This window comes from Desulfobotulus sapovorans DSM 2055 (genome assembly GCF_059569355.1).
In genome coordinates, this window is sequence record NZ_JCANVJ010000020.1 from 1 (window position 1) to 57671 (window position 57671).

47 protein-coding genes and 3 tRNA genes (1 of these 50 running past the window's edge) are annotated in these 57671 nt (G+C 55.8%); 11 read left to right on the forward strand and 39 right to left on the reverse strand.

The features are described from left to right. Positions 1-449 precede the first annotated feature (449 nt). Positions 450-526, reverse strand: a tRNA-Arg gene (locus tag BR04_RS12505). Positions 527-598: 72 nt separating this feature from the next. Here BR04_RS12505 and tadA point away from each other — a divergent pair. Next, complete coding sequence (gene tadA, locus BR04_RS12510; protein WP_496356354.1) at positions 599-1099, forward strand: tRNA adenosine(34) deaminase TadA; 501 nt, start codon at positions 599-601, stop codon at positions 1097-1099. A 168-nt stretch (positions 1100-1267) separates the two neighbouring features. Further along, complete coding sequence (locus tag BR04_RS12515) at positions 1268-2554, forward strand: adenylosuccinate synthase (protein WP_496356355.1); 1287 nt, start codon at positions 1268-1270, stop codon at positions 2552-2554. Between the two features lie 309 nt (positions 2555-2863). On the opposite strand, the gene BR04_RS12520 is transcribed toward BR04_RS12515, so the two are convergent. From BR04_RS12520 to BR04_RS12535, 4 genes are all read right to left on the reverse strand, one after another. After that, positions 2864-3775, reverse strand: a complete 912-nt coding sequence (locus tag BR04_RS12520; protein WP_496356356.1) for a 3-hydroxyacyl-CoA dehydrogenase — start codon at positions 3773-3775, stop codon at positions 2864-2866. Positions 3776-3975: 200 nt separating this feature from the next. After that, positions 3976-5043 (reverse strand): patatin-like phospholipase family protein, encoded by a 1068-nt coding sequence (locus BR04_RS12525; RefSeq protein ID WP_496356357.1) that lies wholly within the window; start codon positions 5041-5043, stop codon positions 3976-3978. A 150-nt stretch (positions 5044-5193) separates the two neighbouring features. Then, positions 5194-5838 (reverse strand): TetR/AcrR family transcriptional regulator, encoded by a 645-nt coding sequence (locus BR04_RS12530; protein WP_496356358.1) that lies wholly within the window; start codon positions 5836-5838, stop codon positions 5194-5196. Positions 5839-6051: 213 nt separating this feature from the next. Then, on the reverse strand, positions 6052-7407 hold the full coding sequence (locus tag BR04_RS12535) for an alanine/glycine:cation symporter family protein (RefSeq protein WP_496356359.1): 1356 nt from the start codon (positions 7405-7407) through the stop codon (positions 6052-6054). 412 nt (positions 7408-7819) lie between these two features. Here BR04_RS12535 and metE point away from each other — a divergent pair, with 412 nt between their 5' ends. The 3 genes from metE to BR04_RS12550 all read left to right on the forward strand — a co-directional run bounded on the left by metE (position 7820) and on the right by BR04_RS12550 (position 12409). Then, positions 7820-10108, forward strand: a complete 2289-nt coding sequence (gene metE / locus BR04_RS12540) for a 5-methyltetrahydropteroyltriglutamate--homocysteine S-methyltransferase (RefSeq protein ID WP_496356360.1) — start codon at positions 7820-7822, stop codon at positions 10106-10108. 268 nt (positions 10109-10376) lie between these two features. Next, positions 10377-12035 (forward strand): DEAD/DEAH box helicase, encoded by a 1659-nt coding sequence (locus tag BR04_RS12545; RefSeq protein WP_496356361.1) that lies wholly within the window; start codon positions 10377-10379, stop codon positions 12033-12035. Between the two features lie 170 nt (positions 12036-12205). Then, positions 12206-12409, forward strand: coding sequence for a hypothetical protein (locus tag BR04_RS12550; RefSeq protein WP_496356362.1), 204 nt, complete (start codon positions 12206-12208; stop codon positions 12407-12409). A gap of 6 nt (positions 12410-12415) precedes the next feature. On the opposite strand, the gene BR04_RS12555 is transcribed toward BR04_RS12550, so the two are convergent. From BR04_RS12555 to BR04_RS12625, 15 genes are all read right to left on the reverse strand, one after another. Then, positions 12416-13069 (reverse strand): class II aldolase/adducin family protein, encoded by a 654-nt coding sequence (locus tag BR04_RS12555; RefSeq protein ID WP_496356363.1) that lies wholly within the window; start codon positions 13067-13069, stop codon positions 12416-12418. 107 nt (positions 13070-13176) lie between these two features. After that, positions 13177-14133, reverse strand: coding sequence for an electron transfer flavoprotein subunit alpha/FixB family protein (locus tag BR04_RS12560; protein WP_496356364.1), 957 nt, complete (start codon positions 14131-14133; stop codon positions 13177-13179). Further along, positions 14133-14921 carry an electron transfer flavoprotein subunit beta/FixA family protein gene (locus BR04_RS12565; protein ID WP_496356365.1) on the reverse strand — a complete coding sequence of 263 codons (789 nt, stop codon included), beginning with the start codon at positions 14919-14921 and terminating at the stop codon, positions 14133-14135. The genes BR04_RS12560 and BR04_RS12565 overlap by 1 nt, the downstream gene beginning before the upstream one ends. 111 nt (positions 14922-15032) lie before the next feature. After that, complete coding sequence (locus tag BR04_RS12570) at positions 15033-17099, reverse strand: (Fe-S)-binding protein (protein WP_496356366.1); 2067 nt, start codon at positions 17097-17099, stop codon at positions 15033-15035. A gap of 365 nt (positions 17100-17464) precedes the next feature. Then, complete coding sequence (locus tag BR04_RS12575) at positions 17465-19267, reverse strand: acyl-CoA dehydrogenase (RefSeq protein ID WP_496356367.1); 1803 nt, start codon at positions 19265-19267, stop codon at positions 17465-17467. 114 nt (positions 19268-19381) lie between these two features. Next, a complete protein-coding gene (locus BR04_RS12580; RefSeq protein ID WP_496356368.1) occupies positions 19382-20005 on the reverse strand; it encodes a TetR/AcrR family transcriptional regulator in 624 nt (207 codons plus the stop codon). A 191-nt stretch (positions 20006-20196) separates the two neighbouring features. Next, positions 20197-21792, reverse strand: a complete 1596-nt coding sequence (locus BR04_RS12585) for an ABC transporter ATP-binding protein (RefSeq protein WP_496356369.1) — start codon at positions 21790-21792, stop codon at positions 20197-20199. Continuing rightward, positions 21789-22829 carry an ABC transporter permease gene (locus tag BR04_RS12590; protein WP_496356370.1) on the reverse strand — a complete coding sequence of 347 codons (1041 nt, stop codon included), beginning with the start codon at positions 22827-22829 and terminating at the stop codon, positions 21789-21791. The genes BR04_RS12585 and BR04_RS12590 overlap by 4 nt, the downstream gene beginning before the upstream one ends. A 12-nt stretch (positions 22830-22841) precedes the next feature. Further along, positions 22842-23948: a microcin C ABC transporter permease YejB gene (locus BR04_RS12595; RefSeq protein ID WP_496356371.1), complete on the reverse strand. Its 1107-nt coding sequence runs from the start codon at positions 23946-23948 to the stop codon at positions 22842-22844. 80 nt (positions 23949-24028) lie between these two features. Further along, a complete protein-coding gene (locus tag BR04_RS12600) occupies positions 24029-25825 on the reverse strand; it encodes an extracellular solute-binding protein (RefSeq protein ID WP_496356372.1) in 1797 nt (598 codons plus the stop codon). Further along, on the reverse strand, positions 25825-28626 hold the full coding sequence (locus BR04_RS12605; RefSeq protein ID WP_496356373.1) for a M16 family metallopeptidase: 2802 nt from the start codon (positions 28624-28626) through the stop codon (positions 25825-25827). Before BR04_RS12605 ends, BR04_RS12600 begins: the two co-directional genes overlap by 1 nt. A 163-nt stretch (positions 28627-28789) precedes the next feature. Beyond that, positions 28790-29887, reverse strand: coding sequence for a tetratricopeptide repeat protein (locus BR04_RS12610; RefSeq protein WP_496356374.1), 1098 nt, complete (start codon positions 29885-29887; stop codon positions 28790-28792). After that, positions 29884-30570: an energy transducer TonB gene (locus BR04_RS12615; RefSeq protein ID WP_496356375.1), complete on the reverse strand. Its 687-nt coding sequence runs from the start codon at positions 30568-30570 to the stop codon at positions 29884-29886. The genes BR04_RS12610 and BR04_RS12615 overlap by 4 nt, the downstream gene beginning before the upstream one ends. Continuing rightward, entirely contained in the window at positions 30567-30977 is a 411-nt protein-coding gene (locus BR04_RS12620) for an ExbD/TolR family protein (protein ID WP_496356376.1), read from the reverse strand. Before BR04_RS12620 ends, BR04_RS12615 begins: the two co-directional genes overlap by 4 nt. Further along, entirely contained in the window at positions 30974-31396 is a 423-nt protein-coding gene (locus BR04_RS12625) for a MotA/TolQ/ExbB proton channel family protein (protein ID WP_496356377.1), read from the reverse strand. Before BR04_RS12625 ends, BR04_RS12620 begins: the two co-directional genes overlap by 4 nt. 72 nt (positions 31397-31468) lie before the next feature. Between BR04_RS12625 and BR04_RS12630 the strand changes: the two genes are divergently transcribed. Continuing rightward, positions 31469-31747 carry a type II toxin-antitoxin system RelE/ParE family toxin gene (locus tag BR04_RS12630; protein WP_496356378.1) on the forward strand — a complete coding sequence of 93 codons (279 nt, stop codon included), beginning with the start codon at positions 31469-31471 and terminating at the stop codon, positions 31745-31747. Between the two features lie 12 nt (positions 31748-31759). After that, positions 31760-32071: a HigA family addiction module antitoxin gene (locus BR04_RS12635; protein WP_496356379.1), complete on the forward strand. Its 312-nt coding sequence runs from the start codon at positions 31760-31762 to the stop codon at positions 32069-32071. Positions 32072-32074: 3 nt separating this feature from the next. Here the strand turns inward: BR04_RS12635 and BR04_RS12640 are convergent, their stop codons facing one another. Next, on the reverse strand, positions 32075-33409 hold the full coding sequence (locus BR04_RS12640; RefSeq protein WP_496356380.1) for a MotA/TolQ/ExbB proton channel family protein: 1335 nt from the start codon (positions 33407-33409) through the stop codon (positions 32075-32077). Position 33410: 1 nt separating this feature from the next. Continuing rightward, positions 33411-34157, reverse strand: coding sequence for a DUF3450 family protein (locus BR04_RS12645; RefSeq protein ID WP_496356381.1), 747 nt, complete (start codon positions 34155-34157; stop codon positions 33411-33413). A gap of 266 nt (positions 34158-34423) precedes the next feature. Here BR04_RS12645 and recN point away from each other — a divergent pair, with 266 nt between their 5' ends. Both recN and BR04_RS12655 read left to right on the forward strand, forming a co-directional pair. Continuing rightward, the gene (gene recN, locus BR04_RS12650) at positions 34424-36148 is read left to right on the forward strand and encodes a DNA repair protein RecN (RefSeq protein WP_496356382.1); all 1725 of its coding nucleotides are present in this window, start codon (positions 34424-34426) and stop codon (positions 36146-36148) included. A 94-nt stretch (positions 36149-36242) separates the two neighbouring features. Further along, complete coding sequence (locus tag BR04_RS12655) at positions 36243-36497, forward strand: FmdB family zinc ribbon protein (RefSeq protein WP_496356383.1); 255 nt, start codon at positions 36243-36245, stop codon at positions 36495-36497. 157 nt (positions 36498-36654) lie between these two features. Here the strand turns inward: BR04_RS12655 and BR04_RS12660 are convergent, their stop codons facing one another. The 13 genes from BR04_RS12660 to BR04_RS12720 all read right to left on the reverse strand — a co-directional run bounded on the left by BR04_RS12660 (position 36655) and on the right by BR04_RS12720 (position 55493). Then, complete coding sequence (locus BR04_RS12660) at positions 36655-38298, reverse strand: hypothetical protein (RefSeq protein ID WP_496356384.1); 1644 nt, start codon at positions 38296-38298, stop codon at positions 36655-36657. Between the two features lie 99 nt (positions 38299-38397). After that, a complete protein-coding gene (locus BR04_RS12665; RefSeq protein WP_496356385.1) occupies positions 38398-38952 on the reverse strand; it encodes an Lcl C-terminal domain-containing protein in 555 nt (184 codons plus the stop codon). A gap of 94 nt (positions 38953-39046) precedes the next feature. Further along, positions 39047-40834, reverse strand: coding sequence for an Lcl domain-containing protein (locus tag BR04_RS12670; RefSeq protein WP_496356386.1), 1788 nt, complete (start codon positions 40832-40834; stop codon positions 39047-39049). Positions 40835-40929: 95 nt separating this feature from the next. Next, the gene (locus tag BR04_RS12675; RefSeq protein WP_496356387.1) at positions 40930-45978 is read right to left on the reverse strand and encodes an InlB B-repeat-containing protein; all 5049 of its coding nucleotides are present in this window, start codon (positions 45976-45978) and stop codon (positions 40930-40932) included. A 448-nt stretch (positions 45979-46426) separates the two neighbouring features. Next, entirely contained in the window at positions 46427-47218 is a 792-nt protein-coding gene (locus BR04_RS12680; protein WP_496356388.1) for a TIGR04219 family outer membrane beta-barrel protein, read from the reverse strand. A gap of 89 nt (positions 47219-47307) precedes the next feature. Beyond that, the gene (locus BR04_RS12685; RefSeq protein WP_496356389.1) at positions 47308-48096 is read right to left on the reverse strand and encodes a hypothetical protein; all 789 of its coding nucleotides are present in this window, start codon (positions 48094-48096) and stop codon (positions 47308-47310) included. Positions 48097-48182: 86 nt separating this feature from the next. Beyond that, the gene (gene mutL, locus BR04_RS12690) at positions 48183-50165 is read right to left on the reverse strand and encodes a DNA mismatch repair endonuclease MutL (protein ID WP_496356390.1); all 1983 of its coding nucleotides are present in this window, start codon (positions 50163-50165) and stop codon (positions 48183-48185) included. Positions 50166-50330: 165 nt separating this feature from the next. Then, on the reverse strand, positions 50331-50582 hold the full coding sequence (locus tag BR04_RS12695; RefSeq protein ID WP_496356391.1) for a hypothetical protein: 252 nt from the start codon (positions 50580-50582) through the stop codon (positions 50331-50333). Then, the gene (gene gatA, locus BR04_RS12700) at positions 50537-52018 is read right to left on the reverse strand and encodes an Asp-tRNA(Asn)/Glu-tRNA(Gln) amidotransferase subunit GatA (protein WP_496356392.1); all 1482 of its coding nucleotides are present in this window, start codon (positions 52016-52018) and stop codon (positions 50537-50539) included. Before gatA ends, BR04_RS12695 begins: the two co-directional genes overlap by 46 nt. 82 nt (positions 52019-52100) lie before the next feature. After that, complete coding sequence (gatC, locus tag BR04_RS12705) at positions 52101-52388, reverse strand: Asp-tRNA(Asn)/Glu-tRNA(Gln) amidotransferase subunit GatC (RefSeq protein WP_496356393.1); 288 nt, start codon at positions 52386-52388, stop codon at positions 52101-52103. 43 nt (positions 52389-52431) lie between these two features. Beyond that, complete coding sequence (locus BR04_RS12710) at positions 52432-53217, reverse strand: SPOR domain-containing protein (protein ID WP_496356394.1); 786 nt, start codon at positions 53215-53217, stop codon at positions 52432-52434. 17 nt (positions 53218-53234) lie between these two features. Beyond that, positions 53235-54887, reverse strand: coding sequence for an arginine--tRNA ligase (gene argS / locus BR04_RS12715; RefSeq protein ID WP_496356395.1), 1653 nt, complete (start codon positions 54885-54887; stop codon positions 53235-53237). Between the two features lie 129 nt (positions 54888-55016). Next, positions 55017-55493 carry a hypothetical protein gene (locus BR04_RS12720; protein ID WP_496356396.1) on the reverse strand — a complete coding sequence of 159 codons (477 nt, stop codon included), beginning with the start codon at positions 55491-55493 and terminating at the stop codon, positions 55017-55019. 341 nt (positions 55494-55834) lie between these two features. Here BR04_RS12720 and BR04_RS12725 point away from each other — a divergent pair. Together BR04_RS12725 and BR04_RS12730 are read left to right on the forward strand one after the other, a co-directional pair. Then, positions 55835-55922: transfer RNA gene (locus tag BR04_RS12725), tRNA-Ser, on the forward strand. Between the two features lie 17 nt (positions 55923-55939). Continuing rightward, a tRNA-Ser gene (locus BR04_RS12730) sits at positions 55940-56031 on the forward strand. Positions 56032-56224: 193 nt separating this feature from the next. Here BR04_RS12730 and BR04_RS12735 read toward each other — a convergent pair. The 4 genes in view from BR04_RS12735 to BR04_RS12750 are tightly spaced (at most 47 nt apart) and all read right to left on the reverse strand, a layout consistent with a single transcriptional unit that may run on beyond the window. Continuing rightward, positions 56225-56485 (reverse strand): helix-turn-helix transcriptional regulator, encoded by a 261-nt coding sequence (locus BR04_RS12735; RefSeq protein WP_496356397.1) that lies wholly within the window; start codon positions 56483-56485, stop codon positions 56225-56227. Beyond that, a complete protein-coding gene (locus BR04_RS12740; protein ID WP_496356398.1) occupies positions 56482-56964 on the reverse strand; it encodes a MerR family transcriptional regulator in 483 nt (160 codons plus the stop codon). Before BR04_RS12740 ends, BR04_RS12735 begins: the two co-directional genes overlap by 4 nt. A 10-nt stretch (positions 56965-56974) precedes the next feature. After that, a complete protein-coding gene (locus BR04_RS12745; protein WP_496356399.1) occupies positions 56975-57316 on the reverse strand; it encodes a DUF4258 domain-containing protein in 342 nt (113 codons plus the stop codon). 47 nt (positions 57317-57363) lie between these two features. Continuing rightward, positions 57364-57671, reverse strand: the 3' portion of a protein-coding gene (locus BR04_RS12750) for a DUF5906 domain-containing protein (protein ID WP_496356400.1). It continues 307 nt past the right edge of the window; 308 of the gene's 615 nt are visible here — the last part of the coding sequence; its start codon lies off the right edge, out of view — the gene reads right to left on this strand; its stop codon occupies positions 57364-57366.

The window sequence follows — 57671 nt, forward strand, 5'->3', positions numbered from 1 at the left end:
AGAAAAATCACTCATATAAAATAAGTAGTGACCATGATTTGTGCTAAACCCTTGCCAGGCGGGTGTTTTTCAAAAAAAATGACAAAGTTGGGTTATGGAGCATCTACCGGGCGGCTACGCGCAAGGAGCCAGAAAAACTCCCAGCCATAACCGAAATTGAAGGGTTAGCCATTATGGTGGACTAAAACCTGATGGTGCAGGTTCTGACAAAAGAGCCTGTACCTTTTTTCCACCTATTTTTCTGCATTCATCCTTAAGCACCGTTACCCTGAACCGGGATAGGTGACTATGACGCTTCACCGTAGCCAAATCATCCAGGCAGTACCACTACCGTATTCATGGTCTGGAACACCAAATACCCAGGCTATTTTTTTTGGTGTTCTTTTGGTGTTCCAAATTTCAGACAACAAAAAAGGCTTACAGCTTTTTGCTGTAAACCCTTGATTTTATGGCGCGCCCGGCACGATTCGAACGTGCGACCTACGGATTCGTAGTCCGGTACTCTATCCAGCTGAGCTACGGGCGCTCAAAACTGAAAGGGTATATAGAGTAAGCATTCCAACTTGTCAAATGAAAAATCTCCGTATACAAGCTTTTTATGGAAGATGAAGACTACATGCGGCTCGCTCTGGATGCTGCGGAAAAGGCTGGACAAATGGATGAAGTTCCGATAGGTGCAGTGATTGTTCAAAAATCCGGTGTGGTTCTGGCCACGGCCTGGAATCGAACCATCAGCAACTGCGATCCCACGGCCCACGCTGAAATTCTTGCCCTCCGGAAGGCAGCGGAGCTTATGAACAATTACAGACTGCCGGGTACAACCTTATATGTGACCATGGAACCCTGTATCATGTGCATGGGAGCCATGATTCATGCACGCATCGCCCGTCTGGTATATGGGGTGAGGGACATGAAATGGGGCGGGGCGGGTTCCCTGTATGACCTGTCTTCTGATCGGCGTTTAAATCACAGCATCGCAGTACAGGCAGGCGTTCTCGAAACCCCCTGCCGGGAAAAAATACAGACTTTTTTTCGTGAAAAACGGAAACTGACAAAGGAAGCCAAAAAAACAGCAGACGTAACCCTGCTGAGCCATTGAAACCATACAAGGTTATACGGAACAGGACTGTGACCTGAAAGGCCTGCTCTTCAGGACAGGGTTCCAAAGCGTCCAGCCAAACCGTATACAAACCCTCTTCGACCGGAGCCGCTTCACCGGCGTTCCGGTTTTTTTCTGGACTTCATTCAGAAAAACAAGGAGTCAGACGTGGGCAATATCGTGATCGTGGGAACCCAGTGGGGAGACGAAGGCAAGGGTAAAATTGTAGACCTTCTCTCCGAACATGCAGACAGCGTGGTACGTTTTCAGGGCGGCAACAATGCCGGACATACCATGGTCGTGGCCGGAGAAAAGTTTGTCAGCCATCTGGTACCCTCCGGCATCCTGCAGGGAAAGACCTGCTATATCGGCAATGGCGTTGTGGTAGATCCCGCCGTGCTGCTGGAAGAAATTGACTATCTTGCAGGCAAGGGAGTGGATATCGGCCCCCACAATCTGCGGATCAGTGAAAAGGCCCATGTTATTTTTCCCTATCACAAAGCCCTTGACCATGCCCGGGAATCCAGTGACGGTAAAAAGAAAATTGGTACCACAGGCCGGGGGATCGGCCCCTGCTACGAAGACAAGGCCTCCCGCCGGGGCATCCGCTTTGTGGAACTGATGGATCCGGAAGTCTTTGCAGAACGCCTTGCGATGAACATTCTGGAAAAAAACCACATGCTCACCTCTTTTTTCCAAACGGAAGGCATCCTCTACGATGCCGTGCACACTGAATATACAGGGTATGCCCAGCGCCTCGCCCCTTACATTTCCAATGCCTCCCTGGAAATCGAAACGACCATGTCCCAGGGACGTTCCGTTCTCTTTGAGGGAGCCCAGGGAACCCACCTGGACATCGATCACGGTACCTACCCCTTTGTCACCTCCTCCAATACAGTCTCCGGCAATGCCTGTGCCGGATCCGGAATCGGGCCGGGCCGTATCACCGATGTTCTGGGAATTGTCAAAGCCTATACCACCCGTGTGGGAGCTGGCCCTTTCCCCACAGAACTCCTTGATGAAACCGGAGATTTTATTCAGGAAAAAGGAGCTGAATTCGGTGCGACCACGGGCAGAAGACGGCGCTGCGGATGGCTGGACATGGTAATCCTGAACAATGCCGTACGCCTGAATGGTCTTACCGGTCTGGTTATCACCAAACTGGACGTTCTGGGAGGCCTGCCAGAATTGAAAATCTGTATCGGCTATTCCCTGGACGGTGACACCATTCCCTATGTTCCCGCCGCACTCAAGGCCCTGGATCGCTGCATACCCGTCTATGAAACCCTCCCCGGCTGGCAGGAAGATATCTCCGGTATTCTGCGCTACGAGGAGCTTCCGGAAACTGCAAGAAAATACCTGGAACGCATTGAAACCTTAAGCGGGGTTCCCATCAGCATGGTCTCCGTAGGCCCGGGGCGTGAAGCCACCATCCTGCGACGCCCCCTTTTCTGACAACCGGGGCTTTTTCCCTGACATCCGATCCAGCTCTTTTCGTTTTCACAACCACAACCCAAAAGGTGGGACACAGGCAAAACGCCCTGTCCCACCTCCCCTCTTGCCCCCCTGTACACTCATGATGCGGAGACGCCCCCCACCCACATCCGATGCAGGACTTCGGGACACTGCCATCCCCCTTGTACCGACAGCACCCAGGTCTCCCTCTGTCCTTATATAAAAGGAACAGGCAGGGTGAAAAAAAATCAGGGGCTTCCTTTAACAGGAAAACCCCCGTTTTTTTCACATCCTCACGCTACTCTACAATCAGACCTTCTTCGAGGCCCCCTCAAGAAAATCCGGCTGGTTCCAGGCAGGTGTCGGATAGCCATAAAAGCCTTTTCCCGTCTTAACACCCAGATTCCCCGCATCCACAAAACGGCGCAGATAGGCCGCATTGGCCTGGGCCTGGGGTGCCTTTGTCACATTGGCCCAGTAATCCGTGATCTTCCATACGGTTTCCAGCCCCACCTGATCCATCATGCCAAAGGGACCAATGGGCATCATCATGACCCCCATCCAGGAGCGATCCACATCCTCAGGGCTGGCCACATCCCGCGCCGCAAGAGTGAGGGCGGAACCGAGAAGGGACATGAACATGGAGTTGAACACATAGCCGGGATTTTCCTTTTTCATCTCAATGGGAATCATACGGATGGCACGTACGAACCCCTGAATAGCGGCAAGCGTTTCCTCTGAGGTTCCCGGATGGGGCATGATATCCACAATACGATCCACCTCAGGATTGTGGAAATGCAAAGCGGCAAAACGATCCGGCCTGCCCGTGGCTTCGGCAAACATGGAGGGCATAAGAGAGGAGGTATTGGTGGTGAAAATGGCATATTCCGGACAAAGACCATTCAGCGTACCAAAAACCCGGCCCTTCAGGGCCGGATCTTCGGGAATGGACTCACTGACAAAATCAACATCCTTTGCAGCCTCCGCCATATCCGTAAAATAGGTGATGCGATCCAGAACCAAAGCCTCCTCCGGAGCCGTGATCACGCCTCTGGAAACGGCCCTGCGAACGATGCGCTCCATGCCTTTTCGGGCATCCTCCAGAATGGCCTCTGAAATGTCATAAATCCGGGTTTCAAAGCCCGCAACCGCCGTCAGCAGTGCGATCTTCCGACCCATGGTGCCGCTCCCAAGAACAAGTACCCTGCGAATCTCCTGCATAATGCCTCCTGTGATGTGGGTGCTCCTCTGATAAATTTTGCTGTATAATCAAAAGGTAAGAGGGCCAAAACTGCTGCCCCCCTTCTTTTTTAAAACCCCGTGCATTCACTGCCACATCGGCCCAAAGACAGCTCTTCTGCAAGAGATAAAAACCGCTGGCCCATGTCCTCTGCCTTTTTCCAGCCCTGACACCCCAGTTTTCAGGACAGGGGAACCAGAAGATCCCGGATGCCATCTCCCTCCACAGCCTCGAGAAAAGCGTCTCCCAGACGACGGCTTTCCGCCACGGCCCGTTTCCAGAAACGCAGCCTTCCGGCATCGTCTCCTTCAAAAAGCTTGAAGTCCTTGCGGTCAGGGATCCGGCCATAGGGCAGGCTGGCCACAAATTCCGGAGAAGGGGCCAGAAGGAGCACATCCGCCAGATCCATGGCCGATGCCCTGCGCTTCGGTTTTTTCTTGTCAAACCATCCGGGCGTCACCTCAGGATAAAAGTGGGGATACAGAACCACTCCCTGATCCAGATTTTCCGGTGGGAGGGGATGGTAATCCACAAGTCCGCCATCCCGGTAAATACCGGAACCCGCTCCCGGTATTGCGGAAATACCGCTCATGAGAAAGGGGATGGAACCTGTCGCCAGAAGGGCCGTACGCAGATTCTCCGGGGTAAAGGCCACGGATTCTGAACCAAATCCGGCCTTTTCCACCAGGGAACGTTCTCTGGCATCATGAAAAACAACCCTCTCAAAACGCCGGATATAAGGATCACGTCCCCGCAGATTCACGGCATAGGCCATACCAAGCCCCCAGGCCAGGGCCAGGGGATTTTCCGAGGCCAATCCTCCCTGACAACGAATCACGGAAAGGTGCAGACGGAAAAGGGGGTGGGAGAGAATTTCCTCCGCAGCCGTTCCGGAAAGGAAGGCATCCACGATACGCAAGGCCTCCCTGTCCACATCTCTGCGGCGTACGGGCTTGCTGTAAAACTGGTGGATGTAGGCATCCGCCAGAAAATCAAAGGCGGCCTGGGCATCCCGTCGTGCCGCAGCGGCCAGTTTCCAGGCTCCGATGCTGGTGCCGAACAGGACAAGGGGAGAAGACCGTCGTGCCAGAAAGGTACCAAACACCGCCGCATCCAGACCATGGATTCCCAGCCATTTGGCCGCACCCGAAGCCCCCAGCACCAGCCGTACATCTTCAGGCCGAAGACCCTGTTCCCGAATACGTGCATAGGCCCTGGGGCCTGCCAAAAAAAGAAGGGGTTGTTTCATACCCGCCTCCAGAGCATCTCGTTTTGAAATTCCACTATGAAAACCGGAATGGCAAGGCGGAACCGGATGGATCCGCCCTCATAAAAAAAACACACGGGCAGGCCATGGACAGTGTCCTGAAGAGAAGAAAACTTAAAGGACAGGGGCTGTTTAAGGGATCTCCGTTCCAGCACTGGCAACCCCTCCTTCGTACAGGGCAAAGGTTTCCGGAGTGGCTCCCAGGATGGCCAGTGCTGCCCGGATCATGGCCCGCCTGTGTGCTTCCTCCCCATCATCAAAATGATGGCGGAAATAATGGGAGCCTTCACTCAAGGACAAAAGCGCGGACACGGCAGCTGGGATGTCCGGAGTATGGAGCACACCGGACGCCGCAGCCGCAGCCACCTCCCGCTCCAGAAACCGCCGGTAACGCTGGTACAGGTGGTGTACCTGCGCGGCCACCCCTTCGTTGCGCTGACCAATGGCCAGAAAGGAATAGACCACCGAAAGATCCACAGCCTCATACCAGGCAGGTCCCCAGATGGTAGAGAGAATACACAGAAGGCGTGAACCCGCCGCCCCCTCTCTGGGAAGACTGCCGATGAGCCTCCTGTAGACCTCCAGCACCCGATCCACCAAATCCATAAGCATCTGCTCTTTGGTGCCAAAATAATGAATCACCAGGCTGGGATGAATACCCGCCCGCACTGCCACCTGGGCAAGGGAGGCCTTTTCAATGCCTTCCTCCCGGATGGCCTCATAAAAGGCATCCAGAATTGCCGGTTTTCGTTCCTGGGCATTCTGTCGTTTACGCAAGTCTGCCACCTCCTTTTAATTGAATGAATGTTTAATAAAAATTCCTCCGCTCCGCAAGAAAAAAAATATGGCTCTGACGATAAAAGGAAACACCCTGCATGAGGGGTGTTTCCCTTTGTATCCGGATCCGCATCCGGATTCCAGAAAAACCGGATACGGATCCATCCTTGATCCATGTCTGCAAAACTTTCTGGCCGGAACTCGCAGAACCGTTCAGCGGATATCCCGGAAGTACTCCTGAGTATACCGTACCACCACAGGTGTCAGAATGAGAAGGGCAATCAGGTTGGGGAAAGCCATCAGACCATTGAAGACATCGGCAAGCCCCCAGACCAGTTCCAGTTTAAGCATGGCACCAACAGCCACAAACACCACGTACAAAATACGGTAGGGCAGAACAGCCTTGATTCCCAAAAGGTATTCTATGGATTTTTCTCCGTAATAGCACCAGCCCAGCATGGTGGAATAGGCAAAGAGAATAAGACCGATGGTGACAACATAGGAACCCATACCGGGAAGGGCCTGTTCAAAGGCCACTGTGGTAAGGCTGGCACCGGTGGCTCCGGAAGACCAGGCTCCTGTCAGAATCAATACCAGGCCAGTCATGGTGCAGACCACCAGAGTATCAATAAAGGTCTGGGTCATGGAGACCAGAGCCTGGGTCACAGGATGGGCCGTCTGGGCGGCGGCGGCAGCAATGGGAGCACTACCGAGGCCGGATTCATTGGAAAAGACCCCCCGTGCCACCCCCATGCGAATGGTCAGCATGAGAACGGATCCGGCAAATCCTCCTGTGGCGGCTGTGGGAGAAAAGGCATGGGTAAAAATGAGGCCAAAGGCGGCGGGGATTTCCCTGACAAAAAGCAGCAGCACGGCAAGGGAAGCCAGGATATAAAAAACGATCATGACAGGTACCAGGATACTGGTCACCTTACCAATGGTTCGAATCCCCCCCAAAACTACCGTACCCACCAGCACCATCAGAATGAGACCCGTTGCCCAGACCGGAACACCGAAGGTGGACTGTACCGCATCGGCCACAGAGTTGGACTGTACCATGTTGCCGATACCAAAAGCCGCCACACTGGCAAAAAACGCAAAAAGCACGGCCATCCATTTCCAGCCCACACCTTTGGCAATATAGTACATGGGACCGCCGAGCATCTCCCCCTTTTCATCCTTTTCCCGGTAGGCCACAGCCAGAACGGCCTCTGCGTATTTTGTGGCCATACCGAGAATCCCCGTGACCCACATCCAGAAAAGGGCGCCTGGCCCGCCAATGGCAATGGCTGTGGCCACTCCGGCAATGTTACCCGTTCCCACAGTGGCGGAAAGCGCCGTCATCAAGGCCTGGAAGTGGGATATATCCCCTTCTTCATCACCGTCCTCCTTGCGTTTCACCAGAGCCAGGTACAATGAATGCGCCAGGGCCGAAACCTGAATCCCCCGCAATGCCCAGGTCAGCCAGACCCCGGTTCCCACAAGAAGCACCAGGAGGGGTGCTCCCCATACATAGCCTCCCGCCGTATTCACCCATTGTTCCAGATTAGTCAGTATTCCCGTATCCATTTCTAAAGATCCTCCACGACTGTGTTATGGGATTTTAATTTGAAAATGCGCCCAGCTGAATCCCCCCTGGCAAGCCCCAGCAGGCTGAAATGCTCCTGAATACAGGCACGCCGGAATGGTATGGAGCCTCTTCCGTGTCATGACCATTTAAGACATGCCCTGCTTGTCGGCATGTAGCATTCTCTGCATTCTCATCCATACGATGAGTGGGCTATAGGGCAGTTTTTTTTCGTATGCAAGTTTTTTTTATCACAACATTCCTGCGAATACCTGATTTTACTATACAAAAATAACTACCCCACCACAGATTCCGAAAAAACACCTCTCCATTGGCCTCCCCAAAGCTTGACAATTTAAATATATAAAGATATCTAGATATAAAAATTTAAACACATTTATTTAAGGAGAAAACATGCTCGCCACCACCCTCATCGGCTACCCTCGTATTGGCCGGAACCGCGAACTCAAAAAAGCCACAGAAGCCTATTTTCAAGGAAAAGTCCCCCCCGACATCCTTCAGACAGAAGGACTTCGCCTGCGTACCCTGCACTGGGAAAGCCAGCAGACCACAGGCATTCAGACCCTGGTATCCAACGATTTTTCCTTCTGCGATACCCTTCTGGACACAGCCCTCCTCTTCGGACTGATTCCGAAACGTTTTCGGGGACTTCCCCAGGATCCCCTTATCCAGACCTTTGCCATGGCCAGGGGGTATCAGAAAGAAGGATACGCAGCCAAGGCCCTGGCCATGAAAAAATGGTTTACCACCAACTATCATTATATGAGACCGGAAGTGGATGGATCCGGTTCCATCGGTCTTATGGGCCACAAACCCATCACCGAATTCCGGGAAGCCCTGGCGCTGGGCATTAAAACCCGGCCCATGCTTCCTGGTCCCTATACCCTCCTCCAGCTTTCGGATTTCACGGGAGACCTCAGCATTGAAAACGCGGCAACAGCACTTATCCCAGCCTACCGCACCCTGATGGATGCCCTGGCAGCAGCAGGGGCAGACTGGATCCAGCTGGATGAACCCTGCCTCGCCATGGACATGACAAAGGGGGAGCAGGAATGCTTTCAAAGCCTCTACCAGGAGCTGACCCGTAAAACACCTTCACTCAGGATACAGATTCAGACCTTTTTTGGAGACATCCGTGATGCCTACCCCCTGCTGTGCAGCCTGCCCGTCCAGGCCATAGGTCTTGACTTTGTAGACGGTGCCGCCAACCTTGATATTCTTGAAAGCCAGGGATTTCCCGAAGAACCCCTCCTTGTGGCAGGCATTGTGAGCGGACGAAATATCTGGCGTAACAACTATGCCTCTACCCTGAAGCTGCTGCGACGCATCGAAAAAAGCGTTCCAGCATCACGTCTCTGCCTTTCCCCATCCTCATCCCTGCTCCACGTTCCCTATTCCCTGGATAGGGAAAGCCACCTGCCACCGGAAGAAAGGGGGATGCTGGCCTTTGCCATGGAAAAAATGGAAGAGCTGACAGAGCTTGCTCTCCTCTTTAATCAGGAAAAAGCGGAAACCCATCCCCTCTTCCTCCGAAACCGGGAAAGATTTCTCACCGGAGAAGGTATCCGGGGTCGCCTGCGGCCCGAAATCCGAAAAAAAACCAAACTATTTAAAGAGTTAACAGTCAAACGCCATCCCGAAGCCTCCGTTCGCAAGACCTGCCAGCAAAGAAGTCTCCAACTGCCGGACTTTCCCACAACCACCATCGGTTCCTTTCCCCAGACCCCCCAAATCCGGAACACACGCAAAGCCTTCCGGGAAGGCAGACTGGACAGCCACAGCTACACCGCCTTTATCCAGGAAAAAATCCGGGAAACCATCACCCTGCAGGAGTCGCTCGGGCTGGATGTGCTGGCGCATGGGGAATTTGAACGCAACGATATGGTGGAATATTTCGGAGAACAGCTGGAAGGATTCCGTTTCACGCGCCAGGGATGGGTACAGTCCTATGGCACCCGCTGCGTCAAGCCCCCCATCCTCATGGGAGATGTCTGCCGCCCGAGGGCAATGACCACAGAACTCTGGACGTATGCCCAGTCCCTGACCTCGAGGCCCGTGAAGGGGATGCTCACCGGCCCCGTCACCCTCCTGAACTGGTCTTTTGTACGGGAAGATATCGACATGAGAGAATGCCTCATACAGACCGCCCTGGCCATACGGGAGGAAGTACTGGATCTCGAAACCGCAGGCTGCACCGTCATCCAGATCGATGAAGCTGCCTTACGGGAAAAGCTGCCCCTGAGAAAAGAACACTGGCAGGACTACCTGAACCGGGCAGTTCAGGCCTTTCACCTGGCCCACGACGGCGTACGGCCGGAAACCCAGATTCACACCCACATGTGCTACAGTGAATTTGGGGATATCCTCGAAGCCATTGAAGCCCTGGATGCGGATGTCCTCACCATAGAGGCCTCCCGCAGCGCCCTTTCCCTGGCCAGGCAGATACGGGAAAAACCCTATCCCCGGGATATGGGGCCTGGTGTCTATGACATTCATTCCCCCAATATTCCTGAAGCGGAAGAAATTCTGAAGACCCTGAAAATACTCCTGACCTGCATTCCAAAGCATAAGCTCTGGGTCAATCCGGACTGCGGACTTAAAACCCGATCCCCTGAGGAAGCAGAGAAGGCACTGGCTGCCATGATGGAAGCCACCCGTATCCTCCGGGAGGAAATGGGATGACCCTCAGGATCTTCCCTCTTCAACGGCACATCGTTATTTTTTACTTGCCAGATCCGTCAGCATACTCTATATATCCCGATGCCGTTTTGATGGATGGGCCTTACTGAAAAACACGAAAAGAATTTTTCCTGAAGGTCGGGGATGGCACCCCTCCCATAACCACGTGTGTGGTGCGGGTCATCCCCTTCACCTGCCGGTTCCGGATTTCTCCAGACCGGATGCGTGTTTGCCACGCACTTTTTTTATGACCTTCCCTTCAGGAATCTTCATGACTTTTTCTCAATTTGATCTGCACCCCGCCGTACTCGAAGCCCTTGACAGCCAGAACTTCACCACACCAAGCCCCATTCAGAATGCCGCCATTCCCCTGCTGCTGGCCAAAGCCGATCAGGATGCCCTGCTGCTGGCCGCCACAGGAACAGGAAAAACCGCTGCCTACGGTCTTCCCCTCATCCATCATATCCAAAAAGATGGAAAAAATGGCTGCCTCCAGGCCCTGGTCATTGTGCCCACACGGGAACTCTGTATCCAGGTGGGGGATGCCCTGACCGCCTTTACATCCCGGATGCCCGGTTTCCAGGTCTGTATCGCCTATGGCGGTTCCAGTATTGCCCTTCAGGCCCGTGCTCTTTCCAAAAAACCCGCCATTCTGGTGGCCACTCCCGGACGCCTCATCGACCTTATTTCCCGGGGAGATGCCAATATTTCCACGATCCAGCGCCTGGTTCTGGACGAGGGGGATGAGCTTCTGACACCTGGTTTCCTGGAAGATATTCAGAAAATACGAGGGTTTCTGCCCCAGACCCATACCACATGGATGGTTTCCGCCACCCTGCCGGATACCATCAAGGGAGAAGTTTTTTCTCTTCTGAAAAATCCTGCGGTGGTCAGGCCGGAAGACTGCCCCGAAGCCCCCGAACGTCTGGAGCATATCTGTCACTGTATGCGGGAACGGCACCGCTTTCCAGCCCTGATCCGTGTACTTCAGGCCAATCCTGGCGCACGTTCCCTGATTTTCTGCCGTACCCGCAAGGAATCCCAGGAACTGACGGAACGTCTCACCGCCGCAGGTTTCCCTGCGGAAGCCCTGCACGGCGATCTGTCCCAGGCCCAGAGAGAAACTACCGTCAACCGATTCCGCCAGGGCCGTTTTCTGCTGCTTGTGGCCACCAACGTGGCTGCCAGAGGGATTGACCTTCCCGGGCTTCCTCTTGTGATTCACTACCGCCTGCCCGAGGTTTCAGAAACCTATACCCACAGATCCGGCCGTACGGCACGGGCCGGGCACAGCGGCATAGCCGTGGCCCTGATCTCTCCTGAAGAGAGGGGACGCATGGCAGGGATTGCCAGAAGAACAGGACTGGCCTTTCTCCCCACTCCCCTGCCTGGCATCCCTGAAATCCGGGAACGCCAGCTGGCTCATATTGCCGCCAACATCATGGAAAATCTTCCTGCGGACATGGATCAGAGCATCCTTGCGGAAGCCGAAAAACACATGGCATCCTGCTCACGGGAAGATCTTATCCGCGCCCTTCTTGCCGTGCATGCGCCCTCCCTTGCCAGCAGCAACAGCATTCTGGATCAGGAAAAACTGGATGCCCCCATGACACCGGCACGGCCTTTCCAGAAAGGGGCCAGCTCTCCCGCAGGGAGAAATACTCTCTGTCGCTGCTTTGTCAATGCCGGTACCCTGGATGGCCTCACTCCTGCTTCCATGGGCCGCTTCATCGCCAAAACCGCAGGGATTCAGGCTACACGCATCCGTAAAATTGATATGCGCCGGGAATTTTCCTTTGTGGATGTGGATCCGGATACAGCCACCATCCTGAAAAATACGGTTCGGGACATTGCCTTTGGAGGGCGCAGCGTCTCCATTAAGGCCCTGGCACCCCGCAAGCCCAGCCGGGCAGGAAAACACAGCGCCTGATCTTCTCAGCCCTCCCCTTGTCCGCAGGTCTCGGTAAACCAAGACCTGCGGTGTAACAAACTGCTGCCACTGGCAGTCTGGGATGCTGAACCTTAAAAATATGTCGGGCCACCGCAGCAGTCCATGCGGTGGCCCTTTCACCTATAAGCCTTCGACCGCAAGGAGGTAGCATGTCCAAACCAAAATCCAAACCCTCTGAGCTGACCCTGCGCAAGGAAGCCCTGAACAGCCTTCCCCCCAGCGTTCGCAACAGTCTTACACCGGAAGAAACGGAAATTTTCCTCTACAAAAAAAACTGGCCGGAAAGTCTCTGCGAAAAACTCTCGGACTTTCTCTTTCCTCTGGATGCCGATACGCCCTGCCCTGAAGAATAAAAAGGTTCAGGACGCTCCGCTCTCCTTTCCGAGACTGCGGTAGTCCTTGAATTTTGCCAGCACTTCCGCCATGGCGTCTTCACCGAGAATCACCGGATCACCAACCGCCCTGGCCCGAAGATACACACCCGCCACAAACTCAATTTCCTCGGCCACCGCAAAAGCATCCCCAAGGCTTGCCCCCACACTGACCAGCCCATGATTGGCCAGGAGCAGGGCATGCCCATCCCCCATCCCCTTTGCCACATGGCCTGCCAGCTCCGCCGTGCCAAAGGTGGCATAAGGAGCAAGGGGAATTTCTGTTCTGCCTGCATATCCCACCAGATAATGTACCGCAGGCAGAGACCAGCCCAGACAGGCCAGGGTGGTGGCCCATGGGGAATGGGTATGCACCACGGCCTCGATATCCGGTCTGGCTGCGTAGAGAGCCAGATGAAACCCCAGTTCACTGGAAGGCCTGCGTTTTCCCGAAAGCCGCTCTCCTGCTAAATCCACAAGAACAAGATCCTCTGGCCCCATATCCCCATAGTCCATGGCAGAAGGCGTAATCCAAATCCCCTCCTTTCCCCTCAGGCTGAGATTGCCGCCGGAACCTGTTGTCAGGCCCGATGCCTGCATTTTCCTGCCATAGTGCAGCATCAATTGAAGATCTTCTTCCATCCCACCCTCCATTTTGCAGAAACGGGATTCATAACACTCCCCCAAAAAAACCGGAACCCCCGATAAAAGGAGGCTCCGGCATGTTCACTCTTCAGACTTCAAAAATCTTACAGCTCTTCAAGGGCTTCCGTAAATGCGGGAATAAATTCCAGAATATCGGCTTCGATACCCACATTGGCTACCTGGAAGATAGGGGCATTGGGGTTCTTGTTCACAGCGACCACAAGACCACCCTTGATGCCACCCATGTGCTGGAAGGAACCGGAAATTCCCATGGCAAGGTAAACCTTGGGCTTGACGGACTTACCGGAAGTACCCACCTGACGGGAAGCATCCATCCACTTGGCATCCACGATGGGACGGGAGCAGGAAACTTCCGCATGGGAGCCGATGGCCTTGGCAAGCTCATGGGCAATTTCAATATTGTCCTGATCTTCGATACCACGGCCCACGGATACGAGAACTTCGGCCTTGGTGATATCCACATCACCGGCTTCAGGTTCACGTACTTCAACAAATTTGCGCTTGGCAGCAATATCACCGGCAGCCTTGGCTTCAACGGCACCGCCTGCGGCAGCACCTTCTTCAGCAGCAATGGCACCGGGACGAATGGTGACAACAGCGCCTGCGGACATGTCCACGGTCACATGGGTGGAAACCACACCACCGAATTCCTGACGAACCACCTTCAGGGTATCACCGTCTGCACCTTCAATGGCCACAACGTCGGAAACATAAGCGCCACCGATTTTAACGGCCAGACCAGGTCCCATGTCCATGCCGAAGGTGTTGTTGGCCATAAGAACAACAGCAGCAGCGTCAAGGTTATTGAGAAGGGCCTTGCGTACCACTTCTGCATTGGGATAAGCCAGTTCAGCAGCGTCGATCTTCCATACGGTGGGGAAGAGTTCAGCAGCCTTGGCAGCAGCAGCGTCCACACCGGAACCGGTCACAATGGCGGTTACGGGTGCGGAAGTGAATTTTTTGGCCGCAGCAGCCAGCTCCGCTGCAGAATCATCAAGAACACCGTTCTTGTGAGATACGAATGCGTATACCGTCGCCATTACTTCAGCCCTCCATTCGCCTTCATGATGTCAATAAGTTTTGCAATAATCTCTTCGGTGCTGCCGGTCAGCATTTCAGCACCTTCACCGGTCTCAGGAACAAAGTAGTCCACACGCTTGGTTTTGGCACCGGCTTCGCCCACAGTAGCGGCATCCACGCCCAGACCATCTGCATCAAACTCAGGAATCTCGATACCGGAAACCTGACGGATACCCTTGATTCCCACATAGCGGGGTTCATTGATACCGGTCTGGATGGAAAGCACACAGGGAAGCTCAATTTCATTGATCTCCTGGTTGCCACCTTCGATTTCACGACCAATGGTCAGTTTGCCACTGCCCACTTCCACCATATTTACAAGGGATGCATAGGGCAGATCCAGCATGGCTGCCAGCATACCGCCCACAGCACCCTGACCGGCATCCGCCTGGGCACCGGTGAGGATGAGGTCATACTTGCCTTTTTTTACAGCAGCAGCAAGCAGGGTGGCAATGCCTTTGGCGTCGGAATTTTCAAAGGCTTCGTCATTCAGCAGAATGCCTTTCTGGGCACCCATAGCCATTTCACGGCGAAGAACCTCGTCGGAATCTTCATCCCCTACGGTCACAACCGTTACCGAACCACCTACTTTGTCTACAATCTGAATGGCTTCCTCAACAGCGTAGTTGTCCCACTCGTTGACGGAATAAACCAGATCATCACGCTCGATGTCATTCCCTGCACTGTTGAGTACAATTTCGTTCTCCGCAGTATCGGGAACTCTCTTGACGCATACCAAGATTTCCATGAATTCCTCCCAGTTAAAATAAGGTTTGGCCATGGGAATCCGAAGCTCTTTGGGAACCCCGGATCCTCTGGCCGTATCCGGTTCCGGACTCCCGGAACCAGACGGGGGTTTTTACTTTACCATATGCTTTTCAAGCAGCTCTACCAGATCCAGTGCTTCGATCTTGCCTTCATAACCGGCAACCTTGATGGCATCTTCCATGTTCACAAGGCAGAAGGGACAAGCGGTAACGATTACATTGGCACCGGCCTTGGCAGCCATCTTCACGCGAAGAACGGCCATACGCTCTTCTTCATGGGGCTCATAGAAGAGCATCAGACCACCACCGGAGCAGCAGAAAGAGCGGTCACCACTCTTGAGCATTTCCACGGTGCGGATGCCGGGGATGGCATTCAGAGCCGCACGGGGATCTTCGTAGACACCATTATGACGTCCCAGATAGCAGGGATCATGGTAGGTGAATACGCGGGTAGCGTCTTCCACAGGCTTCAGCTTGATCTTACCCGCCTTGACGGCACGGGTAACAACGGAGCTGATATGCTCCACAGGTATGGGCAGTTTGTAATCGTTCTTCAGGGCATTGAAGGCATGGGGGTCGGCGGTGACAACACGCTTGGCACCAGACTCCTTGATCATGTCAATGTTGTGCCCCTTCAGCTCCTGGTACAGGAACTCCTCACCAAAACGGATGACCTCGTTACCGGAATCCTTCTCGTTCTTCCCAAGGATGCCAAAGTCTTCACCAGCGGCCTTCAGCAGTTTGGCCGTACTCTTGGCAATGTTCACCATGCGGTCATCAAAGGAACTGATGGAATCCACAAAATAAAGCGTATTCGCCTTTTCATCACCGTCCAGAACCTTGACAGGACATTCTTCGGCAATGTCCTTGGTCCAGTCGGCCCGTTTTTTCTCCATCTTGCCCCAGGCATTGCCACGCTTGGAAAGGGCCTGCATGGGCTTCTGGAGGGTCTGGGGTACTTCGCCATCATCCACAAGACCCCTGCGCAGATCCACGATCTTGTCAATGTATTCAATGCCGATGGGACATTCCTGCTCACAGGCACCACAGGTGGTGCAGCTCCAGATTTCATCCTCTTCATAGACATGCCCGACCAGCTTGTCACTCTTCAGGATGGGGCCGGAAAGGGGATAAGTGTTGAAGACAGCCTCACGACCTTTAATGGAGATGAAACGGGGGGACAGGGCACGGCCTACCGTATTGGCAGGGCACTGATCGGAGCAGCGACCGCAGTCCGCACAGGTGTAGAAATCCAGAATGTGCTTCCAGGTGAAGTCTTCCAGCTTCTTTACACCAATGGACTTGAGATTTTCCATTTCCTCTGCGGACAGGCCATACTCAATGGGCTTGATATTACCTCTGCGCACCCGCATGAAAAAGACGTTGAAGAGGGAGGTGATAACGTGGAAGTGCTTGCCAAGGGGGAGGAAGCACAGGAAGAAAAAGAAAGTGAAATCATGGATAAAGTAAGAAGCCACATGGAGGGTCTGCAGCTTGTCAAGAGGCGTTGCCAGCAGGTTGTTCTTCAGCAGCCAGGGCAGGGTACCGGGTGCCAGGAAATGGGCATGGGCACCGGTCTGGATCTGGGCCGCAATGAAGGTCGCCTCAAAAAGCGCCTCGGACACCATGAGGGTCATGATGACACAGAGAACAAATACAGCTTCTGCGGTATGATCCTTACCGAAACGGGCAGGAACCTCATAACGCTCGGGCCGGAAGATACCCCGGCGGATCGCGGCTACAAAACAGGCAATAAAGACCACTGTGGCAGCATAATCTTTGGCCACATTATAGATCATGCCGATAATCTGATCCGCACCGAATCCTGGCAGCGCAAAATCAGGGACAACCCCAATGACCACAAGGCTCATGGAGCGCAGGGCCAGGGTCAGGAAACCGAAAAAAATCAGAATATGCAGCACACCGCCCATCATGTAACGGGGCTGGCGGATCTGGCCCAGCCAGATCAGGGCCACATTCCAGATCCGCTGGGGAATGGCGTCAAAACGCTCATCCTTGCGGGCCCGGGTCAGCGGGGCAATCCGCTTGGCCATGATGTAGGTGAAAAGAGCGATGCCCACTATCGGTATTATAATGGAAAGCAATACCGTAGGGATGCCCATAAACGTGTACTGCGCGGGCGCGATCAATGGTTCCATGGAAACATTCCTTCCCTGACAGAATCTGAAAAGTTGGTTAAAAGGGTTAACAACCAAAAATTACAAGCGGATTTTCCTGCACCGCTGTGTTGCTGGATAGACGGATCGGAACACTCTTAATAAAGAAAAAGCGGTTCCGTCAAGTAAAAAATCCTGAAAAGAATCTCTACCTGCCGCAGGGTTTTGCTAAGTCCCGGTCTTTATTCCGGCTCCGGCACTCCCACCATTCAGGGGAATGAAAAAGCACTCAGCCTTCTGACCCGACTGCGCCGTAACGATATCAAAAAAAATGCCGGGAAACCCCGGCAGATTCCCGGCAGCCTCCATCGGGAGACTGCCGGAAGCATTCTCATATCCCCTATGTATCAGGAGAGGAAGGATTCTTCCTCAATGGCCACAGCGGCATCGGCACCGCGAAGGATGGCATTCATCTTCCCTTCAGTCACGGGCAGCTGGTTGTAGATGAAAAATTCTGCGGACTTGATCACGCCTTTATAGAACGCATCTTCCTTCTTTTTCTGACCCAGCTTGGACTGGGCAATGCTGGCCCGCCACAGGAGCATCCAGGCTGCGGTAAGATCCCCCACCACATCCAGGAAGGGGTGGGCCTGGCTGAAGGCCGTCAGAACCTTTTCACTCATGGCGCTCTTACCCATGAACATGGCCACTTCCCCAAGCTTGTTCAGGGTGGATTCGGTCTGGGCCGCCAGGGGAGCCAGAGCCTCCACACCCTTGGCCAGGGCTACGGTGGCACCGATTTTCTGCAGAAGGGACATGAAGATCTTGCCCTTTTTCATGCCGAGCTTACGGCCAAGAAGATCCATGGCCTGGATGCCGTTGGTACCCTCATAGATCAGGGTGATGCGCACATCCCGGAGAAGCTGGGCCAGGGGATACTCTTCAATGAAACCGTATCCGCCATAAACCTGCATGCCCTGGGAAACCACCTCGAAGCTGCGGTCGGTCACATAGCCCTTTCCGATGGGGGTCAGCACTTCCACCAGGCCTTCGTACAGTTCCTTTTCCTCGGCATCTGTTGCCAGATGGGCCATATCATCACAATAGGCCAGATAGTACAGGATGGAACGCATGGCTTCGGTATAGCTCTTCATCATCATGAGCTGACGGCGAACATCGGGATGCTGAATGATGGGGACACCACCACCCTTGGGATTGGTAAGGGAAGCTCCCTGTACACGCTCCTTCGCGTAGTTCAGGGCATACATGTAAGCTGCGGAACCGCAGGCAAAGCCCTGCATCCCCACCAGCTGACGGGCCTCGTTCATCATGAGGAACATATGGGCCATGCCCTTGTTGGGTTCGCCGATAAGCTCACCGATGCAGTCGTTCTTGCCGCCTAAGGCCAGAGAACAGGTGCAGTTGCCATGGATGCCCATCTTGTGCTCAATCCCCGTGCAGACCACGTCATTGAAGGCACCGAGGCTGCCGTCATCGTTCACGCGGAATTTGGGAACCAGGAAAAGGGAGATGCCCCGGGTACCTGCGGGGGCACCTTCAATGCGGGCCAGAACGGGATGGATGATGTTGTCGGAAAGCTGCTCCTGCTCACCACCAGAGATGAAGATTTTGTTGCCCACGATCTTATAGGTACCGTCTGCCTGGGGATAGGCCACCGTTTCCAGGGCACCAACATCGGAACCGGCACAGGCTTCCGTAAGAAGCATGGTACCGCACCACTCACCGGTGTAGATCTTTTTCAGGAAAAGCTGCTTCTGCTTGTCCGTACCAAAGGTTTCCACAAGTTTACCCGCACCATGGGTGAGGCCGGGATACATCATGAAGGGATAGTTGGCACCATTAAAAAATTCGCTGGCAGCCAGTGCCACGGTCTTGGGCATGCCCTGCCCACCCCATTCAGGGGCTTCGCTCATGGCCGTCCACTCCCCTTTTTTCAAAAGGTCGTAGGCCCGCACAAAGGATTCGGGGATGCGTACCTTGCCGTTTTCAAAGGTACAGCCGATGGTATCCCCGTCTTTCCAGGTAGGAAGCAGTTCCTTGATGGCAAGATTTCTGGCCTCATTGACAATCATATCCACGGTTTTTTTATTGAAATCCGCAAATCTTTCCTGCTCGGAAAATTTTCCCACTTCAAGCTGCTCATGCAGAACAAAATCCACGTCCCGTCTTTCAGAAATTACTTGTGCCATCTTGGGTCTCCTTGCTGGTTGTGTGGTGTGTATTCAGTACATCAAACCGTCTAAACACCCTGCAATATAAGGGTGTCGTATGTTACAGAACAGATATTTCAAGCCGGACAGGGGCTACTGTCCGCCGGATTCTTCCGGAAAAACGCCAATTCCCCTGAGGAAAAGATCGACCAGAGGTTCAGCCATGCTGACCAGATCGTATTTCCCCTCCGCCATTACCCAGGTACTGATCACCTCATCCACAGCCCCCAGGATGAAGCGCTTGACCAGTGCCATATAGAGATCTTTCCGGATCAGTCCCTGAGCCTGCCCTTCTTCCATGATCTCCGCGATCAGCTCTCTATAGCGTGCGGAAATCTGATTGACCTGCTCTGCCATGGAGTGGATTTTCCGGGTTTCCGCCTGGAAAACCACGGCCATTTCCCGATCCTCCTGAAAGGCTTCCAGATGGCAGATAATAAACCGCTCCAGCTTCTCACGGGCATTGTCCGCACCATCGATAGCCGTACGGAAACGGGAGAAAATATCTTCGGTTCTTTCTTCAAAAAAACGGGCAAGAATATCATCTTTATTCTTAAAATAAAGGTAGATGGTGCCATCGGCCACACCGGCTTCCCTGGCAATTTCCGATATGGTAGCCCGAAAAACCCCGCGCCTGGCAAAGACCACAATCCCGGCCCTTAAAATCCGCTGGTACTTATCCTGCCTATCGATCCGCGAAATAAAGACCTCCCTCACTCAAAAATACGGCTGTATTCTGTTGGAACATCCTTCGTTTTCCGCGTCATACGGGATATATCAGACCAAATTATCCGGCCTGTTCAAAATGAGGATAGTCTCATTTACCAGCCGTGAGGGAAGACTGTCAAGCCTTTTATGACCATACGCCCCGAAGAAAAAACACTGTTTGCGATACGATTTATCACCCGCTACAGAGCCGCAGCCAGAAGCCTTCTGGTATAGTCCTGCTGCGGCCTGTCCAGAATCTCAGCAGCTCTCCCAGCCTCCACAATATGCCCGTCCTTCATCACCAGAATCCTGTGGCTGATGGCCCGGATCACCTTGAGGTCATGGGAAATAAAAAGGTAGGAAAGCCCTTTTTTTTCCTGAAGATCCCTGAGAAGCCCCAGCACCTGGAACTGCACCGTCCGGTCAAGGGAGGAGGTGGGCTCATCCAGAATCAGGAGTTCCGGGTCGAGCACCAGAGCCCTGGCAATGGCGATACGCTGGCGCTGCCCTCCGGAAAATTCATGGGGATAGCGGAAGCGTACGCCTGGATCCAGCCCCACCTCCTCCAGAGCCCGCACCACACGGGCCTCACGGGAAGGTCCATCCCCCAGACCATGCACCAGAAGGCCTTCGGCCACGATGTCCGCCACAGTCATTCGGGGACTCAGGCTTGCAAAGGGATCCTGAAACACCACCTGCATCCGCCGCCGGAAGGGTTTCAGCGCCCCGTCCCTTCTCTCATGAATAGAAACACCATCAAGAAGGATCTCCCCCTTCGATGCCAGAAGCCTGAGCACGGCAAGGCCAAGGCTCGTTTTTCCGGAGCCGGACTCGCCCACAACCCCTAAGGTTTCCCCCCGGCCCAGCATGAAGCTCGCGTCGGAAAGGGCCTTAAATTCCTTTTTCCTTCTGAAAAGTCCTGTCCTGATGGGAAAGGTCACCTTAAGGTTCCGCACCTCCAGCAGGGGCCGCCCTTCTGCCGCAACATTTTCCGGAGGCGCCATGTTTTCCGCCTGAAGAAGCCTCCGGGTGAAGACCTCCCTGCCCCCCCCTTCAAGCAGTTTTACCGTATCCTCCACCTCCACAATGCGGCCCGCATCCATCACCGCCGTGCGATCCGTCCCATGGCGCACCACCCCGAGATCATGGGTAATGAGCAGCATGGCCATGCCCATCTCCCGCTGAAGCTTTGACAGAAGGGCCAGAATCTGGGCCTGCACCGTGACATCCAGCGCCGTGGTGGGCTCGTCGGCAATAAGCAGATCCGGCCTGTTGGCAATGGCCATGGCGATCATCACCCGCTGACGCTGGCCTCCGGAAAGCTCATGGGGATAGGCTTCCATCCGACGTTCCGGTTCAGGAATCCCCACCGCTTCCAGAAGCTCCAGCACCCGCTTTTGCAGCCTCGATGCGGAAACAACACCCTCATGAACACGGATGCCTTCTCCGATCTGCCGCCCGATCCGGTGCAGGGGATTCAGCGCCGTCATGGGTTCCTGAAAGATCATGGAAATGCGCTTTCCCCGGATGGAACGCATGGCGGAAGTCTTTAAGGAAAGAAGATCCTCTCCTTTGAAAAAAATCCTGCCCGAGACCCCGCATCCCGGCCCAGAAGGCAGAAGCCTCAGAATGGCGTGGGCGGTGAGGGATTTTCCCGAACCCGAAGCGCCCACAAGGCCAAGGGTCTCGCCCGGAGCCAGCTCCAGGGACACATCCCTTACGGCCGTAAGAATCTCCCCGCCACCGGGATGAAAACGAATGCCGAGGTTTTCAATGGAGAGCAGAGGCGTCTTCATGCTTTCCGGCCCTCCATTCTGGGGTCAAAGGCGTCCCGCACCCCTTCTCCGATAAAAACGAGGAGGCTTAAAAGCAGGGCCAGCACGCAGAAGGCGGAAATCCCCAGCCAGGGCGCATGAAGATTGGCCTTGCCCTGGGCCAGAAGCTCGCCCAGGGAGGGGGAGCCGGGGGGCAGGCCAAAGCCAAGAAAGTCGAGCGCCGTGAGAGAGCCGATGGCCGCACTCACCTGAAAGGGAAGAAAGGTTAAAACCGCCACCATGGCGTTGGGCAGAATATGGCGCAGCATGATGCGGCCATGGCCCATACCCAAGGCCCGTGCCGCACGCACGTATTCAAGGTTTCTGCCCCGGAGGAACTCCGCCCGCACAACCCCTACAAGGCTCATCCAGCCAAAGAGAAGCATGATGGCAAGGAGCCACCAGAAATCCGGAGCAATGACGCTGGACAGGAGAATAAGAAGGTAGAGAACGGGCAGGCCGGACCAGATTTCAATGAAGCGCTGCCCGAAAAGATCCACCCATCCGCCAAAATACCCCTGCAAGGCCCCGGCAAGAATGCCCATGGCAGAACCTAAGCCCGCAAGGCAGAGCCCGAAAAGAACGGAAATACGGAAACCGTACACCAGCCTTGCCAGCACATCCCGGCCCAGATCATCGGTGCCCAGCCAGTTGCCCGGAGAAGGTGGAGCAGGAAAGGCCTCCTTCAGGCCAAAATGGATGGTGTCATGGGAAAAGGGAATGGGCGGCCAGATCATGAAGCCCTCTTTCCGGATGAGGGCCTGCACATGGGGATCCCGGTACACCGCCTCTGTCCCGAGGGTGCCGCCAAAGCAGGTTTCCGGATAGGCCTCCAGAACGGGAAAAAAGGACGCGCCCTGATACCGCACATAAAGGGGCCGGTCATTGGCCACCCACTCCGCAGCCAGGGTGAAAAGGAAGAGAAAAGCAAAGATCCAGAGCGAGATCCAGGCCCTGCCATTTTCCCGGAAACGCCGCCAGCGGCGCTCCCCCACATGGCCCAGCAAAGGTTTTCCCATATATGCGCCTCCTTATGCGCCACGGCTTTCAAAATCGATTCTCGGATCCACCAGAGAATAGGTGAGGTCACTCACAAGGTTTAACACCAGTCCCAGCAGGGTGAAAATGTACAGGGTGCCGAACATGACGGGGTAATCCCGGCCCATGGTGGCCTCAAAGCCCAGAAGACCGAGACCGTCCAGGGAGAAGATCACCTCCACCAGAAGGGAGCCCGTGAAGAACATGGACACAAAGGCCGCAGGAAAGCCCGCAATCACAATGAGCATGGCATTGCGGAACACATGGCCGAAAAGTACCCGGCCTTCGGAAAGGCCCTTGGCCCGTGCCGTGACCACATACTGCTTGTGAATCTCGTCGAGAAAGGCGTTTTTGGTGAGAAGGGTGAGGGTGGCAAAACCGCCGATGACCAGGGCTGTCACCGGCAGAACCAGATGCCAGGCATAGTCCAGTATCTTTCCCATCATGGAAAGATCCGCAAAATCAGGAGAGGTCAGCCCCCGCAGGGGAAAGATCTGCAGCCAGGCCCCGCCCGCAAAGAGCACCACGAGCAGCACCGCGAAAAGAAAGACGGGCACCGCATTGCCAAAAACCACCAGCGCCGAGGTCCAGAGGTCAAAGCGGGAACCGTGACGTAAGGCCTTGGCCACGCCTAAGGGAATGGACACCAGATAGATGATGAGGGTGCTCCAGAGTCCTAAGGAAATGGAAACGGGCAGTTTTTCCCCGATAAGCTTCAGAACCGGGGTGCTGCGGAAAAAACTTTCCCCGAAATCAAAAACGAGAAAATCCCGGAGCATCTGGAAATAGCGCACATGCAGGGGCTGATCAAAGCCGTACATCTTTTCAATGCGGGAAACCAGTTCCGGATCCAGGCCCTGAGTGCCCCGGTACCGGGATTCGCTGCTTTTGTCCGAGGCAAGCGAGGTGCTGGCCGCCACCTCGGAGCCGCCCACGCCGGAAACCCGGGCCGTGAGGCCCGGCCCCTTCCCTTCCAGCTGATGCAGCATCTGCTCCACCGGTCCGCCGGGAGCCGCCTGAATGATGAAAAAGTTGATGGTGAGAATGCCAAGCAGGGTGGGCACAATGAGCAGCAGTCTGCGCAGGATGTAGGCGGTCATGGTTCTCCCCGTGCATCAGGATCAAAAGGAATAAAAAAGCCGGAGAAAGAAAAAGTCTCCGATGTGACGGAACAAAGGGCCTATTCCGCGTTCTTGTCCCACCAAGTGTAGATGGCAAGCCCATAGGGCGGGGGATTGTCCGGCATGGCGATGGTGCTGCGATGGGCCAGACGGAAAACCGAGGTATGCCAGTTGGGTACCAGATAATGCCCATGGCGCAGCACCCGGTCAAGGCTCCGGCAGGCAGCGATGAGGGAATCCCGGTCCGGAGCCGTGGCAATGGCCTGCACCAGGGCATCCACCGCAGGATCACAGATGCCCATGGAATTCCGGGAACCGGGGGTGGATGCCGCCTTGCAGCTCCAGAAATCCTCCTGCTCGTTTCCCGGAGACAAAGACTGGGGAAAAACCGCCACGGTCATGTCAAAGTCAAAACTGCGCATGCGGTTCACATACTGGGAAGGATCCACGGAGCGGATACGCGCCCCGATGCCAAGGCGCTTCAGGTTCTGCACATAGGGCAGCATGACCCGTTCAAAGGCCGGGTTGTGCAGAAGAATTTCAAAACGAAAGGGTCTTCCCTCGGGCGTATGCAGGATCCCGTCCTTCAGAACGCAGCCCGCTTCTTCCAGAAGGGCTGCGGCCCGCAGCAGCTGAGGCCGCAGAAAGCCCGATCCGTCCGTCAGCGGCGGAAGGGATGCCGGCCCGAACACCTCATCCGCCACGATTCCCCGCAGAGGCTCCAGATAACGGAGCTCTTCTTTTGTGGGCAAGCCCCTGGCCGCCATCTCCGAATTGCTGAAATAGCTTCTGGAGCGCACATACTGATCGTGGAAAAGGGTGGTGTTGCTCCACTCAAAATCAAAGGCAAGGCTTAAGGCCTCCCGCACCCGCACATCCTGAAACAGGGCGCGCCGGGTGTTCATGGCAAAGCCCTGCATGCCGCCGGGAAGCTTATGGGGCAGGATGGTCTTCACAAGCTGCCCGTCCCGGAATGCTTTTCCCGTATACTGGGTGGCCCAGATCTTTGCCGTGTTTTCAAGGCGGAGATCGTAGTGCCCCGCCTTGAAGGCTTCCAGGGAAATGGTGGCGTCCCGGAAATATTCGTAGGCGATACGGTCAAAATTGTACTGCCCCCGGTTCACGGGAAGCTCCCGGCCCCAGTACTCCCCATCCCGCCGGTAAACCACCCTGCGGCCCGGCTCAAAGCTTTCCAGGCGGTAGGGCCCGCTTCCCAGGGGAATGCGAAACCCGGAACGACTGAAGTCCACCCCTTCCCAGTCCTTTTCCGACAAAACGGGAAGCTGGCCCAGAATCAGGGGCAGCTCGGGGTTGTCCGCTGTCCTGAAGTCAAAGCGCACCTTGCGCTCATCCTCCGCCACCACCTCCGCCACATCCCGGTAATACCGGGCATAGTGGGGTTTTCCCTCCTTCACCAGCATGCGGAAGGTGAAGACCACGTCCGAAGCCCGCACCGGGCTCCCGTCATGGAAACGGGCTTCGGGGTGCAGGGTGAAACGGATCCAGCTGCCGTCCTCCGCGAGGGTTACACTTTCCGCGAGAAGCCCATACTGGGCAAAGGGCTCATCCTCGGAAGAGGTCATGAGGGTGTCAAAGAGAAGTCCGATGCCCGACGCCGCCATGCCCTTGATGATAAAGGGATGAAAACTGTCAAAGGTGCCCAGCGCCTCCATACGCAGGGTGCCGCCCTTGGGCGCGTCGGGTCTGGCATAGGCAAAATGGGTGAAATCCGGGCCGTAGGCGGGTGCCGCTCCCAGAGACAGGGCGTGTTGCGGCAGGGCTTCGGCCCAAAGGGAGCCCGCCCAGAGCAGGGTGCAGAACAAAAGGATCAGGATTTTTTTTTGACGTATGCCCATCATCGATCCTCTTCCGTACGAATATGCAGCAAAGACGCCTTTTCCGGTTTCAGCACCTCACGGGCCAGCTCCCGCAGCTCCGCGTCCGTCCAGGCCTTGTAATCCTCCAGCAGGGTACGCGCCCAGTCCCGCTGCTCCGGCGAACGCACGGAACCGTCCAGCACCCCGTAAAGCCAGTAGCGGTTGTCCTGCTGCCGGGTGACGAGACTGTTCAGAAGAGGCCCCCGCACCCGCTCCAGCAGTTCCCCGTCCAGGGCGCCGTCCCCCAGATTCCGGGCCAGACGGAGAAGGGTGGCTTCCACGGCCTCTGCCTGATCCGGCGCAAGGGAAACCCCCGCCATGACCCCGCCCCACTCCGACCATACAGGATAGGCCCAGTAGTAACTGAAAGGACTGTAGGCCACACCGAGATGCTCCCGGATCTCCTCCCGCAGCCGTTCCCTGAGGGTCGCCGCCAGAAGATTCAGGCCCCTGTGCCGCAGGGAGGAGACTTCGCCTGAAACGGGAAAGCCCCACTGTACAAGGCTTGTCGGCGGGCTGGCCTTCACCCTGGCTTCCATGCGCCCGCCTTCGGGAAATGCCGGGGCCTGGGCGTAAAGTCCCAGCTTCTGACCGCCACGCACCGGACGCCTGCCCAGAATGTCCCCCAGAAGCGCCATGGCCGCATCCGGATCCACGGCCCCCACAAGGGAAATTTCCAGAGGATCGGAGGCCAGCGCCGGTTCCAGCCAGACGGCGACATCCGCCACTGTCCAGGCGCTGAGAGCCTCTTCCTCAGGCGGACAGAAGCGGGGATCGCCACCGGTGAAAAAGCAGGGGCTCATGCGTTCAAAACTTTTATCCACACTGCCCGCAGCCTCCCGGATCCCCCGGAGATACCGGGCGCGCACCAGACTGAAGGCCTCTTCACGGAATCCCGGATCTTCCAGCTGGGCCCGCAGGAGATGCAGAAGATCCCCAAGTTCCGTCCTTCTCGCCTCTCCGTCAAAAAAGAAGTGATCCACATCCACGCCAAAACGCAAGCGCACCCGCTTTCCCGCAAGAACCGTGTTCAGATCCTCCGGGGTCAGTGCCGAAGTGCCGGAAAAATTCAGGGTGTCCGCAGCCAGAAAGGAAAGCCCCGGCCAGGGCTCTCCGGCCCGGCCCGTTCCGAACCGCACCCGCATCCGCACCCGATCCGGCTCAAAGTCCGTGACCTTGATGTGGAGCAGGGTGCCGTCCGCATACAGCACATCCCGGATCCCCAGCTCCTTGTCCTCCCAGACCTGCGCCACCCTGTTTTTTTCCGAAGGCTGCGGCAGATAGGGAAAAACCAGGGGAGCCTGTTCCCGGATCCCTCCCGCTTCCAGATGTCCCGCCTCCAGATAGACACGGCGCATGGTCTGGGTTAACGCCGGATCCTGGGAGGAGAGGCCCTCGCCCATGAGACGGACAAGGCGGTGATTGCCGCCCCAGAGCTCCCGGAACGTCCGGTTCACCGCAGAGAGGGAAACCTCGCCCAGAAAGGGAAGCATCAGCCCGGCCATGGTCTCCGGCGCCACAGGAACGGTGTCCCCATAGAAATCCCGCAGCAGGGAATCGGCGATGGCCCCGCTCTCCCGACGGGCTGCGGCTGCGGCCTGACTCTCAAACCAGGCCCCAAGCTCACCGCGCACCCTTTCCAGTTCCGCCGGGGTAAATCCCTGCACCAGAGCTTCCCGCAGGGTGCGGGTCAGGAGGGCGAGGGCCGCTTCCCAGCGTTCCGGATCGCAGGCGGCGCGCATGTCCGTCATGCGCAACCGGCCATACAGGTCATGGGTATAGGCCACCGCGGAAAGAAGGGGGGTATCGGGCCTTTCCTTAAGGCGATCCAGCCGCAGCCCCAGAAGACGCATGGCCATGTAGCGCAGCACCGAGGCCTTTTCCGCATCCAGGGTGTCGGCTTCGGGCGAAAGCCCCTCCACCTTGCCGATGGCCACCTGAAGCCCGCCGCTCCCAGGTTCTGCATGGTAGAAAAATTTCAGGCCCTGATGGGAGGGTGCCCCCAGATCCGGCTCCGCCTGAGCGGGCGCACGGGGACTCAAAGACGCAAACTTCAGGCGGATCTCTTCTTCCACCGCTTTGGAATCCATCTCCCCCACGAGAAGGAGCAGCATGCGCTCCGGCCTGTACCAGGTGTCATAGAAGGCCCGGAATTCCGTCTGTCCCGCCCCTTCGATCACGGACTCAAGGCCAATGGGCGAACGTTCGGGAATACGGGTGCCCTGAAACAAAAAGGCCTGCTCCGCCTGCTGCATGCGGTAAGCGGCGGAATCCCGGTCCCGCTTTTCCGCCAGAACAATGCCCCGCTCCCGCGCAATCTCCTCCGGCGGCAGCAGCAGTCCGCCCGCGTAATCCGCCATGACCTGAAGGCCCTTGGCCAGGGTTTCGGGCTTTCCTTCGGGCAGGACAATGTCATAGACCGTACGGTCAAAGGCGGTGTGGGCATTGGTGTCCCCGCCGAAACTCATGCCGATTTCCTGAAAGAAATGGATGAGACTGCCCGGAGGAAAATGGATGGAGCCATTGAAGGCCATGTGCTCCAGAAAATGGGCCAGCCCCTCCTGACCTGCGGCCTCATGGCGGGAGCCCGCCTGCACAAAGAGGTGCATGTGCACCCGGCCTTTGGGATGGTCGTTGGGGAAAAAAGCATAGCGGAAGCCGTTTTCAAGACGACCGTAGTGCAGACGGCTGTCCGGAGAAAGATCGGAGGCCTCCCAGGGCCAGGCCGTCTGAGATTCCCCGGCCAGGGAAGGCGTGATGCCGGACACAAAAAAAGTCATCAGAAAACCCCATAAGACAAAAAATCGACGCATGTGTTCCTCCCGGAATCCATGGGTTATGGCAAAAAGCCAGATCCAGCATCCACCGCCTTTTCCGGATTGCGGCCCAAGCATGCCATGGCGGGACAGGGAGCGCAAGCAGGCCTCCCCACGGCAATCCGCTTCACTCCGTCTCCAAAACCGCCAAAGCCTGCATCCGTGCGGCAAGCTCCCGGACGTTTCCGGCCCAGTCCGGATCTGCGGCAAGCTCTGCAAAAACCGCCCCCGCTTCCTGATACCGGCCCAGACGCCAGAGGCAAAGGCCCTTTGCATAGCGTCCTTTTTGCCCGCCTTCCGCCTGTTCAAGGCTTTTCAGGGCAAGGGCACAGGCCCCCCTTTCCATATGGATACGGGCCTCCAGCATCCGGGCTTCGCTGCCTTCGGTTTTTTCCAGAAGAAAAAGGGCGGATCTTTTCCTGCCCGCAGCCAGAAGCAGCCTCACCCTTTCAAGGGCTTCCCCTTCACCGGCCCCCTTCAGAATCCTCGCCGCAGCGGAAGGCAGACCTGCGGCCCCGTACATGCGGGCGACAAGATCAGAATCCGGGGAATCCGAAGTGCCGAGACTCCCAGCCACCTCAAGGCTCAGGGCGGCCCGGCCCCGGTTTCCTGAAAGATCCTCCGCACGGGCCAGGAGCATCCAGTCTCCGGTCTGGGCGCTTTCCACGGCAAGACCGCGTAAAAGCCCAAGGAGGCTATCCGCCACCCGGCCTGATGCCAGGGCGGCATGTCCCATAAGACGCAGCCAGCCGGGATTTTTTTCTTTCTCCACCCAGGGCCGGAGGGTGTCCACGGCGGCCTTGAACTCCCCCGCCCCATACTGGCAGAGGGCCAGACCATGGGCATCCTCCCCTGCCCCGGAAAGAAAAAGCGCCTTTTCAAAGGCCCGGATTCCCTCCTTGTGGGCTTCTATCCGGTAATGGCTCCAGCCGAGATTTCTCCATAAGAAGGGATCTTCCGGCGCAAGGAGAAGCCCCCTCTGAAAGGCCTCCGCAGCACCGGCCGTATCCCCTGTGCGGAAACGGGCCGTACCGAGAAGGCCCCAGAACTCCTTGTGTGTTTCCCAGTCCTTTTTCAGGGAAAGGAGAAGATCCAAGGCCTTTTTTTCCTCCTTTTTCTCCAGGAGGATGAGGGCTTCCCGCAGACCTTCGGAAGAAAAACTCTTCAAAGGCAAGGCATGAAAGAAAACCCCGAGTACAAGCAGTATCCCGCACAACTTTTTCATGGCCCCTCCCCTCCGAAATGGATGGGCAGCTCAAAACGGGTCACCACATCCCTTTCCGCCACCCGGCCCGGTGTAAAACGCCACTGCCGGGCCGCATCCACGGAAGCCGCCTCAAAATACCCCGGTGGCTCTGCGGACAGCACCCGCACCTCCCGCACCCTTCCTGTTCTGTCCACCTCCATGAGCAGCCGGACCCGCCCCTGCCGGATGCCCTGCCTGCGGGCCGCATAGGGAAAGGCCGGCACCACCCTGTGCAGAGGCCTTGGCGTCTCATCCAGCTCCCCAAGACCGTACACCCGCTCCGGAGGCGGCGGGCCGGGAGAAGGCGGACGGGAGGCGGATGAGGGTGAAAAGTTTTCCAGATCCGGAGGCCGCACATCCGCAATATTTTCTGAAAAAAAGGGGAACTGGGGCGACTGGAGTGGCGGCGGTTCGGCCCGTGTGAACTCTCCAAAGTCAGGGGGCAGGGTTTCAAAGGCGGGAAGGGATGGGGGAGAGACCTCCCTTTCCAAAGAAGGGGCCTGGGCAGAAAGGGGGGCTTCAAGGCCGATGACAAGGGCCGGGCCTTCCCAGAGCCGCTTCGGGCCGGTGTCCTTTCCCGTGAAGAAAAAAAGACCAAAAAGTCCGAGGGTAAGGATGAGACCGCAGATCCCGCAGAAAGCCCAGCGCAGTCCCTCCCTCACTCCGGCCTCCGCGCCGCAAGGGCCAGATGGGGCACACCCGCCAGACGGCAGATGTCGAGAACCCGCATCAGCATACCGGAAGGGCAATTCCGATCCGCAGCCACCACCACCAGAGCGCCGGGGTTTTCAGTGGCAAAGGCCTGCATCCGGCCCCGGAGCACACCGGGATCCACGGGCGCATCCTCCAGAAAAACCCGGCCTGCGGCATCCACGGCCAGCACCAGACGCACGTTTTCCGCCTCCACCGCCGTCCGGGCCGAAGGCCGTTCCACAGGTACGGAGGTTTCCCGGATAAAGCTTGCGTTCACCACAAAAAAGATGAGCAGGATAAAGATCATGTCCAGAAGGGGCGCCATGTCGAGGCTGGGTGCGTTCTTTTTTCTTCTGTGGCGCAGGACTCTTTTCATGACGTTTTCTTCCGGAGAAGACGGACGCGGCGGCGTTCCAGCACATGGGCCATGAAAAGCCCCGGAATGGCGGCAAGAAGCCCCGCCTGGGTGCTCATCAGGGCTTCGGCAATACCTCCGGCCATGGCCCGGTTTCCGGAAAGACCTGCGACCTGAAGGCCCGAAAACATATGGATCATGGCGGACACCGTGCCGAGAAGCCCCACAAGGGGAGCTGCCGCAGCCAGCACCCGTATGGCGTGGATGCGGTAAGGAGCCAGGGTCAGGGCCTGATCCAGATTCTGCGGCCTTGCAAGATCCCAGAGGGTTTTCAGGCTCAAAGTCCAGATGAAAACAGCCATCAGACCCGCGCACCAGACCCAGAACCCCATGGAGAGCCAGGATTCCCAGACCCGCATTTCCCGGAACAGAAAACTCATATGATCCTGCCTTTCACGGAAAATTTTCCCCTTCTGCTTGCCTTATGCACGCCATGCGTTACTATATCTGTCATGATACGTTCGTTCCAATGCAAAGAAACGGAAAAACTGGCGGCGGGCATCCGGGTCAGGCGCTTTGTCAACATTGAACGGGTTGCCCTGCGTAAACTCCGGCAGTTGCAGATCGCCCAGACCCTTGAAGACCTGCGGGTACCTCCCGGTAACCATCTGGAAGCCCTTTCAGGCAACAGAGCAGGGCAATACAGTATCCGCATCAACGCACAGTTCCGTATCTGCTTTTTCTGGACACTGTCCGGAGCCGAGCATGTGGAAATTGTCGATTACCATTGAAAGGAGTCTCCCATGACACGACTTCCCCCCGTTACACCGGGCGAACTGCTTCTTGAGGAATTTCTCAAGCCCATGGGCATTTCACGCTACCGTCTTGCCAAAGAAATCGGTGTCCCCGTACAGCGTATCAGTGAGATTGTTTCCGGAAAACGTGCCATCAGTACGGATACGGATCTGAGGCTCTGTCGCTTTCTGGGGCTCTCCCGTGGCTACTGGCTGCGGGCACAGATTGAACACGATACGGAAATAGCCGAAGAAGCCCTCAGCGATACCCTGGCCCGCATCCGCCCCTGGCGGCAGCAGGATTCTCCCTGCCGTGCATGAACCTCACCCCTCTTTTTTCCCTAAAAGGGCCAGCGCCTCCATACCCCTGTCCTCGGCCTCGAGGGCCAGACGCTCCGCCCTGCGGGACAGAAGATGGTGGGCCAGCAACAGGGGAACGGCCACCCCAAGGCCCCACTGGGTGGTGATGAGGGCCTCGGAAATCCCGCCGGACATGAGCCGCACATCCCCGGCCCCCATCTGGCTCATCACCCGAAAAGAGGCCATCATGCCCGTCACCGTGCCGAGCAGCCCCAGCATGGGGGCTAAGGCCGCCAGCACCCCAAGGGTGGCAAGCCCCTTTTCCATCCGGTCCGACCAGGCTGCCGCCTCAGCCTCCACGGCCTGCTCCCGGAAAAGGGCTGTTTCATGACGCAGCCGGACGGCCAGCGCCACCACCGAAAGGGCCGGGATCCGGGCTTCTTTTTCCATGCGAAGGCCCCTTTCCCCATCCTGAAGCATCGCCACCAGATGCCCGGTTTCTTCTTCACAGAAACGCAGGCGGAAAAGGACAAAACCCCGGACGACAAAAATCCCAAGGCCCGCCAGACCGATAAAGAGAATGGGCCAGAGCAGAAGCCCCCCTTCCCGCAGCGTTGCTTCAAGGCTCCGCCTGCCGCCGTTTCCGGAAAGGGCCAGCCCCCGGGAAAGATCCAGGGGAAAACGCCCCTCCTCTCCCTGCATCACCTTCCGGATGTCTCTTCCTTCCAGCCAGGAAGGGCTCAGGGCCGCTTCCCTGTAGCCCCCCGCCTTTTCATCGCTCACAAGAAAAAGGGCCCGGTTCTTCAAATCAAGGCCCGAAAGCCCGAGACCGCCCACCCGCAGCACCTCCCCTTTCTGTTTCCGGCCATCCCTTCCAAGAAAGGAGATGGATTCACGGCTGAGGGTATCGCAGGCCGCAAGGTTCTGGCGCAGGGCCTCAAAAAATGCTGACAGACTCTCCAAATCCATCTTTTCCCCCATCTTCAGAGAAAAAAGGGGCAGGGTCGGGGAAGAGGCCAGAAGGGCATGAAACCCCTCTTCTGCTTCTTTAAGGCGGGAAACAAGGGCAAGACCCGCAAGCTCGGAGCTTCTGCGTTCCGTTTCCATGCGCCGGGTCTCGGCAATGAGGGTCTCCAGCTTTTTTTTCTTTTCCCCGTTTTCCCTTTTGAGAGCAGAGAGTCTTTCCTCCAGCGCCTTTTTCCGTGCAAGAAGGGCCTCCCTTTCCGCCTCAAGTTCCTCCGTCTGCCCGGAGGTATCCGCCGCCATGCGGTTCAGAACCGTCTCCAGGGCCGGTGTTTCCGCCCGGAGCGGCCCCGCAGTCATCAGAATCAGGCCGCAGAAAACAAAAAAACCGCGCATCTTAAAAATCCTCCGACAGAGGAAGCCAGACAAGACCCGCAGGAAGGCGCCGTTCCACCATGGAAAAAGCCCTTTCCACGGCCTGGGCGGAAGGCCTTTCCAGGGGAATAAAAACAGCCTTCACAGGCGACCAGCGGGCCACAAGCCCCCTGTCCGGTGAAAGAAAAAAAAGCCCTGCGGCCCCCAGGTGCAGGAGGGTTCCCTGAAGGGACTCGCCCCCCACCTCCACGGCAGCGGCCGCCGTATCCGGAAAAAGACCCAGATTCAGTTCCGCCTCCAGCAGATCCAGGGCACGATCCAGCCGGGCCGGGGTGTCCAGTTCTCCGTCCTCCAGGGCAAGGGCAAGCCCTTTTATCCTTTCCCTGCGCTCCGCCAGACGGAAGGGCGGCAGACCGTCCATGCGGTTTTCAAGAAAGGCGGAAAGATCCCCCAGAAGGGGTTCCACCTCCCGAATCAGCCGCACCGCCCTTTCCCCTTCGGCTGCCAGGGTTTCAAGGCGGGCCTCCTGACGCCGGATGCGCTTTTCCAGCATATGGTTTTCGTAACGAAGAGCCTCCGACTCCGTTTCCAGGGCAAGGATCTCCCTGCCAAGCCTCTCCTCTTCCCGTATAAAGGCCTCTGCCCTTTCCTGGGCACTGCGGGCGGCTTTCAGGGCCCGGTCCATGGCTTTTCCGGAATCTGTGATCTTTTCGGAATTTTCAATAGCCGGGCATACCTCCACACTGCAAAGCAGCACCAGCAGCAGCACAGCACACCTTTGAGCCCTCTTCCCCAAAATACCTCCTCCGCACCCTGCGCCAGCAGATCCGCCTCTTGCCGGAAAAACTTTTCTGTCCTGCGGGGCATCATGCCACAAGTGTCCTTCAGGCTCAATCCGTTAAAATTCCCTCTCCTTTTTCCAGGGATTGCAACCTGGAGACAGGCAGGCTAAAAGACTTTCTGAAAGAGTCCGAGCTGCTCCAACGGTGCTGCCATTCCGGTACGATCCCGTCCGCCCCTGGGAGAAAAACCTCCATGCTCATAGAACTTGCCATCCGAAATTTTGCCATTATCGATGACTTAAAAATCCGTTTTAACCGGGGAATGAATGTCATGACCGGTGAAACGGGAGCCGGAAAATCCATCATCATTCAGGCCGTGAACCTGCTTCTCGGAAGCCGGGCCGATGGTCGCATGATCCGCCAGGGTCAGGACAGCGCCGAGGTGGAAGCCCTCTTTCAGCCTCCTCCGGAAAGCCCTGCGGCCCAGGCCCTTGAACGGCATCAGCTGAGTTCCGGAGACGGTCTCCACATCCGCAGGGTGCTTTCCGCCACAGGCAGCCACCGTATTTACATCAACGGGCGCATGGCCACAGCCCAGCTCTTAGGAGAAGTCACGGCCCAGCTTGCCAGCATTGCAGGCCAGCACGCCCACCAGAGACTTCTTGATGAAAGCCTGCACCTTTTTATGCTGGATGCCTATGCCGGTCTTCAGGAAGAAAGGGAAACCTACGCAAAAGCCTATGGGGATCTGGTGCAGAGCCTGAAAAATCTGGAAAGCCTGAAACGCCGCAAAGTCAAAGAAGAGGCTGAGGCGGATTTCATCGCCTTCCAGATCCGGGAAATCCGGGAGGCGAATCCCGGCGAAAACGAAGATACAGAACTGGAAACCCTGCGCAAAAAACTGCGCCATGCCCAGACCCTTGCCCAGATCCTGTCCCAGGTGGTGGAAGGACTTTATGAGGGGGAAGACGCCCTCTCCGGCCGTCTCAGCTCCCTGCGCAGGGAAGTGACCCGCGCCGCAGCCCTGGACAGCAGCCTCGAGACCGCAGCCGCAGACATGGAAGGCCTGGCCCTCCGTTGTGAGGATCTGGCGGGTCATCTGCGCCACTACCTTGATGCCATGGACATGAATCCCGCCCGCCTTGATGAGGTGGAGAGCCGGCTGCATCTTCTGGGCAAACTCAAAAAAAAATACGGAGGCAGTCTCGAAGCCGTTCTGGAACACAGAGAAAACCTTGAAAAACGACACAGGGAATCCGCAGATATCGAGGGCCGTATTCATGCCCTCGAAAAAGAGGTGGCAGGCCGTCACAAAAAGGCCGCAGCCCTTGCGCGGGATCTTTCTCAAAAACGGGAGAAGGCGGCCCAAGGACTGGCCCGGGCCGTGGAAAAAGAGTTGAGCGAACTCTGCATGGCCGGAACCCGTTTTCGTGTCGCCCTGCTTCCCCTGGAAGCGGTCTCCTCTCCCTGGCTTCAGGATGAGGGCCTTGGGCTTCAGGAACAGGGACGGGAAAGTGCCCAGTTCTGCATGGCCCCCAATGTGGGCGAAACAGAAAACCCTTTGAGTAAAATCGCCTCCGGTGGCGAGCTTTCCCGCACGGTACTGGCCTTAAAAAGTATTCTGGCCCGCAATGAGGCCGTCAGCACCATTATCTTTGATGAGGCGGATGCGGGCATCGGCGGTTCCGTGGCCGAAGCCGTGGGCCGCAAGATGCAGTCCCTTTCCCAAAGCCAGCAGGTGATCTGCATCACCCATCTGGCCCAGATCGCCAAATTCGGCCAGCATCATTTCCATATTGCCAAGGCTGTGGAAGAGGGCAGAACCTGCACCCGCATCACCCTCCTTTCCGAAGAAAAAAGAACGGAGGAGATGGCCCGGATGCTGGGTGGAGCCGCCATTTCTGAAACGACCCTGGCCCATGCCAGGGAGCTTCTCCGGGAAGCAGGATCCGAAACCGGACATCAAACCAGGTCTTGACAAATAACGGGCCTCGCCATAGGGATGCCGAAGAAAAGGCATCTTTCGGGGCCGTGCACCCTGTCATTTTTCCCATAGCAAGAAGGAGGCTGCCATGCCTATCTACGAATTCCGCTGCCTTGAATGCAAGGATCTTTTTGAACTGCTTGTCATGAAGTCCAGCGAGGAAGAGGAAGTGAGCTGTCCGCACTGCGGTGCCCAGCACTTTGAGCGGGTGATGAGTGCCACCACCTATGCCGTGGCTCCGGGGGCGGGCAGCGGGCCGGGCGGAAAAGATGTGGGTGTCAGCAAGCAGGAACGCACCTGTTCCAGCGGCTCCTGCTCCACCTATACCATTGCGGGGAATTAGACCCTTTCCCGGACTGACGATCCCCGAGTATGAAGGCTTTTTTTCTCCCCTCTCCCACTGGGAGAAGGGCCGGGGTGAGGACAAAAGGTTCACAAACACCGCTGAGCCCCCAGGGCCTGGATGTCCTGTAAAAGGCTCCGGCCCTGTCAGGGTACGGCTACCAGGTGATTTTAAAATCCACAATATAGGCCTGACTTTTTACATCCCGAAGTTCAAAGGTTTCCTTGTATCCCACAGAAAAACTGAACCAGGACAAGGGCGCAACGGTGGCCATGCCAAAGACCACGGTCTGGTTCTCATATCCCGGTGCCACCTCAGCCTGGAGCTGATGCACCCGGAAAACCTCTCCCTTGAGAGTCAGCCTGCCATCCATAAAACTCATCACAGCCCCCACGGAGGGAATGAGGCTGTATTCCCAAGGCAGGTTGTTCAGGGCCTCCGCAATCCAGCGCACCTCATCGGTGACAAAATCTTCGGGGATTTCCTTTTTCAAGCCCTGAAAGAGAAGTCCTGCATTGACAATGACATCCGGAGAGAGGGCATGGGAATAGCGCAGCCCGGTTCCGCCCCCGTATTCCACATATCCGGTATCGTCCGTAAAAATTTTGGACTTCATGTGGGTCACGGCAAAGGTCGCATTGGCCATCCATTCCACCACCCCGTTCATGCGGTACCAGCGTTTTTTGAAAAAAGGCATGAAAGCCGCATTCTTGTACTCCGTATCCAGATTGTCTTCCATCTCCATCTGACGGTAGGGAATGGTGAAACCCGTTGAAAAGCTGCGGGAATCCCCAAAACGCCACTCATAGGCCATCATCCCGCTGGAACCGGTTCCCGTATCCGAACCGATGGTAATGCTGTCCCGCTGTCCGGATACCACGATGTCCCTGTTGGAGATGGGCACAAAGGACATATGTTCTTTGGAGGATTCCCCGCTGCCGGACTCCGATTCGGAGTCGGAATCGGATGCTCCCGAATCAGCCACGTCGCCCTCACCTGCTCCCTGATCGCCGGAACCTGCATCGGTTGAACCCGTATCTGCTGAGTCCGTATCCGTTGAAGCCGTATCCGTAGCAGCACCACCGTCCGAACTTTCTGCTGATGAGGACACTGTGGAAGACGTTTCCCCTCCCGAGGTCTCTGCGGGTGCGCTGTCACTCGGGGCGGAAGATACGGCAAGATCGGAGGAGGATGCAGATCCGGAGGAAGCGTCAGCAGAAGCTGTTGAGGCTGTCCCTGCATCCGCAACTGGAGCCGGGGACGATGGGGATGCCGCCGGAGCGGAGGGACTTGCTGCCGGTGCTGGAGCGGCTGTCATGGCAGGGCTTGATGTCGGTGCAGCCGATGCTGTCCGGGTTACGGATGTGGGGGCCGCATAGGCAGGAGACATGAAGGCTGCCTGGGTCATGGTCTGGGTACTGGAACTGCCGCTTGTGCTGACATCCGGCGCATTGCCGAAAATGGCCTTGAAAAGAGAGGATTTGTTGGCCTTGGACCAGGCCACAAGCTCCCTCTTGGTTCCCGCAAAAGTCAGATCCGGAAGCACATCGGACTGAATTTTTAAATCCACGTTATCGTTCTGCCTGAAAATCCCGTTTCTCCCGTCCCGTGTGCGTACGGTATAAACCAGATGGGCATTGTAGAGCTTTCCCTGCTGCTGCATCCCGTTTTTAATTTCTTTTTCCGCAGGCAGGCTGTTGAAGATGGCCTGCCAGACCTCCTCATCACTGGCCAGGGTCTTTCCTGGAAAAACCAGAATCAGAAAGGCCGACAGGTACCTGATAATGCCCAGAAACTTCATGCTCCCCCCTGTGAAGTTATGCTGTTAAAAAGGGGGCGGCCCCCTTACGGATTCTTTCAAGCCTCTCAGTCTCTGGGAGAGGGGAAAAAAAGGAAAAAATCACTGTCCGGCACGCACGAGGCGGAACTGGCCGCTGCCGCCCTTGCCGCTGCCGTCGGCACCGCCGCTGCCGAAATAGAGAGTCCATGCATTGCCAGGATTAAGGGCGTAGGACGAAGAAGACCAAAACACAGAAGACGATGTCCCCGGAAAAGCGGAACCATGAATGGCAGGGCTATAGCATCTTTCTTCCACAATGGATTCTAATTCCTTGATATTGGGAAGCCGCCAGTCCGTATGGCCTGCAAAACCGCCACCTGCATTCCAAACTTCTGCCGCCTGCAAGGCCCCCTGCCAGGTGTGGGTACTGGCGCTTCCTGTGCAGGAAGAAGTACTGCCATCCCAGGTCTGTCCCAGGGAACAGCGCATCCACATGAGGCCCGTGGGCTTATGGGTCACGGTGCCGTCGGCGTGGATGTCAAAATCTTCCGTGGGGGTTGTCGGGGTAATGGCTGTATTTTCTAATCCGCTGCACACGGTTTCCGCCATGAGGGACGAAGAAAAAAAGAGGGCTGCAATCAGAGAAAGGCAGATAAACAGATAGCAAGGTTTCATGGAGAACACTCCTTATTTCAAGGTGCGAAAAATTATTTTTATTACCCTCACCCCAACCCTCTCCCCCTGGGAGAGGGGAGAAAAAAGGCCAAAATCACTGTCCGGCACGCACGAGGCGCACATGGCTGCCGCTACCGAAGCCGTCTTTGCCGTAGTAGTCGACATAGCCGCTGCCGAAACCGAGGCCCCACGCAGTGCCAGTATTGCCGGCGTAGGACGAAGAAGACCAAAACCAGGTGGATTGCGTATTGGGGAAAAAGCCGGTGTCAATGGAAGGATTTACACGGCCATAATGCACAATAGACAGCAGTTCTTTCTTTGTGGGCATCCGCCAGTCCGTCGCACCACAAAGCCCTGCTGCATTCACAGCCGTAACAAAGGCTAAGGTATCACAGGCAGAGCCGGTACAGGTGCCGCCATTCTGGGTGCCTGCATTTCCACCATTGGTGGCAGCATCGGGGTTGTACCAGGTATAGGTATGTTCTTTGTGACGAAGATTTGAGGCATCATTTACCTTCACCTCCCAGATGAGACCGGTATGGTTATCCCTCACACAAGACCATTTTGTACCTGAGGCTTCATCCCCACTGTCCGACCATGTGCCGCTCTGATTGGAAAGGGCCTGACCATCTGCACCCAGTTTGGTGAAGTCAAAGCCCGCCGCACCGGAGCCGGTTTTGGTGAGACTACCCGCACGGGCTGCCGCATCCCGTCCAAAATCCGCATCCTGATCGGGATGGGTGGCCACAGGACTTGTGAGGTTGTTCGTTGTTTCATCGGCCCACCAGTCGATACCCGTATCATTGAGGGGGGCGGTTCCGATCAGAGCCGCAACGGGTCTCGCAGAAATCTCATTGCTGCTTACGCCAGCTTCCTGACCCGCAGCCATGGGGCGCAGGATAAAATAGTACTCCGTATCATTGATGAGATCTGTGGCTGTGTAGTCTGTCACGTTTCCTGTCTCAAGCCTCTGGGTATAGCTTGCAGGATTAGCAGGGTCAATATTCGGACTGGATCCATAATAAAGAGCGTAATTGTCCGCACCGAAAACAGTGGCCCAGGAAAGACTTGCCTGTCCGTCTCCCGCCTGAGCAGTGAGGGCTGGGGTGGCCAAAACGATAAAGGTGGCGCTTACGGTACAGGGGCTTGTGATGGGGCCTGTGCTGTAGGTGCTGCCGATGCGGGTTCCGCCGCAGCCAGAGACGGAGTCGATGCCGTAACCGATGTCCGGGGTGAGGGTGAAGGAGGTGCTGGCGCGGTGCACGATCTCACGGGACGGCGGAGTGATGCCGCCTCCGGGGCCAGGGCTGGTGCTGACAGGGTGAAGAGTACTCTCACCGGAGGTTCGGACGAGGCGGGCGTGGTAGTCTGCGGTTTTAGGGGTATTAGAAACCCAACCGTGATCTGAACTGAAAAACAAGGCATTCGTACTGCTTGAAAGCTGAGGTGAAGAGCACCAGAAACGGCCTACCGGCGTTGCAGGAAACACCTCGGCGTGGATGGCCGGGTTGGCACACCGTCTCTCCACAAGGGTCTGGATTTCATTGATGGAGGGAAGCCGCCAGTCCGTATAGCCTGCCCCCCCTCCCTGATTGTTAAAATCCTGTACTGCCTGCAATGCCCCCTGCCAGGTGTGCATGCTGGCGTTTCCCGTACAGGTGTTACCATCCCAGGTCTGGCCCAGGGAGCAGCGCATCCACATAAGGCCCGTGGGCTTGTGCGTCACGGTACCATTGGCATGGATATGAAAATCCGTCGTGGGTGTGGTGGCTGTAATGGCCGTATTTTCGGTACCGCTGCATATGGTATCAGCCATGGCAGAAAGGGGAAAAACCAGGGCCACAAAGAATACAAGCTGGAGAAACACATAATGATGCTTCATGAACCATACTCCTTATTAAGGAAAACTGTCTTCATGGCCCTTTTGCCCTCACCCCCGCCCCCTCTCCCAAGGGGATGGGAGAAAAAAGGCCAAAATCACTGTTCGCCGCGCACGAGACGCACCTGGCTGGCACCGGACTTGATGGGGCCACCAACATCACCGTAGTAAAAATGGAGACCCCACGCCTCGCTGCCGTTGTTGGCATAGGGCGAGGAAGACCAAAACCAATTGAACTGCGTATTGGGAAAAAAGTCCGTGTCAATGGAAGGAGCTGTTGTTCTTCCCCTGTGAGCAATGGAGGTCAGTTCCTCAATGGTGGGCATCCGCCAGTCCGTCGCCCCACAAAGCCCTGCTGCGTTCACAGCCTGCACAAAGGCTAAAGTATCACAACCAGAGCCGGTGCAGGTGCCGCCATTCTGTGTTCCTGCATCCCCTCCGTTGGTGCTGGAGTCGGGATTATACCAGGTATAGAAATGATCTCTGTGTCGTAAGTCATTTATATCATTTACTTTCACTTCCCAGACAAGACCGGTGTGGTTATCCTTCACACAAGACCATTTTGTGCCTGCGGCTTCAGTGCCGCTGTCCGACCAGGTGCCGTTCTGGATAGAAAGGGGCAGACCGTCTGTACCCAGTTTTGTGAAGTCAAAACCTACTACACCTGCACCGTTTTTTGTCAGTACACCGGCTTTGGCTTCCACATCCCTGCCAAAGGCCGCATCCTGGCCGGGATACCCCTGGGCAGGCCGGGTAAGACTGTTGCTGCTGTTATCACCAAAAGTGCTGATCCCCGTGTCATTGATGGGCCGGGACAGAACAGGAACCGTATGGGGCAGGGCTGTCACCTCACAGCTGGGGATTCCCGGTGTTCCGGAGAAGGAAGGACGGATGACAATATAATAAAGCGCATCATTGGTCAGACCCGAAATCTGATAGGGGCTGACGGTTCCAAGATCTGCTCCCTCATAGCTTGCGGGAGTGTCCGGCTGGATGTTGGGTTGTCTGCCGTAGTACACCATATAGGATGTGGCTCCCGGAATTTCGTTCCAGGAAACAAGGATCCAGGTATTCCCGGCATGGGCGGAAACTTCCAGGCTTGGCCTGAAATTCACCTGAATGCTGCACGATCCCGTAATGGGGCCGGTGGTGTAGGTGGTGCCGTTTAAGGTGCCGCCACAGCCCGTCACCGTACCCATGTTGTAACCCGCATCCGGCGTGATGGTGAAGGTAGTGGTGTTGCCATGGGTAACCGTCTGGGCCGTAGCAGGGCTGATGCTGCCGCCCGTTCCTGCCGTGGGGGTAACCGTATAGGTATTCAGCGTCCATTGGGCCGTAAGGGTTGCGCCATTCAGGGGCATGGTGGCGGGAACCTCAGGACTCCAGCCATTGAAGGTATACCCTTCACGGGTTGGCGCTGTGGGAGCCGTCACCGCAGAGCCGTAAGCCTGGGTGATGGGCGCTACGGCAGAGCCGCCTGCGCTGTCAAAGCTAAGGGTATAGGTATGGATCGTGAAGGTAGCGTCTACCGTACAAGCTCCTGTAATGGGGCCGGTGGTGTAGGTGGTGCCACTTAAACTTCCCCCACAGCCCGTTACCATACCTATGCCGTAGCCTGTGTCCGCTGTAACGGTGAAGGATGTGGTTTCTCCATTGGCAACCGCCCGTGACAAGGGGCTGATGCTCCCCCCGCTTCCCGCGTTTGCCGATACCTGAAAGGTGTCCGGATTCAGGGCAAAACGTGCGGTGACCGTACAGTCTGTATGCACAGGGCCGGTCTGATAAATAAGGCTTCCCAGTGCAAAATCACCGCCGCATCCTGAAACCGACTCCACCTGGTAGCCTGAATCTGGAAGCAGGGTAAAGGCCGCAGTAAAACCCTGAATCACAGGGCTGGAAGCAGGTGTAATGCTTCCTCCTGTGCCTTCCACCACAGCCGTTACGGTGCGGGTGGGCAGGATGATATTTTTATCCACGATGTCACCGGTCTCAGCGTTCAGATCAAAAACATGCCACCATTCGTGGGGTTCTGTGGGGGGTGTCCAGGTTCTCAGCAGACCGGAAGCATCGTACAGACGCACTCGGGCACCGGATGCTGCATAGGAAGTTGTGTCAGCCGGGTTCTTAAAGACGATATATCTGTAAATGCCTGGCTGAGTCTGGTGAATGGTAATGGTTTCAGGGCCATATCCCGAATGGCCTTCCTGATCCAGAGACGCATAGGGCGGAGAGTTCTGACTGCCTGTGTTCGCATGGGAAACCGAATTGCCATCCGGGGTTGTCAGATAGGCATCCAGATCCTGAGGTTCTGCCCCCCAGCCCAGTACCATCCTGTACATGCCCGTTTCTGTGATGACCGGAGAAAGGGGAATATTTCTGGTCATGGGGAAGTCCGCAAAAACCATATCCCTAGCCTCTGAATCCGTATAGCCATCTCGCTGAATCGTCAGATCATAGATTCCAGTACACACGTTCGGGAATTCATAGTCCCCTCCCGTACTGCTTGCGTTCAGTTCCCATCCGTTGCCCCGCAGGGTAAGGGTTGCACCGTCAATCCCGTTTCCTGTTACGGCGTCCGTAACCCTTCCCTCCACAATACCGCAGGAAACCGGGGTAAAGGTAACGTTTACGGTACAGGCCCCGGTAACAGGGGCGGTGGTGTAGGTGGTGCCGATCAGATTACCGCCGCAGGTTCCTCCCACGGAGGCCGTATGCCCCGCATCCGGCGTCAGGGTGAAGCTTGTGGTGGCACCATGATTGACCGTCTGGGCCGTAGCAGGGCTGATGCTGCCGCCTGTTCCTGCCGCAGGCGTTACGCTGTAGGTATTCAGCGTCCATTGGGCGGTCAGGGTACGGTTTTCTGCGGGCATGGTGGTGGGAACTCCAGGACTCCAGCCGGTAAAGGTATACCCTTCACGGGTGGGAACTGCCGGAGCTGTCACCATAGAGCCATAAGCCTGGCTAATTGGAGAAACAGCAGAGCCGCCTGCACTGTCAAAGCTCAGGGTGTAAGTATTGACGCTGAAGGCAGCCTGTACCGTGCAGGCTCCCGCAATATAGCCGGTGGTGTAGGTACTGCCACTTAATGTCCCAGCACAACCCGTAACAGAAGCAATGCTGTGACCCGTATCCGGCGTGACGGTAAAACTTGTGGTATTGCCATGGGAAACAAAACGGGTCGGCGGATCAATGCGGCCTCCCGATCCCGCACTGGCAGTCACGGTGTAGGGTTGCAGGGTAAAGCTCGCACTCACCGTACAGGCTCCGGTAACAGGGCCGGTGGTGAAGGTATTGCCGCTTAAGGTTCCGCCACAGCCGCTGACAGAGTCAACGCTGTACCCCGCGTCCGGCTGCACCGTAAAGCTTGCGGTCAGGCCATGGCCGACGGATTGCAAAGCGGGAGTGATGCTGCCGCCGGAGCCACCCGTGGCATTCACCGTATAGCTGTTCCGTGTGAAACTTGCCGTCACAGAACAGGCCCCCGTAACCGGTGCCGTGGTATAGGTGCTGCCGCTTAAGCTGCCACCACAGCCTGTCACCGATGCTATGGAAAAGCCCGTATCTGGTGTGACGGTAAAATTCCCCCGTGCTCCGTGATGTACTCCCAGGCTGGAAGGCGTCACCGTCCCTCCTGCTGACTCTGCTGTAGCGGTCAGGGCGTAGCTTTTGCGGATAAACCCGGCTCTTACCGTGCAGGCGGCAGTCACAGGGCCTGTGGTAAAGGTGTTTCCGCTTAAGGTTCCGCCACAACCGCTGACCGAACCGATGCTGAATCCTGTGGCAGGCACAATCTCAAAGGAAGTTCGTTGACCCTGAGGCACAGCCCGTGATGTGGGTGCAAGGGTTCCGCCGGTACCGGCTTCCGTTCCCACAACAAAGGTTCCCGGAACCGCCTTGAAACGGGCGGTCACTTCACAGGCCTGGGTGATACGGCCTGTTGTGAAGCTTGTGCCGGAAAGCGTTCCTCCACAGCCTGTCACCGAATCAATGACAAAGCCTGCATCCGCCGACACCGTCAGGATCGCCGTACTTCCATGGGCCACTTCCTGGGATAAGGGCGTAAGGCTGCCCCCGGCTTCTGCCTTGGCGGAGACCACATACCGGGTCTGCATGGGCTTGAGGGATGCGGCATCATGGAAATGAAGAAATTCAATATTTTTTGGGGTAAGTGCATTGCTGTACACCCGGATCTCATCCACGTAGCCGTGAAAAAAAGCATCTTTTCCAAGACTGCTGACAAGATTCCCGATGCGGAAGGCTTCACTGCGGGTTTTTAAGGACGTGCCGAATTCCTTGCTGCCTGCGGCCTTTCCGTCCACATAATGGCTTACCTTTTTCCCGTCATAGGAAGAACAGACCTGCTGCCAGGAGCCACTTGCCTTTTCCCCGCTGCCCAGAGACTCCTGGGGGGCCTGGGTATCCACATGGGTAAACCAGGTACTGGAAGCACTTCCTGGAGAACTGGCCTGCATGATCCCATAGGCATTCAGAGTCTCCTCATCCCAGGGATCCGACCAGGCAAAAACCACTCCGGGAGAAGGAAGCGCTCCGGTAGTGAAGGCCCTTACCCAGAGACAGACCGTTCTTGGGGTATTCTCCGTGGGAAAGACCACCCCTGTTCCTTCGAGATAGCTTCCCTTGCCATCCAGAAAGAGGGCCTTGCCCACGGCCGCTTCCACAACCTTGGGATTGCCGTAGGAGGTAAGGGAGAGATCTCCGGAACTTCCCTGTACGGAACGTGGAGTTTCCGGACAGACGGCTCCAGGATTGTCCGGATCGTCAAAGCAGTAGCGAACCAGAGGCTTGGGAATGAACTCCACTTCTATGGTACAGGGCCAGCTGATGGTTCCCGTTGTGAAGATACCATCCTTGAGTCCGCCCCCGCAGCCATTGACCGCACCGATCATGTAGCCTTCATCGGGTGTTATCCTGAAGCGCGGTTTTGTACCATGTTCCACAGAATATTCATTTTCTTTATCCCAGTACAGGTTGGTTTCGGGTTCTACCCTGCCGCCTTCCATACCTTCGAGAATGGAAACAACGACAAGACTGGCATTCCCGTCCTCTTCATCTTCCAGCTCGTTACATCCTGAAAGAAAAAAGACAGAAAAAAGGAACAGCAGTATCAAGGCAATCCGAAGCTTCATCTTCTCACACCTCCACATCCATCCCGGTTTTCCGCAGGGGACAAGCAAAGACTATCCCCTTGGCCTAAACACACCCGCACAGGACATGCCTGAAAAAATCAAAAAAAATACACCCCAAAAATCAAAAAAACAGTATAACCAATTTAATTTTTTTGACAAATCCATAAAAAAAAATTCCAAAAAACCTCTATACAGACTTCATAATAGCACGTACTGCGCGGTACAACCTGAGTTTCTGTGTGACTACTATCTTAATCCTTACAGATTCTGCCTCTTTAATAAAGACGTCATTTGCTGTCAATTTGTTTCTTTTACGATAGCAGAAAGTAGATCCACCCCAATGTCTGCCCAATAAAAGAGACCGAGATCTTTCCGGTTAGGAAAAAACTCGGTCTCCTGTCTGATCGCAACTGCTAAAAAAAATATATTTTCGGGAACGCTCCAGAAATCAGAACTTGATTCCTGCTTCCGCAAAGGGACCCGAAAAGGTGGTGTCAATACGAACACCGGCCTCATCAATATCAATGAGGTCATGCCGCCATCCGCCTGCCACAAAAAGAGAACCAATCAGAGGCACACCGAAAAAGCTGCACCTTACCCGGCCAATACCGGAAACAATCTGGTTATCCCCAATGGAAAGCCCCCGCAGTTCAGCTTCAATCCCCAGCATCTCAACAGGCTCAAAACGGGCGGCAAGATAGGCCATGGGGATGGGCACATGAACACTTTTCTTCCCTGTGGTACTCCCCTGGGTCAGTTCGGCTTCCAGCTGGTACACCCGTACGTTGACACCAAAATCCACGCCTAAGGTACCCAGAGAGGCAAGCCCCAGGAAAGGCACCCCGTAGTAAAGGGCCACATCCAGCTGATCCATGGTCAGTTTAGAACTGTAGGGGAGATTGGCACCAAAGGTTTTTCCCGCAAAATTAAATTCATTTGACAGTTTACCGGTACCTTCAAACTCCATGGGAGCAGCCATCACCGCAATATTGGGAATGATGAGGGGCATATCAATCTTGAAGCGGCCCGCAGCCTGTGTTTCGCTGTCATACCCCAGGTCTTTTTCAAGATCCAGTTTGGTTCCGGACTTGCCACTCAGGGTAACCCCCAGATCACCGGAAGGCTGCTGCATCCATCCTCCCACCGCCACCTCCGCATTGAAAAGAGGAAGGGCCAGCAGGGACGCGGGAAAGGCCAGACAGCATAAAAGAGCCGTAACCATCACATTTTTTTTCATCATACACACCTCCTTAAAACCAGATTGTTGAATTTCCAATGGAACCATAAGATTCCAAGCCGCCTTCCTGTTCACAAGACTGCCAGATACTTTTACACCCCCGTATTTCCAGGGCTTCCCACCTTTTCCTGCAAAGATGCAAAAACGCCTTTACCCTCAAGAGCCTCCCGTTTTGTACCGGAAAGGATGGCTTTTACCCTGGCATCCGCCTCCTTTTCTCCCACATAGAGAGGGGCTTCTACCAGCACAAGACGGCACTCCTTACGGGAAAAAGCCAGAAAATTCCGAACCCGGATCTTCTCCCCCTCCTCTTCTTTCAGGCAGCGAAGGAACCATTCCGGCTTTCGCCATTGACCGGGTGGGCTGGAAAAGCCCAGAAGCTCCGCAAAGAGCAGCAGTACCGTTTCCACACCTTCAGCATCCTGAATTTCAAGGGCTACAGCCCCATCATCAGCAAGACCGGATATATCTTTTTCTGTCCAGGACAGATCCAGAAGACCGATGCAGTGTTCATGAAGATATTCCAGGGTTTTTTCTCTCCGGCTGATCAGCACGTCACTGTCCGAAAGAATTTTCCGGGCATTGCGGATGCTGATCATTTCCTTAATGGTGGGGCTTTTTCGCAGGGCCACATCCTCCGGATGGGTACGATAGCGGCTAAGGCCGTTGTCCAGTACCACAACATCCGGAAGTGCGCCTGCCTCTTCCCGGACGTAAAGCTTAAGATCCCGGAGGGATCTGGGGCTGTAGGCACTTTCTGCCAGAAGACGACGCAGGTTTTCCGCATCCACCCTGTCCGGATGTGCTTCCAGGAAAGCCCGGATAGTACGCACAAGTTCATCCAGTGCGATTTTTTTCAACAGGGTTTCGCGAAAAACCATGATCTCTCCTCCCTAAGCATTGCTACCTGAAAAATGAAAGCTAACCTTAGCGGAAAACAGAAGCCATGGAAAGACGGAAAAAAAAATCAGGCCCCCGTACGGCCAAAGCTTTTTTCAAGAAAACGTCTTTCCCACTGAATCCAGATGGGACGTCCATGGGGGCAGCGGGATGGTTGGGTGCAGGCATCCAGTTCTTTAAAAAGATGACGGATTTCCTCGGACTTCAGGGCCTGATTGGCCCGGATGGCGGAATGACAGGCCATGAGAATGAGACAGGCATCCAGGGCTTCGGCCAGACCATTGGCAAGATTCCCACGGGACATTTCCCCCGCCATATCCAGAAAGACCTGTCCCATATCCCCATGGCTCAGAAGATCCGGCACCGCCTTGATAACAAAACTGTTGCCTCCGAAGGGCTCTGCATGCAGGCCCATCCGGGCCAGGGCGGGTAAAAGTTCCAGGGCTGCCGCCGCTTCCCGGAACCCCAGCTCCACCACCTGAGGAACCAGAAGCTGCTGGGACACAACACTGCCCTCTTCGTGCCGCCTGCGAAGGGTTTCATACCGCACCCGTTCATGGGCCGCATGCTGATCCACCAGCACAAGACCGGCATCGGACTCACAGAGAATATAGGTGGAAAGAAGCTGACCGATGACCTTCAGTTCGGAATAAAAACCTCTTTTTTCAAAAAGTGTTTCCCGAACCTCCCGAAAGGCTCGGGGCAAACTCCCCCTCTGACCCTCCTTAAAAAACGAAGCCCCATCTTCCTGCTGCAATGGTTTTAAATCGGTCAGCGGACTTTCTCTTTTTCCGGCAAGAAAGGGTTGCTGCCGGGAAACAGGGGGCTGGGCTTCGCCCACACTCTCCGGCAGACACTCTTCCTCTGTGCTGTCGAGGGGACGGGTATGTTCTTTCCCCGACAAGGAAGGGCGTTCTGATGGATGGAGGACTTCCTGAGGCAGGGCCCCCTTTCCGGAAGTCTCCCGAAAAACCGGCAGAATCCGACCGTGGGTGGCCACAATACCACGCAGACTATCAAGATTCTCCTTTCGGGACTGTGAAGGATGCTGCCATTTCCCCCTATCCTCTGCACACAGGGCACGGGCGACACCATCGCGCACCGCAGCCCATACCCCCCTGCCATCGGCAAACCTCACCTCGTGCTTGGTAGGATGCACGTTTACATCCACCCGGTCGGGATCCACCTCAAGAAAGAGGATGGCCACAGGGTACCGGCCCGTCATCATCCGGCCCTTATAGCCTTCAAAAAGAGCCTTGTACACCGAACGATCCCGCACATGACGCCCATTGACGTAGAGGTAAATCCGCTGGGTGCTGCTGCGGGAAATGTCGGGAGATGCCACCCAGCCCCGCACCCGGATACCTGCTCCCTCCTGATCCACGGGGAAAAGATGGTGCTCCACCTCCTTTCCCAGCACATCCACGGCCCGGAGAAAGGGATCGCCCGCACCCAGATGACGCAGTACCTTGCCGTTATGAAGAAGCTTAAACTGCACATCAGGAAAACCTAAGGCAAGGGAGAGGAGAGTATCGGCAATGTGGCCCATCTCCGTACTTTCAGATTTGAGAAATTTTCTACGGGCAGGCACATTGAAAAAAAGTTTTTTGACGGCAATCACCGTACCCGGAGCCGCACCCGTTTCCGAGACATCGAGAATCCGCCCCCCTTCCACCACAATGCGCACTCCGGAAGAAGCCTCCTGTTCCCGGCTGACCAGCTCAAAACGGGAAACAGAGGCCATGCTGGGAAGTGCTTCTCCCCGGAAACCCAGGGTACGGATGGAAAAGAGATCCGCATCCGTGGCGATTTTGCTGGTGGCATAGCGTTCCAGGGATAAAAGGGCATCATCCGGCCCCATGCCCCTTCCGTTGTCTGAGACCCGGATCTCGGAAAGCCCGCCCCTTTCAATGGCCACCTCAATGAGGCTGCTCTGGGCATCCAGGCTGTTTTCCACAAGCTCCTTCACCACCGAGGCCGGACGCTCCACCACCTCGCCTGCGGCGATTTTGTTGGAAAGAATGTCCGGTAACACACGAATTCTGGGCATGGCCTTCTCCGCATAAAAAAGAGGGAAGGCAAAAGCCCTCCCTCTGTTCAGGTGATTTCCTGGAAGAGAAATACCTCATGGCACCCTTTCCCTCTGGGAGAGGGCCGGGGCGAGGGATCACTTTCAGGGCACCTACACTCCCTGAAAATAGCCTTACCACATTTCTCAGGGAATACGGGAACATCCCTCCTTCCCCGCCTCCCTGGCCCGCCGCACAAGACGCAGCAGAAATTCTGCTTCCAGAGGGGAAAGATCAAAGCGTCTGGCCGCATCCATGGCCAGATCCCCCAGGTTTTTTGCACTGCCCGCAAGCTCTTCCTCTGCAATCCAGGTGCAGGCTCGCCTGATGGCCGGGCTTTCCACCACCCCGTTCATGGCTTCTTCCCGTTTTCCGGATCGGCAAGACCAATGTTCCATGCGGCCTCTTTTTCATAGGCGTAGCCCGCCCTGAAAAGGGTACCTTCGTCAAAGGGTTTTCCCAGAAGCTGAAGCCCCATGGGAAGACCATTTTTTGTGAATCCGCAGGGCAAAGAAAGCCCCGGAATCCCTGCAAGGTTTGCGGATATGGTGAAGATATCGGAAAGGTACATGCTGAGGGGATCTCCCGCCGCAGCCCCTAAGGCAAAGGCGGGGGCAGGCGTTACCGGAGCGGCCATGAGATCACAGCGGGAAAAGGCCTCTGTAAAATCCCTCGCAATGAGGGCCCGGACTTTGAGGGCCTTGTTGTAATAGGCATCATAGTATCCCGAGGACAGGGCATAGGTGCCGATGAGGATGCGGCGCTTCACCTCTTCTCCGAAACCTTCAGAACGGGATCTTTCATAGAGATCAAGGAGATCTGTGGCGCCCTCCGTACGGTAGCCGTAGCGGATGCCGTCAAAACGGGCCAGGTTGGTGCTGGCCTCACTGGAGGCGATGACGTAATAAGCGGCCACGGCATAGGCCATGTGGGGCAAAGGGACTTCCACGGTTTTCGCACCGCAGGCTTGAAGCGCCCGTACCGCTTCCCGGATGGCGGCGGCCATCTCCGGATCCATGCCTTCGGCTCCGTGGTATTCCACGGGAAGACCGATGGTGAGGCCCGAAAGATCTCTGGACAGAAAAGAAGCATAATCCGGAACCGGGATGTCCACCGAGGTACTGTCTCTGGGATCATGACCGGCGATGGCCTGAAGCAGCAGGGCGCAGTCTTCCACATTGCGGGCCATGGGGCCGATCTGATCCAGGGAAGAGGCAAAGGCCACCACACCGTAGCGGGATACCCGGCCATAGGTGGGCTTCATGCCCACCACGCCGCAATGGGCCGCAGGCTGACGGATAGACCCACCCGTATCCGATCCCAGCGAACCCAGGCAAAGTCCTGCGGCGACAGAGGCGGCACTGCCTCCCGAAGACCCTCCGGGAACGCGGGTGATATCCCAGGGATTTTTTACCGGCCCGAAAAAAGAGGTCTCACTGGAAGAGCCCATGGCAAACTCATCCATATTCAGCTTGCCCGTAATCACAGCCCCGGCCTGCAACAGTTTTTCCGCAACGGTGGCATCATAGGGCGACATGAAGTTTTCCAGCATACGGGAGGCACAGGTGGTGCGCATCCCTTTAGTGACGATAAGATCCTTCAGGCCCAGGGGAATACCCGTCAGAGAACCCGCCTCTTTTTTACGGATTTTCTCATCCGCAGCCTCCGCCTGGATCATGGCACTTTCACCGGCCACGGTGATGTAGCTGTTGATCAGGGGGTCTTTTTTTCCGATATCTTCCAGGATCTGCCGGGTCAGTTCCTTTGCGGTGAACTCTCCGGCGTCCAGATGCCTGCGTGCCTCATGGATGGTCAGCCCCTTGGCGCTGATCATATCCCGCCTCCTTACGTTATTTTTATGGCCCGTTGGAACAGGCCCGTGACATCAGATGAATAGTGACATGAGGTGAATAGGATCAGCCTACGATTTTCGGAACCATGAAATGGCCGTCTTCAGACTCCGGCGCATTGGCAAGGGCCATCTCCACACCCACATGGACTCCCACCCCATCCTCCCTCAGGGCATTCACCAGATGCACGGCATGGGACATGGGCGCAATCCCTTGGGTATTCACGGACTGCAGGGTATCCACATAGGCCAGGATGGTATCCAGCTGCTGGGCCATGCGCGCAATTTTGTCCTCTTCCATATGCAGACGGGCAAGGCCAGCCACATGCAGAATTTCTTCCCTTGAAATTTTCATCGTAATTTTTCTCCCGGAATTAAAAACTTTTTCAGCCGAAGAACTATTCCGCCCGCAGCACAAAGCCCCGCACCCGTTCCGCTGCCAGTTTTTCCAATACAGGTTCTGCGGCATCCCGCTTTCCGAACCGGCCTACCCGAACCCGGTACCAGACGCCACCTTCGGCATCCGTTCCTGTCACGGCATAGGCCGCATAACCGGAATCCCGAAAACGCTTCACCAGGAGGGCTGCATCTTCAGGTTTCTTCACAGCAGCCACCTGAATGGTGTACAGCCCTTCCGAAGAAGAAACCGTTGCAGCGGGTGACCCGGATGAAGATGCGGATGACGAGACGGAAGGCTTTGGGGGCGTCGCGACCGGAACTTCGCGGGGCACCGTCCTCTCCCGGATCACCGCCTGGGATGGGACGACAGGTGGCGGAACAGCAGCTATCCTTTCCTCTGTCTCCGGAAGAGAGATCCGCTGCTGCAAAGTTTCCTCTTTCCTGGATGTCGGTGGCTGGGCAAGGGGTGTTTTTTCTCCTGGAAAACGCTGGGTCTTTACGGGCAGATCCGGAGGAGAAAAATCTTCTTCCTGCTTGAGGGCCTCAAAAAAAGCCAGCTCTGGCGTTTCAGGAGAAACAAAAGCCCTCTCTTTCATGAGAAGACGGCGGATGCGGGCTTCCATGTCCGGAATATCAAAGGTGACAGGAGAAATCCCTCTGCCCACAAGTACACCAAGAACAAACATGATCCCTCCGACCAGGGAAACGGAAAAAAACCAGTCCCGACCTGCCGGAGAATCCGTAATGCCACCTGCCTCTTTTTTTTTCTCAGCCCCTCCCCCCATACCCGACTCCTTCTGTCCTACATTTCCTCAGGAGCAGAAATGCCCAGAAGCACAAGTCCATTGCGGATCACCTGCTGCACGGCACGGATCAGTACCAGCCTTGCTGAAGAAAGAACCGTATCTTCACCCAGCACCTTATGCCGGTTGTAATAACTATGAAACGCGGATGCCAGCTCCATCAGATAAAAAGGAATCCTGTGGGGCTCCAGATTTTCACCCGCAAAAGCCATGACTTCTGAAAAACGTCCCATCTGCTTCATGAGGGCAATCTCTTCAGCTTCCACGAGAAGATCAAGCCGGGTCTCATCCGCCAGAACGCCTGTCTCTGCAGCCTTGCGAAGGATACTGGCAATACGTGCATGCACATACTGCACATAAAATACCGGATTCTCATTGCTCTTCTTTTTGGCCAGTTCGAGATCAAAATCCAGGGTGGTTTCATAGCTGCGCATCAAAAAGAAAAAACGGGCTGCATCCCTGCCCACTTCATCCACCACAGCCTTCAGGGTTTCAAACTCACCAGACCGGGTACTCATGGCCACGGGCTGACCGTTACGCAAAAGGGAAACCAGCTGCACCAGAATCACCTGAAAACGATCAGGATCTGTTCCTGTTGCACCGACTGCGGCCTTAATACGCTTGATATAACCATGGTGATCCGCTCCCCAGACATCAATGACGCGGTCAAAACCCCGCTCATACTTATTTTTGTGATAGGCGATATCCGAAGCAAAGTAGGTGGTAATCCCGTTGTTGCGTACCACCACCCTGTCCTTTTCATCCTGCCAGTCCGTGGTGCGGAACCATTTGGCGCCATCCTTCTCATAGACAACCCCGGTAGTCTCAAGCTCCTTCAGCACCGCATCCACGGCTCCGGAGTCATAGAGACTCTGCTCACTGAACCAGTGGTCATGCACGACACCAAAGGCTTCAAGATCTTCCTGAATCCCCTTGAGGATACTCTGGGCGGCAAACCGGGCACAGATCTCAATGCCCCTGGCCTCATCCGCACCCGCAAGCTCGGGAAAACGTTCCTTTGCCTCAAGGGCCAGATCCCGGATATAGTCTCCCTGATAGCAGTCTTCCGGAAAATCCAGCGTCTCCCCCCGCGTCTCCCTGAGACGCAGCCAAACCGACGTCCCCAAAGTACGAATCTGCCTGCCCGAATCGTTGGTATAGTACTCCTTTTCAACGGAATAGCCGCAGGCGGCAAGGATACTGGCCATCGCATCCCCCACCACAGCACCCCGGCCATGCCCGACATGAAGCGGGCCTGTGGGATTGGCACTCACAAATTCCACCTGTACCCTGCGGTTCATCCCCGTATTCACACGGCCAAAGTTCTCCCCCTGATCCAGTACGTCGCGGATTACCGGCAACCAGGCTGAAGGCTTCAGATGAAAATTGATAAAACCCGGCCCCGCGATCTCGATTTTTGCAAGCATGGCCTCAGGGTCTTCCAGATGAGCAAGAAGTATTTCCGCAATCCTGCGGGGCGCCATTTTCTGGGCCTTTGCTCCTGCCATGGCAATGTTTGTGGAAAAATCCCCATGGGTCTCCGCCCTCGGAATTTCAATATCGAAATCCGGAAAATCCGGAGAAACCAGCGCCCCTGAGGCAAAGGCCCGCTGCACAGCATTGTTCACGAGGTTTTTTAACTGATCTTTCATGGATAATGACCTTCCCGGAAATTCACGCTCATCCTGTCCGAAATCCTTTTCTCCAAATAAAGAAGGCGCCAGAGTCCAAACAAAAGAACTCCGTCGCCGCTCTGTGCGGAACCTGCCCCAGATACGGACTCAGATATCAATATCCACGCCGCCCTCGTCTTCGGCAAGCTTGATACTGCCCTTATCCTTGTCATCCAGTTCTTCAAAATCATCCTCATTGTACACATCTTCTTCCATATCATCGTCAAGAAGATCATCAATGAGATCAGAAGCTTCCTCTTCTTTCTCAAAGCTCACCGGTACGGCTTCCTCACGGGAGATAAAATCCATATCATCAAAAACCAGCTCCCTGCGCTCTTCCCCTCCTTTAAAAAGCGAAATCACCGTCTCTGCAAGGGGTTCTGCAAAACCCGCAGGTGGATACATGTTGTGGGTACGCAGTGTCGCAATCAGAGCCTCTTTGCCTGCTGCCATGGCAGATGTCACAAGCTCCGCCGTAAAAGCTTCCTCACAGAGCAGGGAAAAAATACCCGTTTCCAGCTCTGCATACTCCTTGATGGTCAGGGCATTTTCTGCATCCCTGAGTAAAAGATACTTCTGCTTCATTGAGATCTCCTTAAGACCTGACATTTTCAGGCCCAGTGTGGGAATGCAAAAATAAACCTGTTTATTATAAACGCTCACTCCGGCCTGTCAATAATAGGCTCACACAATAGCCCTCCATCCCATAAAAATTGCCCATGGATTTCCATACAACAGCCTTCATTGAAGTGCCCTCTTCAGCAATCCCAGGCCCATATTTTTTTAATACCATACTGTTAGACATCCCATGGCTTTTTATGGACACCACCGTCCAGGAACCGATGGCGTGAAAAAGAAACCCAACAAACAAAAAAACATTGACGCCGTATAGTCCTCGGTGCTACACAACCGAACTGTTGATGCTGGGAGGAGTGGCCGAGTGGTTGAAGGCGGCGGTCTTGAAAACCGTTGGGTGTAACAGCCCCGTGGGTTCGAATCCTACCTCCTCCGCCATGCGGAATGCAATACACGGAGAGATGGCCGAGTAGGTCGAAGGCGCACGCCTGCTAAGCGTGTATACGCCAAAAGCGTATCGAGGGTTCGAATCCCTCTCTCTCCGCCATTTTTAAGATTTTTTACATCTGATTTCAGCACATTAGATACAAAGCAGGAAAAATGTCCATAGGGCTATCCATAGGGAACCCTTGTGGTAGAAAAGATCAGACCCAAAAACAAAAAAGATAAAGAAGCCGGAAATTTTTGGCTTCTTTTTTTTATGGAAAAAATGGGAAAGGCATATACCTTTCCCGTTTATTTTAAGCGGAAACATTTTTGATGGATGACTTAAAAGCTTCGATGTCCTCGGCACACCACCCGATGAGCTTGCCGTCCTGACCAAATCTTCTCGGCTGCGGGAAAATCCCATTCTTGCACCATCGCCAGATAGTGCTTCTGGCCACACAAAATTCCGACATTACGTCCCTCACCCGGTAGAATTTTTTCTCTTTGATTACAATTCCCATTCCTTCTGCCAAAGAGGTCTGTTCCGTTTTATCTTTCATCTTTTCTGTTTTCACACCTCACTCCTTTCATCCGCTCTAAGGTAACAGTATCTGCACAGCATCCTGAGGCCCGGATCTACGGGTTGTCTGCCGCAGCAGGCGCATTTTTTCCGGCCCTGACGTCGGACTGTTGTCCGGAGTCTGGCCCTGTCGTTTGTTTCTTTGATCTTCAGCAGTTCCGCGCGTGAAAAAATCCGTTTTCCTCCGGCACCCTTGTAGCTCCGGAGCTGTTTCCCTGATGCCTTTTTATTAAGGGTGGTCGGATGCCATCCCGTAAGGGCCATGGCCTCCTGAATATCCACCGCATCCTCTGCCGGGATCACAGGCTGGGGACGCTGCTTCCGGAACCGGGGAAGGGAGAGAATTTCTTCCATGGACACAAGGCGCTCTCCCCTGCTGTTTTTCTCGGAACGGATTTTTCCCATACGGATCCAGGAGTGGAGGGTGGCCGCCGGGATTTTAAGGCTGCTGGACACGTCCCTGATGCTTTGCATGATGTGCCTCCTATGCCACCTGCCAGAGGCTGTCGATGCGTCCGGCTTTGAGGCGGCGTTTCAGATTGGGATCCCGGAGTCCGCTTTTTCTGGCCTCCGTTTTGGTGCGGGCCATGGCCATGGATCGCCGGGGTTTTTCGGCCCTGCGGTTCCGCATCCGGTAAAAGGTGATGATGTGCAGGGCGCGGCTGCCGGGGCAGGAGATCACGCAGAAATCATCCAGCCTGTGCAGTATCCGGCCTTCCCGGTTGGGCATGGCCACGCCTGCGGCGAGGACGGCCAGCAGATGGGGCAGGCCGAGGTTGCGTTCCCGCATACGGCGTTCGGCGTGTTCGGTGAGGGAGACGAGCATGGGACCTCCTTCATGGGTATGAATTGTGAGGATTGCAAATCTCTATCCTAAGCCGCTTCCACCCAGGCCCGGATTGCAGGAAGTTCTTTCATCAGAGCGTTTTTGAGGTGTGTCTCTTTCCGGTCTCCGGTGAAGTATCCCCGGAACGGCACGACCAGTATCCGCCTGCGGCAGCCCTCGCCCAGTCTTTCAAAATCCGGTTCTTTGTCGTGGCAAAAAACCAGACTGCATATCGGCCTGAACTCAAAGGGCTTCTGGAATTTTAAGGCTCCGAAAAGGGTATCCCCGCTGACGATGGACTTAAACCAGGAGACCCGGGGAAGAGGCAGGCCGCTTAGGCTGATGACCAGCTTTT

Coding starts and splice junctions, on each gene's coding strand:
- BR04_RS12545 (WP_496356361.1), top strand. CDS start 10,377: ATGACTTTTTCTCAATTTGATCTGCACCCCGCCGTACTCGAAGCCCTT.
- BR04_RS12685 (WP_496356389.1), bottom strand. CDS start 48,096: ATGGTTTTTCGCGAAACCCTGTTGAAAAAAATCGCACTGGATGAACTT.
- BR04_RS12610 (WP_496356374.1), bottom strand. CDS start 29,887: ATGAAAAAGTTGTGCGGGATACTGCTTGTACTCGGGGTTTTCTTTCAT.
- BR04_RS12525 (WP_496356357.1), bottom strand. CDS start 5,043: ATGAAACAACCCCTTCTTTTTTTGGCAGGCCCCAGGGCCTATGCACGT.
- BR04_RS12745 (WP_496356399.1), bottom strand. CDS start 57,316: ATGCTCGTCTCCCTCACCGAACACGCCGAACGCCGTATGCGGGAACGC.
- gatC (WP_496356393.1), bottom strand. CDS start 52,388: ATGAAAATTTCAAGGGAAGAAATTCTGCATGTGGCTGGCCTTGCCCGT.
- BR04_RS12535 (WP_496356359.1), bottom strand. CDS start 7,407: ATGGATACGGGAATACTGACTAATCTGGAACAATGGGTGAATACGGCG.
- BR04_RS12520 (WP_496356356.1), bottom strand. CDS start 3,775: ATGCAGGAGATTCGCAGGGTACTTGTTCTTGGGAGCGGCACCATGGGT.
- BR04_RS12605 (WP_496356373.1), bottom strand. CDS start 28,626: ATGACTTTTTTTGTGTCCGGCATCACGCCTTCCCTGGCCGGGGAATCT.
- BR04_RS12630 (WP_496356378.1), top strand. CDS start 31,469: ATGATACGTTCGTTCCAATGCAAAGAAACGGAAAAACTGGCGGCGGGC.
- BR04_RS12575 (WP_496356367.1), bottom strand. CDS start 19,267: ATGGCACAAGTAATTTCTGAAAGACGGGACGTGGATTTTGTTCTGCAT.
- metE (WP_496356360.1), top strand. CDS start 7,820: ATGCTCGCCACCACCCTCATCGGCTACCCTCGTATTGGCCGGAACCGC.
- BR04_RS12720 (WP_496356396.1), bottom strand. CDS start 55,493: ATGAAGCAGAAGTATCTTTTACTCAGGGATGCAGAAAATGCCCTGACC.
- BR04_RS12550 (WP_496356362.1), top strand. CDS start 12,206: ATGTCCAAACCAAAATCCAAACCCTCTGAGCTGACCCTGCGCAAGGAA.
- BR04_RS12640 (WP_496356380.1), bottom strand. CDS start 33,409: ATGCGCGGTTTTTTTGTTTTCTGCGGCCTGATTCTGATGACTGCGGGG.
- BR04_RS12675 (WP_496356387.1), bottom strand. CDS start 45,978: ATGAAGCTTCGGATTGCCTTGATACTGCTGTTCCTTTTTTCTGTCTTT.
- BR04_RS12635 (WP_496356379.1), top strand. CDS start 31,760: ATGACACGACTTCCCCCCGTTACACCGGGCGAACTGCTTCTTGAGGAA.
- BR04_RS12660 (WP_496356384.1), bottom strand. CDS start 38,298: ATGAAGTTTCTGGGCATTATCAGGTACCTGTCGGCCTTTCTGATTCTG.
- BR04_RS12680 (WP_496356388.1), bottom strand. CDS start 47,218: ATGATGAAAAAAAATGTGATGGTTACGGCTCTTTTATGCTGTCTGGCC.
- BR04_RS12595 (WP_496356371.1), bottom strand. CDS start 23,948: ATGACCGCCTACATCCTGCGCAGACTGCTGCTCATTGTGCCCACCCTG.
- BR04_RS12655 (WP_496356383.1), top strand. CDS start 36,243: ATGCCTATCTACGAATTCCGCTGCCTTGAATGCAAGGATCTTTTTGAA.
- BR04_RS12600 (WP_496356372.1), bottom strand. CDS start 25,825: ATGGGCATACGTCAAAAAAAAATCCTGATCCTTTTGTTCTGCACCCTG.
- BR04_RS12740 (WP_496356398.1), bottom strand. CDS start 56,964: ATGCAAAGCATCAGGGACGTGTCCAGCAGCCTTAAAATCCCGGCGGCC.
- argS (WP_496356395.1), bottom strand. CDS start 54,887: ATGAAAGATCAGTTAAAAAACCTCGTGAACAATGCTGTGCAGCGGGCC.
- BR04_RS12625 (WP_496356377.1), bottom strand. CDS start 31,396: ATGAGTTTTCTGTTCCGGGAAATGCGGGTCTGGGAATCCTGGCTCTCC.
- BR04_RS12695 (WP_496356391.1), bottom strand. CDS start 50,582: ATGGAACATTGGTCTTGCCGATCCGGAAAACGGGAAGAAGCCATGAAC.
- BR04_RS12590 (WP_496356370.1), bottom strand. CDS start 22,829: ATGGGAAAACCTTTGCTGGGCCATGTGGGGGAGCGCCGCTGGCGGCGT.
- BR04_RS12565 (WP_496356365.1), bottom strand. CDS start 14,921: ATGGAAATCTTGGTATGCGTCAAGAGAGTTCCCGATACTGCGGAGAAC.
- BR04_RS12665 (WP_496356385.1), bottom strand. CDS start 38,952: ATGAAACCTTGCTATCTGTTTATCTGCCTTTCTCTGATTGCAGCCCTC.
- tadA (WP_496356354.1), top strand. CDS start 599: ATGGAAGATGAAGACTACATGCGGCTCGCTCTGGATGCTGCGGAAAAG.
- BR04_RS12555 (WP_496356363.1), bottom strand. CDS start 13,069: ATGGAAGAAGATCTTCAATTGATGCTGCACTATGGCAGGAAAATGCAG.
- BR04_RS12670 (WP_496356386.1), bottom strand. CDS start 40,834: ATGAAGCATCATTATGTGTTTCTCCAGCTTGTATTCTTTGTGGCCCTG.
- mutL (WP_496356390.1), bottom strand. CDS start 50,165: ATGCCCAGAATTCGTGTGTTACCGGACATTCTTTCCAACAAAATCGCC.
- gatA (WP_496356392.1), bottom strand. CDS start 52,018: ATGATCAGCGCCAAGGGGCTGACCATCCATGAGGCACGCAGGCATCTG.
- BR04_RS12570 (WP_496356366.1), bottom strand. CDS start 17,099: ATGGAACCATTGATCGCGCCCGCGCAGTACACGTTTATGGGCATCCCT.
- BR04_RS12560 (WP_496356364.1), bottom strand. CDS start 14,133: ATGGCGACGGTATACGCATTCGTATCTCACAAGAACGGTGTTCTTGAT.
- BR04_RS12620 (WP_496356376.1), bottom strand. CDS start 30,977: ATGAAAAGAGTCCTGCGCCACAGAAGAAAAAAGAACGCACCCAGCCTC.
- BR04_RS12710 (WP_496356394.1), bottom strand. CDS start 53,217: ATGGGGGGAGGGGCTGAGAAAAAAAAAGAGGCAGGTGGCATTACGGAT.
- BR04_RS12585 (WP_496356369.1), bottom strand. CDS start 21,792: ATGAAGACGCCTCTGCTCTCCATTGAAAACCTCGGCATTCGTTTTCAT.
- recN (WP_496356382.1), top strand. CDS start 34,424: ATGCTCATAGAACTTGCCATCCGAAATTTTGCCATTATCGATGACTTA.